The organism is Pseudomonas sp. PSB11 (assembly GCF_014596605.1).
Lineage (GTDB): Bacteria > Pseudomonadota > Gammaproteobacteria > Pseudomonadales > Pseudomonadaceae > Aquipseudomonas > Aquipseudomonas umsongensis.
This window is the reverse complement of the sequence record NZ_NOIO01000001.1, coordinates 227,768-283,862: the sequence shown is the minus strand read 5'-3', so window position 1 is coordinate 283,862 and position 56,095 is coordinate 227,768. Positions and strand designations below refer to the sequence as shown.

The window sequence follows — 56,095 nt, the reverse complement described above, 5'->3', positions numbered from 1 at the left end:
GCGGCTCGGGTGAGCCCGGCCGACCAGTTTCATGGTCACTGCACCATCGGAAATATCGATCAGCTCGTTGGCTTTGTAGACGATCTGAGTCGGTATTTCCTGCAGGATTTCTTCGGAAAAGAACTCGACCATGGACATGGGAATCCCGCCCAACACCTTCCTCAGCGAACTGATCGAGGGGCTGACGCTGTTCTTCTCGATCATCGAAATCGTGCTGTTGGTGACGCCCGCGCGTTTGGCGAGCTCACGCTGGGAAAGACCTTTGAGCTTGCGGATTGATTGCAGTCGTTCACCGACGTCCAAGCTTGCGCCTCCAAGGATTCAGGTTGTTGGAATATTGAGCGTTATCATGGCGACAGCGTTCAGTATTTACAACACCTTGACCTGAATCCTGTTCGGCGAGGCGACTTCCGGTCTGGGCTGCTTTGCCCTAGCTCCCGGAATAGAGCATTGGCACCCGACGCAGGTTGCAGAAGATCTGGTACGGAATCGTGCCGGCGGCGATGGCCACGTCGCTGGCGAGGATGTTTTTGCCCCATAACTCGACGATCGAGCCCAGGCCTGCTCGTGGAATGTCAGTCAGATCGACGCACAGCATGTCCATCGACACCCGGCCGATCAACTGGCTGCGTTGCCCGGCGACCAATACTGGCGTACCGGTCGGCGCCAGCCGCGGATAGCCATCGGCATAACCCATGGCCACCACGCCAACGCGCATCGGCTTCTGGGTAATGAATTTGGCGCCGTAGCCGATCGGCTCTCCAGCGGGCAATTCACGGACGCTGATCACCTTCGACTCAAGGGTCATCACCGGTTGCAGGCGCGAAGCCACGGCGTTGGCTTCCTCGAACGGCGTGGCGCCGTACAGCATGATCCCCGGGCGAACCCAGTCACTGGGAATCTGCGGCCAACCCAGCACCGCCGGGGAATTTCGCAGGCTGACCTCGGCCGACAATCCCTGACGCGCCGCTTCGAAGACCGCGACCTGCTCGACACTGGCCTGGCAGTTCAATTCGTCGGCACGGGCGAAGTGACTCATCAGCACAATCTTCGCCACTTTCCCGCTGGCCAGCAGCCGTTGATAGGCTGCCTGATAGTCCTTCGGATGCAGGCCGACGCGGTGCATGCCCGAGTCGAGCTTGAGCCAGACCGTGATCGGCTTGCTCAATGCAGCTTTCTCGATCGCTTCGAGTTGCCACAGCGAATGCACCACGCACCAGAAATCATGCTCGACGATCAACGGCAGCTCATCGGCCTCGAAAAAACCTTCAAGCAGCAACACCGGCGCGCGAATGCCCGCCGCCCGCAACTCCAGGGCCTCTTCGATGCACGCCACGGCGAACCCGTCCGCCTCGGCTTCCAGCGCCTGGGCACACCGTACCGCGCCATGGCCGTAGGCATCGGCCTTGATCACCGCAAGAGCACGGGCACCCGTGACTTCACGGGCGATCTGGTAATTGTGACGCAGGGCTTGGAGGTCGATCAGGGCACGGGCAGGACGCATGGCGGCAGACTTCTGGTCGGTCGGTTAATAAAAAACCGGCGCTGCGGGCGGCGATAACCGCCAGTAGCACCGGGAGAGGGATCTCGCATTATCGCTTTCGCAGCGCGCCTAGCGTGGACTCACTGGTGAGCCGGCGCTGGATTGACATGTTTTGCAGGCTCCTGACGGTTGCTGCCATACCGGGAGATATCCAGCCCTTCAGCACTGATCTGCGGCTTTTTCTTGGCCATCAGGTCGGCCAGCAAGCGGCCAGAGCCACACGCCATGGTCCAACCGAGGGTACCGTGACCGGTGTTCAGGAACAGGTTCTTGAACGGGGTAGCGCCGACAATCGGCGTGCCGTCCGGCGTGGTCGGACGCAGGCCGGTCCAGAAGCTGGCCTCGGCCAGATTGCCGCCCTGAGGATAAAGGTCGTTGACGATCATCTCCAGGGTTTCGCGCCGACGCGGGTTGAGCGACAGGTCAAAACCGGCGATTTCCGCCATGCCGCCAACGCGGATACGGTTGTCGAAACGGGTGATCGCGACTTTGTAGGTCTCGTCGAGAATGGTCGAAGTCGGGGCCATAGCCGGGTTGGTGATCGGCACGGTCAGGGAGTAACCCTTGAGCGGATACACCGGCGCCTTGATGCCCAGCGGCTTGAGCAATTGCGGCGAGTAGCTGCCGAGTGCCAGCACGTAGCGGTCAGCGGTTTCCAGCTTGCCATCGATCCACACACCGTTGATGCGGTCACCGGCGAAGTCGAGGCTCTGAATGTCCTGGCCAAAGCGGAATTGCACGCCAAGGTTAGTGGCCATCTCTGCCAACTTGGTAGTGAACATCTGGCAGTCGCCAGTCTGGTCATTCGGCAGGCGCAGGGCACCGGCGAGGATGTCCGTCACATTGGCCAGGGCCGGCTCGACGCGGGCAATGCCTTCGCGGTCAAGCAGTTCGAACGGCACGCCGGACTCTTTCAACACGGCGATGTCTTTTGCAGCGCCATCGAGCTGAGCCTGGGTGCGGAACAATTGCGTAGTACCCAGGCTGCGGCCTTCGTAGGCAATACCGGTTTCGGCGCGCAGTTCGTCAAGGCAGTCACGGCTGTACTCGGACAGGCGGACCATGCGCTCCTTGTTCACCGCGTAGCGGCTGGCGGTGCAGTTGCGCAGCATCTGTGCCATCCACAGGTACTGATCGATGTCGGCAGTGGCCTTGATCGCCAGGGGCGCATGGCGCTGCAGCAGCCATTTGATAGCCTTGAGCGGCACACCCGGCGCGGCCCACGGCGAGGCATAGCCCGGCGAGACCTGCCCGGCGTTGGCGAAACTGGTCTCCATGGCAGCAGCCGGCTGCCGGTCCACTACCACCACTTCAAACCCGGCGCGTGCCAGATAATAAGCACTGGTGGTACCGATGACGCCGCTACCCAAGACCATAACGCGCATTTTCATTTCCCTCATCGCGGCTAACCGCTGACGTTTGTTGTTCAAAGCTTCGGATGTGCGCAGTGTAAAAAAGATTTGCCAGTGCTTTTCACTATATAAGCGCCTATATTTGGCGACAATTCTCGGCAAAAACCCTTTTCACGGAGGCGCATCCCCTATGCGTACCAACACTCAAACCAAACGTGAGCTGGACAAGATCGACCGCAATATCCTGCGGATCCTGCAAGCGGATGGGCGCATATCGTTTACCGAGCTTGGGGAAAAGGTCGGGCTCTCGACCACGCCCTGTACCGAGCGGGTGCGGCGCCTGGAGCGCGAAGGGATCATCATGGGCTACAACGCCCGGCTCAATCCGCAGCACCTCAAGGGAAGCCTGCTGGTGTTCGTCGAGATCAGCCTCGACTACAAGTCCGGCGACACCTTCGAAGAATTCCGACGCGCCGTGCTGAAACTGCCCCACGTCCTGGAGTGCCACTTGGTATCAGGCGATTTCGACTACCTGGTAAAGGCGCGGATATCGGAGATGGCCTCGTACCGCAAACTGCTGGGCGACATCCTGCTCAAGCTGCCGCATGTGCGCGAATCAAAGAGCTATATCGTGATGGAAGAGGTGAAGGAGAGTCTGAACCTGCCGATTCCGGATTGACTCGACATGGATCGTTCCCAGGCGGAGCGTGGGAACGATCAAACAAGAACCTGCCGGGTGCTGGCCATGTATTCATGGATCTGCTTCTCGACCCGAGGGTGAATCAGCTCTACCGGCCGCCGCCCATTGGGGCATGGCAGTGTTTTAGTAGTGCCAAACAACCGACAGATCAGCGGCCGTTCGTCATACACCGTGCAGCCGTTCGGCCCCAGATGGACGCAGTTGAGTTCATCCATCGCCGCATCCTGCTCGGCGCGGCTCTTGCGTGGCAGGCGGGACATTTCCTCCGGCGAGGTTGTTACCGGACCACAGCAGTCATGGCAGCCGGGGACGCACTCGAACGAGGGAATCTGCTGGCGCAACGTGCGAATTTTCTGACTGTTGCAGCTCATCCAAACTATTACCGATCTCGAAACAGAGGCAGATTCTGACTTAAAAATCCCCAACCAGACAGCACCGAGCGACCAGTGTTGCCCGCCTTCGAGGTCCGGCTTATGCTCCGTCGAATTTTCCAGACACACCCATCAGGATCACGCACATGAATGGCCGTGCCCAGCAGCCTGCCCCGAATCACCGGCACACCGCCTCCTATTACGCCGCCAGCAGCCTGCCTCAGCCTGACTATCCGGTGCTGTCCGGCGAACAGATGGCTGACGTTTGCGTGGTCGGTGGCGGTTTCTCCGGGTTGAACACAGCACTGGAACTGGCGGAACGCGGCCTGAGCGTGGTGCTGCTGGAAGCCCATAAAATCGGCTGGGGCGCCAGCGGCCGCAATGGCGGGCAGTTGATTCGCGGGGTCGGCCATGGCCTTGATCAGTTTGCCAGCGTGATCGGCGCCGACGGTGTACGTCAGATGAAGCTCATGGGCCTGGAAGCCGTAGAAATCGTCCGACAGCGGGTCGAGCGTTTTCAGATCCCCTGCGACCTGACGTGGGGTTACTGCGACCTGGCCAACAAGCCCCGTGATCTCGAAGGGTTCGCCGAAGACGCCGAAGAATTGCGCAGCCTTGGCTACCGCTACGAAACCCGTCTGCTGCAACCCCATGAAATGCACACCGTGGTGGGCTCCGACCGCTACGTCGGCGGTTTGATCGACATGGGTTCCGGGCATCTGCACCCACTGAACCTGGCGCTGGGCGAAGCCGCCGCCGCCCGGCAACTGGGCGTGAAACTGTTCGAACAGTCGGCCGTCACGCGCATCGACTACGGCCCCGAGGTCAAGGTGCACACCGCCACAGGCTCGGTCCGGGCAAAGACGCTGGTACTGGGTTGCAACGCCTACCTCAATGAGCTCAATCCCGAACTCAGCGGCAAGGTGTTACCCGCCGGCAGCTATATCATCGCCACCGAACCCTTGAGCGAAGAACGGGCCCACGCACTGTTGCCGCAGAACATGGCGGTCTGCGATCAGCGGGTGGCGCTGGATTACTATCGACTCTCCGCGGATCGCCGCCTGCTGTTCGGCGGTGCCTGCCATTACTCAGGGCGGGACCCGAAAGATATCGCCGCCTATATGCGGCCAAAAATGCTGGACGTCTTCCCGCAATTGGCCGACGTGAGGATCGATTATCAGTGGGGCGGGATGATCGGTATCGGCGCCAACCGTCTACCGCAGATCGGGCGACTCAAGGATCAGCCGAATGTGTATTACGCCCAGGCATATTCCGGTCACGGGGTGAACGCCACGCACCTGGCGGGCAAGCTGCTGGCCGAGGCCATTAGCGGGCAGCACAGCGGTGGCTTCGATCTGTTCGCCCAGGTGCCGCACATTACTTTCCCCGGCGGTAAGCATTTGCGCTCGCCGTTGTTGGCGCTGGGGATGTTGTGGCATCGGCTCAAAGAGTTGGTCTGATCGTTTGGTTTCGGCTCACCGGGCCTCTTCGCGGGCAAGCCCGCTCCCACAGGAGCCGCGTCGTACAAAACATCTGTGACCGACGCGGTCCTTGTGGGAGCGGGCTTGCCCGCGAATGGATCGAATGAACACCGCAATGTTCAAACTCTCCAGAAAGGCTTAAGCCCCTCCTCCCGCGCCTGCTCACGCGTCAGCCCGACATCCTTGAGCTGAGCGGGTGTCAATTCCAGTAATGCCTTGCGCGTGTGCAGACGACGCCAGAACCGATCCCAGCGCTTCAGGCCTGATGGCGCGCCGCGCATGTCCGCCTCGCGCGCTCCGTGCTCCTGCCCTGCCGTCAGCTCCTGACTGTGTAACGTCAGCCGCACATCGCTCAAGCCATTCATTTTGATTGCTCCTGTTTACTTGGGTAGCCAGAGCTTTCATGATGCGTGGACGGCGAAAAGCATTACAGATTCAACCAAACTGTATTATCTCCATACAGATTTAACGCTGCAGGTACTGAATCCTGATTTTTTGCTCCATCTGTACCGGTCAATCCCACGACCTCAGACGAGACTGCACCATGACTCTCTACGTCAACCTCGCCGAACTGCTCGGCACGCGAATCGAACAAGGCTTCTATCGCCCCGGTGACCGACTGCCGTCGGTGCGCGCGCTGAGTGTTGAACACGGCGTCAGTCTGAGCACGGTGCAGCAGGCTTATCGCGTGCTGGAAGACAGCGGACTGGCCACACCAAGGCCTAAATCCGGATATTTCGTGCCGGTCAGCCGCGATCTGCCCGAACTTCCAGCGGTCGGTCGCCCGGCTCAGCGGCCGGTAGATATTTCCCAATGGGACCAGGTGCTGGAGCTGATCCGAGCGGTACCGCGCAAGGATGTGGTGCAACTGGGTCGCGGCATGCCGGACATCACAACGCCGACCCTCAAGCCACTGCTGCGCGGCCTGGCGCAGCTCAGCCGCCGACAAGACATGCCCGGCCTGTATTACGACAACATCCACGGCAATCTGGAACTGCGCGAGCAGATCGCCCGGCTGATGCTCGATTCCGGCTGCCAACTGGCCCCCGGCGACCTGGTGGTAACGACTGGCTGCCACGAGGCGCTGTCCACCAGCATTCGTTCGATCTGTGAGCCAGGCGATATCGTGGCCGTGGATTCGCCGAGCTTTCATGGCGCCATGCAAACCCTCAAGGGCCTGGGGATGAAAGCCCTGGAAATCCCCACCGACCCGCTCACCGGGATCAGCCTGGACGCACTGGAACTGGCATTGGAACAGTGGCCGATCAAGGCCATACAGTTGACCCCCAACTGTAACAACCCGCTGGGCTATATCATGCCGGAGTCGCGCAAACGCTCACTGTTGACGCTTGCACAGCGCTTTGACGTGGCGATCATCGAAGACGATGTGTATGGCGAGCTGGCCTACAGCTATCCGCGTCCGCGCACCATCAAATCCTTCGACGAAGACGGTCGTGTCCTGCTGTGCAGTTCGTTTTCCAAGACCCTCGCCCCAGGCCTGCGTATTGGCTGGGTCGCGCCGGGACGCTATCTGGAGCGCGTGCTGCACATGAAATACATCAGCACCGGTTCGACCGCGCCGCAGCCACAGATTGCCATCGCCGAGTTTCTCAAGGCCGGTCATTTCGAACCGCATTTGCGGCGCATGCGCACGCAATACCAGCGCAATCGCGACGCGATGATCGATTGGGTCACGCGGTATTTCCCCGCAGGCACCCGCGCCAGCCGCCCGCAAGGCAGTTTCATGCTGTGGGTCGAATTGCCGGAAGGCTTCGACACCCTGAAACTCAATCGCGCCTTGCACGATCAGGGCGTACAGATTGCCGTCGGCAGCATCTTTTCTGCCTCGGGCAAGTACCGCAATTGCCTGCGCATGAACTACGCTGCCAAACCAACAGCACAGGTTGAAGAAGCTGTGCGCAAGGTCGGCGCCGCTGCCATTCAACTGCTGGCGCAAACCAACGGGCTGACTGACTGACCTTTCTGCGCAAACTAGCGTCCATATACCAACATCTGCCGCCAATCGGAACGGTCCCACGTGAGAATCAGACAGCCCCTGCTAGCTCTGGTGTTACTTGCTTCGTTCCTTGGCGGCTGCGCCAGCCTCGACGTGCAGCGCGAACAAAGCCAGGCGCTGCCAGCGAGCGCTTCGGCATTTGGCCGTTCGGTCCAGGCCCAGGCGGCTCCCTATGAAGGGAAATCCGGGTTTCGCCTGCTATCGGACAGCACCGAAGCCTTCACCGCCCGCGCCGAACTGATCCGCAACGCCCAAGGCAGTCTCGATTTGCAGTACTACATCGTGCATGACGGCGTCAGCACGCGAATGCTGGTGGAGGAATTGCTCAAGGCCGCCGACCGCGGGGTGCGTGTGCGCATCCTGCTCGACGACACCACCAGTGACGGCCAGGACGTCACCATCGCCACGCTTGCAGCGCATCCGCAGATCCAGATTCGAGTGTTCAACCCTTTGCACCTGGGGCGAAGCACCGGCGTAACGCGGACCATGGGCCGCTTGTTCAACTTGTCACAACAACATCGGCGCATGCACAACAAGCTGTGGCTGGCGGACAACAGCATGGCCATCGTCGGCGGGCGTAATCTGGGTGACGAGTATTTCGATGCCGAACCCAATCTGAATTTTACCGACATCGACATCCTCGGCGTCGGCCCGGTCGCGGAGCAGCTCGGGCACAGTTTCGACCAATACTGGAATAGCGCCCTGAGCAAACCGGTCGAACAGTTTCTGTCGAGCAAACCGACCGCACAGGACCTGAAAAATACCCGGACCCGACTGGAAGAATCCCTGGAACAATCACGCAAACAGAACCATGCGCTCTTTCAGCAGTTGAGGAAGTTTGCCACGGACCCGCGCCTGGATACCTGGCGCAAAGAGCTGATCTGGGCCTGGAACCAGGCGTTGTGGGATGCACCGAGCAAAGTGCTTGCGGACGGCGAGCCAGACCCGCACCTGCTGCTGACCACCCAATTGGCGCCCGAACTCGATGGCGTCAGTAAAGAACTGGTGATGATTTCCGCTTATTTCGTGCCCGGTCAGCCGGGCCTGGTGTATCTGACCGGCCGCGCCGATGCCGGCGTGTCGGTGAGGTTGCTGACCAATTCATTGGAGGCCACGGACGTACCGGCGGTGCATGGCGGCTACGCCCCGTATCGCAAAGCGTTGCTGGAGCATGGCGTACAACTCTTCGAACTGCGCCGCCAGCCCGGCGATGAAAGTGGCAGCGGACCGCGCCTGTTTTCCAGCAGGTCCTATGGCGAGTCTGACTCCAGCCTGCACAGCAAGGCGATCATCTTCGACCAACAGAAATCCTTCATCGGTTCATTCAACTTCGATCCGCGCTCGGTACTGTGGAACACCGAAGTCGGCGTGCTCGTGGACAGCCCGGAACTCGCGGCCCGCGTGCGCGCGCTGGCATTGGAAGGCATGGCACCAGCCCTGAGTTATCAGGCACGGCTGGAGAATGGCCACGTGGTATGGGTGACCGAAGACGACGGCAAGATGCACACCCTGACCGAAGAGCCGGCCAGTTGGTGGCGACGATTCAATGCCTGGCTCAGCACTACAGTGGGACTGGAGCGCATGCTTTAAAAGATCCGAGCGTTCGGCAGTCCTGCCACTGAAATGCGATCGCCTGCAGGCGCTGCCGAAAAATTTCGATCTTTTGATCTTATGCTGGCTGTACCGCGCCAAATGCCCCTTGGCGCGAGAGCAGAATCACCAGGCCAAACGCTCCCGCCGCCATCAGCAATGGCAACGCGTGCCCGCTGATCCACTGGCTGCCAGCACCGGCGATCAACGGCCCGAGCAGGCAACCGATGCCCCACAACTGTGCGATGTGGGCATTGGCTCGGACCAGCGCATCGTCGCGATAACGCTCGCCAATCAGGATCAGCGACAAGGTAAACAGCCCGCCAGCACTGGCGCCGAACAGCACCCACAGCGGCCAGATCATCAGAGTGTCGATCAGCAGCGGGATCGCCAGGCTCGACACCAACAGGACTACCGCGCACCAGGTGAACAATGCTCGGCGCGACATCCGGTCCGCCAGCGCGCCGATGGGCAATTGCAGCAAAGCATCCCCCACCACCACCGTGCTGACCATCGCCAGGGCGATTTCCGTGGTGAAGCCCTGGCGCAGGCAATACACCGGCAGTAACGTCAAGATCATCGCTTCGAACGCCGCGAACAGCGACACCGCCCAGGCAATCGCCGGCAGGCCACGGCAGAAAGTCAGCAAATCACCGAAGGTCACGCTGCAGGCCTCGCTACTGGGCGCACCACTGCGGCCCAACAACAGCAACGGTGCCGCCACCAGCAATCCGACGCCAACCCAGAAGCCATAATCGTGCTGGGTGCCCAGGACGCCCAGCAGTATCGGCCCAGCCAATTGGCTCAACGCATAACTACTGCCGTACAGCGCCACCAGCCTCCCGCGCCACTCTTCGACCACCAGTTGGTTGATCCAGCTCTCACCGAGGATGAACACCAGGGTCAGAACCACGCCGATCAACAAGCGCAGCACCAGCCAGATCGGATAGCTGGGCAACAATGCCAGCAGGCCGATGGACACAGCCCCACCCCACAAACACAAGCGCATCAGATTGGCCGTGCCCAGGCGCGCTGCCAGGTGACTGGAAATCTTCGCGCCTAATAAAACACCAATGGCCGGCATCGCGGCCATTACGCCGATGGCAAACGAGCCGTATCCCCAGCTTTCCAGGCGAAACGACACCAGCGGCATGCTGACACCCAGGGCCAGGCCGACACTCAAGACGGACGCCAATACGGCGAAATACGTCGCCCAACGCATGTTCCACGCTCCTGTGGATAATTTTTGTACAGCACAAAACATTGTGGGAGCGAACCTTTGTGGCGAGGGGATTTATCCCCGTTGGGTCGCGAAGCGGCCCCAAAACCTGCAACAGCGGCGTATCGATACACCGCTTGCACTGGCTTTGCGACTGCTTCGCAGCCGAACGGGGATAAATCCCCTCACCACAAAGGCTCGCTCCCACAGGGGATCTGCGTTGAGCCCCGGAATGCACCGGGGCTCGTGTCACATTACAACTTGATCCAGGTCGCCTTCAGCTCGGTGTACTTGTCGAACGCATGCAGCGACTTGTCGCGACCGTTGCCGGACTGCTTGAAGCCACCGAACGGCGCCGTCATGTCGCCACCATCGTACTGGTTGACCCAGACGCTACCGGCACGCAATGCGCGGGCGGTCAGGTGAGCCTTGGAAATGTCGGCAGTCCACACCGCGGCGGCCAGGCCGTAAGGCGTGTCGTTGGCGATGGCGACGGCTTCTTCGGCGCTGTCGAAGGTGATGACCGACAACACTGGCCCGAAGATTTCTTCCTGGGCGATTTTCATCGCGTTGCTTACGCCGTCGAAAATGGTTGGCTCAACGTAGGTGCCCCCCGACTCCTGAAGCGTGCGCTTGCCACCGGCCACCAGTTTGGCGCCGTCGGCATGACCAGACTCGATGTACGACAGCACGGTGTTCATCTGCTGGGTATCGACCAGCGCACCGACATTCGTCGCCGGATCCAGCGGGTTGCCTGGCTTCCAGGTCTTCAGGGCTTCGATCACCAGCGGCAGGAATTTATCCTTGATGGAGCGTTCCACCAGCAGGCGCGAACCAGCGGTGCAGACTTCGCCCTGGTTGAACGCGATGGCGCCCGCAGCAGCTTCGGCGGCTTCTTGCAGGTTCGGTGCATCGGCGAACACGATGTTGGGACTCTTGCCACCGGCTTCGAGCCAGACGCGCTTCATGTTCGACTCGCCGGAGTAGATCAGCAGTTGCTTGGCGATCTTGGTCGAACCGGTGAATACCAGGGTGTCGACATCGTTGTGCAGGGCCAAGGCCTTGCCGACGGTGTGACCGTAACCCGGCAGCACGTTAAGCACACCTTTCGGAATACCGGCTTCGACGGCCAGGGCAGCGATGCGGATGGCAGTCAGCGGGGATTTTTCCGACGGTTTGAGGATCACCGAGTTACCGGTGGACAGCGCCGGGCCGAGTTTCCAGCACGCCATCATCAACGGGAAGTTCCACGGCACGATGGCACCGACAACACCGACTGGCTCGCGAGTGACCAGACCCAGCTGATCGTGCGGGGTTGCCGCCACTTCGTCATAGATCTTGTCGATGGCTTCGCCGCTCCAGCTCAGGGCTTGCGCCGCGCCAGGAACGTCGATGTACAGGGAGTCGCTGATCGGCTTGCCCATGTCCAGGGTTTCAAGCAGGGCCAGCTCTTCGGCGTGCTGTTTCAGCAGGCCGGCGAATCGAATCATGGTGGCTTTGCGCTTGGTTGGCGCCAGGCGCGACCACACACCGGAATTAAAGGTGGCGCGGGCGTTTTCAACAGCGCGCTGGGCATCGGCGGCGTCACAGCTGGCGATCTTGCCCAGCAGGCGGCCATCGACCGGGCTGATGCACTCAAAGGTCTCGGAGGAGACGGCATCGGTGTATTCACCATTGATGTAGGCGCGGCCTTCGATCTTCAGATCGCGAGCGCGTTGCTCCCAGTCGGCACGAGTCAGGGTGGTCATGCGAGTGTCCTCCTCTTGTTGAATACGACACCCGCGTTCTTCGCGGGCGCTGTCAGGAATTCTGCCGGCCAGCCTGCTTACGGCCGAAGGCAACCACCACCCTAAACCAGCGGCAGGTGAAGTTTCAATATATTTGACACAACACCGGCAAACGGCCTTGCGATGTTCATTTTAATAAACATAGACTTTGGCTCTTTCAACCACTCGCGTCGCAATCACGGGGGAATACAACAATGAGCATCCAGAACATCGTCGACTTCAGCCAGGCCACCACTGCCGTCGAACGCTATCGCCCAGACCCGGCGAAAGTCCTCAAGGGCGATCCCGAGCAAGCCGTGTACAACCACTACAACAGCCCTTGCGGTCAGCTGAATGCCGGTGTGTGGGAAGGCGCGGTCGGCCAGTGGTTGGTGAATTTCACGGAGCACGAATACTGCGAAATCGTCCAGGGTGTGTCTGTGCTGCGTGACAACGACGGCAACAGCAAAACCGTACGCGCGGGCGATCGCTTCGTGATCCCGGCCGGCTTCCGCGGCACTTGGGAAGTGCTGGAGCCTTGCCGCAAGATCTATGTGGCGTTTGAACAGAAGGCCTGACTTTTTGCAGGCAACAAAAAAGGCCCGTATCTTGCGATACGGGCCTTTTTCGTAAGTCGGGAAAAATCAATTACTTGATTTTGCCTTCCTTGTAGATCACGTGCTTGCGAACAACCGGATCAAATTTCTTGATCTCGATTTTGTCCGGGGTAGTACGCTTGTTCTTGTCGGTAGTGTAGAAGTGACCAGTACCGGCGCTCGAAATCAAACGAATCAATTCACGCATGATTAGCTCCCTTAGATCTTGCCAGCAGCGCGGATTTCGGCCAGCACGACAGTGATGCCACGCTTGTCGATGATACGCATGCCTTTGGCAGATACGCGCAGACGCACGAAACGTTTCTCTTCTTCAACCCAGAAGCGGTGATGCTGCAGGTTCGGCAGGAAACGACGACGGGTTTTGTTGTTTGCGTGGGAAATGTTATTCCCAGTTACCGGACCCTTACCGGTAACTTGACATACTCTAGACATGCCTCAGCCCTCTAAAACCACATGCCCAACCCGGCATGGGTTGGCCGCTTAATCTCTAGTCATTGTGGCGCCAGGCGCCGCGATTCTTTAGAGGTCTTACCGGCTACACCTACAGTGAAGGAACCGGGCCCCTAGAAAAGAGCGCTGCTTTATACCAGAAAGACTGGAGAGCAACAACATTCGGTGTGCGTTGAATTGATAAAAACCCCATTTTTCAGGCGCCAGACGCCTTGGATCAAGGCTATCGTCGCTTGCGACCGCTCGTCGCAGAGAATCTTCCCGACAGGCCAATCCAGCGCTTTCCAACCAGTGCTCACCCGAATCGATCGCCTATAGTCCCCTGAAAACGAAAAAGGGGATAGTCATTTGCAATCCAGCCCACTAGGGTAAGCCTTTTCCAGACTGCACTTGCAGATGGGCCTTCGATCTGTAAAGGAACCCGACCATGCGCCTCGCTGCCCTACCGCTGTTGCTTGCCCCGCTCCTGCTGGGCCCACAGGCCTACGCCGCCGCCCTGAGCGTCTGCACCGAGGCCAGCCCCGAAGGGTTCGATGTGGTGCAATACAACTCGCTGACCACCACCAACGCCTCGGCCGACGTGCTGATGAACCGCCTGGTAGACTTCGACACGGCCAGCGGCAAAGTGGTCGCCAGCCTCGCAGACAGCTGGGAGGTCACGCCGGATGGCCTGACCTACATCTTCAAGTTGCACCCCCAGGTGAAATTTCATCGCACCGACTACTTCAGCCCCACGCGCGAACTGACTGCCGAGGACGTGAAGTTCAGCTTTGACCGCATGCTCGATCCGGCCAACCCATGGCACAAAGTCGCCCAGAGCGGCTTTCCCCATGCTCAGTCGATGCAATTGCCCGCACTGATCAAGAAGATCGACGCACTTGACCCCCTGACCATTCGTTTCACCCTGGATCACCCGGACTCCACCTTCCTCGCCACCCTGAGCATGGGCTTCGCCTCGATTTACTCGGCCGAGTACGCTGACAAGCTGATGAAAGCCGGCACGCCGGAAAAGCTCAACAGCCAACCGATCGGCACTGGCCCGTTCGTTTTCACGCGTTTCCAGAAGGACGCCACGGTTCGCTACAAAGCCAATGCCGAGTACTTCGGCGGCAAGCCCTCGGTCGACCCGCTGATCTTTGCCATCACCCCTGACGCCAACGTGCGCTTGCAGAAACTACGCCGCAATGAATGCCAGATCGCCCTGTCGCCCAAGCCTCTGGATGTCCAGGCGGCGCTGAAGGAGCCGACGCTGAAAGTCGAAAAGACTGACGCCTTCATGACCGCCTTCGTTGCCATCAACAGTCAACACCCGCCTTTGGACAAACCCGAAGTGCGCCAGGCGATCAACCTCGCCTTCGACAAGGCCAACTACGTCAAGGCCGTGTTCGAAGACACCGCCGAACCTGCCAACGGCCCCTACCCGCCCAACACCTGGAGCTATGCGAAAACATTGCCGGGGTACTCGAATGACATCGAGAAGGCCAAGGCGTTGATGGCCAAGGCCGGGCTCAAGGAGGGTTTCCAGACTACGATCTGGACCCGGCCTTCCGGCAGCCTGCTGAACCCTAACCCGAGTCTCGGCGCCCAAATGCTGCAGTCCGATCTGGCGGAAATCGGCATTCAAGCCGAAATCCGCGTGATCGAATGGGGCGAGCTGATTCGCCGCGCCAAGGCCGGCGAACACGACTTGCTGTTCATGGGCTGGGCGGGTGACAACGGTGACCCCGACAACTTCCTCACGCCGCAGTTTTCCTGCGCAGCCGTCAAGTCCGGCACCAACTTTGCGCGCTATTGCAACCAGGACCTGGACAAGTTGATCAGCGCCGGAAAGACCACCGGTGAGCAAGGCGTGCGCACCAAGCTCTACGAACAGGCACAGACGCAGATCCAGCAACAGGCGTTGTGGCTGCCCCTGGCGCATCCGACCGCCTTCGCCCTGACCAGCAAGAGTGTCGAGGGATACTCGGTCAGCCCGTTTGGGCGACAGGATTACTCGAAGGTCAACATCAAATAGGCCACTTCATCACAAAACACTGTAGGAGCAGGCTTGCTGGCGAATGAGGCCAGCAAGTTCGAAATTTGAGTGTACCGACGCTATCGCCAGCAAGCCGGCTCCTACAGATCGGGGTCACATCCAACCGTATTCGGCCATCGATAGCGGGCTGCCATCGCCAATGATGAAATGGTCGAGCACCCGCACATCGATGAGGTCCAGCGCCTTCTGCAGGCGCTTGGTCAGCATCCGGTCAGCCTGACTGGGGTCAGTATTGCCCGACGGATGGTTGTGACAGAGGATCAGTGCCGCAGCATTGTGAGCCAATGCACGCTTGACCACTTGCCGCGGGTGAACGCTGGTGTTGTCGATCGAGCCGCGAAACAGCACCTCAAACGCCAGGACCTGATGCCTGGAGTCGAGAAACAGGCACCCAAACACCTCGTGGGGCTCATGACGCAGCATCGACTTGAGGTATTCACGCACCGCCTGCGGGTTTTCCAGGGCCGATTTTTCGCGCGCACGCTCGGCCAAGTGGCGCCTGCTCATTTCCTGAGCAGCCTGCAACTGCGCGAATTTCGCCGGACCGAGCCCCAATTGCTTGCTGAACGTTTCCTGGTCGGCCTCCAACAGCAAACGCAGGCTGCCAAATTGATTCAACAGGTGTCGCGCCAGATCGACGGCACTTTTACCCACCACGCCAGTTCGTAAAAATATCGCCAGCAACTCGGCGTCCGAAAGACTTCCCGAGCCCTGTTCAAGCAACCTCTCCCGCGGCCGTTCCGAAGCCGGCCAATCGCGAATACTCATAGCACCTCCCTGTCTGTGGGCGCCGCTGTTCCGTAGCGGTCGCTGTGATATCGTAGCCCATCTTTTTTGCGGGCGATTTCACTCCTGGGGAGGGGGTATCGCAACGCAGTCATCAACGAAAATGAAAGGCAGGCCTATGCAGCGGCTGTATCGGAAACGCATTGTTCTGGGCGTCGGCGGCGGTATCGCTGCCTACAAGAGCGCCGACCTGGTTCGCCGCCTGATCGATCAGGGCGCGGAAGTGCGCGTGGTCATGACCCGTGGCGGCGCTGAATTCATTACTCCGCTGACCATGCAGGCCCTGTCCGGGCATCCAGTGCACCTGGACCTGTTGGACCCGGCGGCCGAAGCGGCGATGGGCCACATTGAGCTGGCCAAATGGGCCGATCTGGTGCTGATCGCACCCGCCACCGCGGATTTGATCGCGCGCCTGGCCCAGGGTATTGCCGATGACCTGCTGACTACGCTGGTGCTGGCCACCGACGCAGTGGTGGCCGTCGCTCCGGCGATGAACCAGGCCATGTGGCGCGACCCGGCCACCCAGGCCAACCTGCAAACTCTCGAAAGCCGTGGCATCAAGGCCTTCGGTCCAGCTTCGGGCAGCCAGGCCTGCGGCGACGTCGGCCTGGGGCGCATGCTCGAAGCGACGGAGCTGGCTCAATGCGCGGCAGACTGCTTCCAGCGCCAGGCACTGACCGGCAAGCACGTGCTGATCACCGCCGGCCCAACCCAGGAAAACATCGACCCGGTGCGCTACATCACCAACCACAGCTCCGGAAAAATGGGCTTTGCCCTGGCCGAAGCGGCGGTTGAAGCCGGCGCCCGCGTAACCCTGATCACGGGCCCGGTGCATCTGCCGACCCCGGACCGTGTTACGCGCATCGACGTAGTCAGCGCCCGCGACATGCTCGCCGCGTGCGAAGCGGCGATTCCTTGCGACCTGTTTATCGCCTCGGCAGCGGTCGCGGACTACCGCCCAGAAGTCGTCGCACCACAGAAACTCAAGAAAGATCCTACGAACGGCGACGGCTTGTTGCTACAAATGGTGCGCAACCCGGACATCCTGGCCAGCATCGCTACACGCCCCGACCGACCATTCAGTGTCGGTTTCGCCGCCGAAACCGAACACCTGCTCGACTACGCTGCCCGCAAGCTGAAAGACAAGAACCTCGATTTGATCGTCGCCAACGACGTCGCCAACCCGAGCATTGGCTTCAACAGCGAAGAAAACGCCTGCAGCGTAATCGACCGTGAACTTCACGCCACACTCTTCGCCCAGACCAGCAAGAGCAAGATTGCTCGCCAGCTGATCACTTTTATCGCCGAACGTCTGAACCAGGTTTAATTTACATGCACGCTTTGCAAGCCAAGATCCTCGACCCCCGCATCGGTACCGAATTCCCGCTGCCACAGTACGCCACGCCAGGTTCCGCCGGCCTCGACCTGCGCGCCATGCTGGAGCAGGACATCGTGATCAAGCCGGGTGAAACGGTACTGATCCCCACTGGCCTGTCGATCTACATCGGCGACCCGAACCTGGCGGCGCTGATCCTGCCGCGCTCCGGCCTGGGCCATAAACACGGCATCGTCCTGGGCAACCTGGTCGGGCTGATTGACTCCGACTACCAGGGACCGCTGATGGTCTCGTGCTGGAACCGTGGCCAGACCGACTTCACCATGGCCGTCGGCGAACGCCTGGCGCAACTGGTGCTGGTGCCGGTGGTGCAGGCGCATTTCGAGATGGTTGAAGAGTTCGTCGAAACCCAGCGTGGTACCGGCGGCTTCGGTCATTCCGGCAGCCACTGATACGTTCTCTATACGCCTGAATCAATGGATTGAACGGCCCAAAAGCCGCTCGCGTTGCTGGCATGGCCTTTTCGCACCACGAACTCTGCGCGAAAAACGCCGTCATACCTTTCAGTTTAAACCTGTCGACGACTTTTTCGCAGGCCGGGTCCAGCCACTTTCAAGATGGAGCATTTCCCCAGATGAGCACCCCTGTACGCGTTGCACCCAAGTTCCCCGACAGTATTTTCCGTGCCTATGACATACGCGGCACCGTCCCGGAATTTCTCAACGCCGAAACGGCTTACTGGCTCGGTCGCGCCATTGGCGCCCAGAGCCTGGCCCAGGATGAACCGAATGTATCCGTTGGCCGTGACGGGCGCCTGTCCGGCCCCGAGCTGGTTGAACAGCTGATTCAAGGTCTGGCCGACAGCGGTTGCCACGTCAGCGACGTCGGCCTGGTGCCAACGCCCGCGCTGTACTACGCCGCCAACGTGCTGGCCGGCAAATCCGGGGTGATGCTCACTGGCAGCCACAACCCAGCGAACTACAACGGCTTCAAGATCGTCATTGCCGGCGATACCCTGGCCAATGAACAGATCCAGGCCCTGCATGACCGCCTCAAGACCAACAACCTGAGCAGCGGCAAGGGCAGCATAACCCGGGTCGAGATCCTTGATCGCTACACCACCGAAATCGTCCAGGACATCAAACTGGCCCGCCGCCTGAAAGTCGTGGTGGACTGCGGCAACGGTGCCGCCGGCGTCATCGCCCCGCAATTGATCGAAGCGTTGAACTGCGAAGTCATCCCGCTGTTCTGCGAGGTCGATGGCAACTTCCCCAACCATCACCCGGACCCGGGCAAGCCTGAAAACCTCGTCGACCTGATCGCCAAGGTCAAGGAAACCAATGCCGATATCGGCCTGGCTTTCGACGGCGACGGCGACCGCGTCGGCGTGGTGACCAACACTGGCAGCATTGTTTTCCCGGATCGCCTGTTGATGCTGTTCGCCCGTGACGTGGTGGCGCGCAATCCGAACGCCGAAATCATCTTCGACGTTAAATGCACTCGCCGCTTGATCCCCCTGATCAAGGAGTACGGTGGTCGTCCACTCATGTGGAAAACCGGTCATTCGTTGATCAAGAAGAAAATGAAACAATCCGGCGCCCTGTTGGCCGGCGAAATGAGCGGGCATATCTTCTTCAAGGAGCGCTGGTTCGGTTTCGACGACGGCATTTACAGCGCCGCGCGGTTGCTGGAGATCCTCAGCAAGGAGAAATCTACGGCCGAAGAGTTGTTCGCGACCTTCCCGAACGATATTTCTACGCCGGAAATCAATATCCATGTGACCGAAGAGAGCAAATTCAGCATCATTGATGCATTGCACGACGCGAAGTGGGGCGAAGGCGCCGACCTGACCACCATTGACGGCGTGCGAGTCGACTATGCCAAAGGCTGGGGCCTGGTTCGCGCTTCCAACACCACACCGGTGCTGGTCCTGCGCTTCGAGGCCGATGACGAGGCAGAACTTTCGCGCATCAAGGACGTTTTCCACGTCCAGTTGAAGCGTGTTGCACCTGATCTCCAACTACCGTTCTGATTCACCCGGAGCCCTGAATGACCCTCGAACGCGAAGCCGCCGCCAACACCGCCAAGGTCCTGTCCGAAGCGCTGCCTTACATTCGCCGCTATGTCGGCAAGACACTGGTGATCAAATACGGCGGCAACGCGATGGAAAGCGAGGAGCTGAAAACCGGCTTCGCCCGCGACATCGTGTTGATGAAGGCCGTGGGCATCAACCCGGTCGTGGTTCACGGCGGCGGCCCGCAAATCGGCGATCTGCTCAAGCGCCTGTCGATCGAGAGCCACTTCGTCGACGGCATGCGCGTTACCGATGCCGCTACCATGGACGTGGTCGAGATGGTCCTCGGTGGCCAGGTCAACAAGGACATCGTCAACCTGATCAACCGTCATGGCGGCAGCGCCATTGGCCTGACCGGCAAAGACGCCGGGCTGATTCGTGCGAAAAAACTGACCGTCACCCGCCAGACTCCGGAGATGACCCAACCGGAAATCATCGACATTGGCCAGGTGGGCGAAGTGGTCGGGATCAACACCGAGTTGCTGAACCTGCTGGTCAAAGGCAACTTCATCCCGGTGATCGCGCCAATCGGCGTCGGCGAGAACGGCGAGTCGTACAACATCAATGCTGACCTGGTGGCCGGCAAGGTCGCCGAAGCGCTGAAAGCCGAGAAGCTGATGCTGCTGACCAACATCGCCGGCCTGATGGACAAGGCGGGAACGGTCCTGACCGGCTTGACCACCCAGCAAGTCGACGACCTGATCGCCGACGGCACCATCTATGGCGGCATGCTGCCAAAGATCCGTTGTGCACTGGAAGCGGTTCAGGGTGGCGTGGGCAGCTCGCTGATCATTGACGGTCGGGTACCGAATGCGATTCTGCTGGAGATCTTCACCGATACCGGCGTGGGCACCCTGATCAGCAATCGCAAGCGTCCGTAAGCGATAGCCACACAAAAAGACCCCTGTAGGAGCGAGCATGCTCGCGATGGACGCCAGAGCAACGCGGGCTACCAGAAAACCCCGCGTTTTCGTTGACGTTCTTCGCGAGCAGGCTCGCTCCCACAGGGTCCGGGTGTTAAACGCCGAATTGGGCGCGGTAGGCTTCCACGGCTGGCAGGTGCTGCTTGAGCTGCGGATCGTCAGCCAGGAACTCGAGCACCTGGTTCAGCGAAACGATGCTGATCACCGGAATACCGAAATCACGCTCCACTTCCTGGATCGCTGACAACTCACCGTTGCCACGCTCCTGACGGTTCAGGGCGATCAGCACGCCGGCCGCCTTGGCGCCCTCCTGGGAGGCGATGATCTGCATCACTTCACGGATCGCGGTGCCAGCGGTGATCACGTCGTCGATGATCAGCACATTGCCGGTCAGCGGCGCGCCGACCAGGCTACCGCCTTCACCATGAGCCTTGGCTTCCTTGCGATTGAAGCACCATGGCAGGTCACGACCGTGATGCTCGGCCAATGCCACTGCAGTGGTCGCCGCCAAAGGGATCCCTTTGTAGGCCGGACCGAACAGAACATCGAAGCCAATGCCGCTTTCGGCAATGGCTGCAGCGTAGAAACGACCCAGCTGCGCCAGGGCCGAACCCGAGTTGAACAGGCCCGCATTGAAGAAGTAAGGACTGGTGCGCCCGGACTTCAGGGTGAACTCACCGAAGCGCAAAACGCCGCGATCGATGGCAAAACGAATGAAATCGCGCTGATACGCTTGCATGAAAAAAACCCCAAATACCACGGATTTAGCTAATTAGGTTGACGCCGTGTATCATACACGCACGCGATTTTTGGGGCCATTTATGCGGATCATCAGTGTGAACGTCAATGGTATTCAGGCTGCAGTCGAGCGAGGTTTGCTCAGTTGGCTGCAGGCACAGAATGCCGACGTCATCTGCCTGCAGGACACCCGTGCCTCCGCCTTTGAACTGGACGATCCAGCCTTCCAACTGGATGGATACTTCCTTTATGCCTGCGACGCCGAAGTTCCCGCCCAAGGCGGCGTGGCTTTGTACTCGCGGTTGCAACCGAAGGCTGTCATCAGCGGTCTCGGTTTCGAGACGGCAGACCGCTACGGGCGCTACCTGCAAGCAGATTTCGACAAAGTTAGTATTGCAACCCTGCTGCTTCCTTCCGGGATGAACGGCGATGAGGACTTGAACCAGAAGTTCAAGCTCATGGACGACTTCGCCAAGTACCTGGACAAGCAGCGGCGCAAACGCCGCGAGTACATTTATTGTGGCTCGCTGTATGTGGCGCAACAGAAGCTGGACATCAAGAACTGGCGTGACAGCCAGCAATCCCCGGGCTTCCTGGCGCCTGAACGCGCCTGGATGGACGAGATTGTCGGCAACATGGGTTACGTCGATGCCCTGCGCGAAGTCAGCCGTGAAGGCGACCAGTACAGCTGGTGGCCGGATAACGAACAGGCCGAAATGCTCAACCTCGGCTGGCGCTTCGATTACCAGATCCTGACCCCGGGCCTGCGCCGCTTCGTACGCAGCGCGCGCCTGCCACGTCAGCCACGGTTCTCGCAACACGCGCCACTGATCGTGGACTACGACTGGACGCTGACCATCTAAGTGTCAGATGCAAAAAAGCCGACAGCGATGTCGGCTTTTTTGTGGGCGATTAGTTTTCTGTGGGAGCGAGCATGCTCGCGAAGGCGAAGTGTCAGTTAATACAAATGTCGCCTGGCACAATGCTTTCGCGAGCAGGCTCGCTCCCACAAAAAGATCTTCGCTGATCGTTATTTGATCAACCGCCACGTGAACGGATACCGATAGGGCACCCCTTCATTGGCTTTCACACCACCGATGATGGTCAGGACCAGCGCCCCGATCGCCACCAGACCAAACAGGAAAAACCCGATAATCACCAGCATCAGCAGCAGGCAAATGGCGGAAGCAATGGCGACCGTGATCTGAAAGTTCAGCGCCTCCTTGCCCTGCGCGTCGATGAACGGGTCCATCTCGCGCTTCATTTGCCACAGTACCAGCGGGCCGATCAGCGTACCGAATGGGATCCAGATCCCCAGCAAGGCGGACAAGTGACAAAACATAGCCCACTGCCGAACCTCTTTGCTCGGGGTGGGAAGTAGCTGCTGCTCGTCACTCATGGCGCCCTCCTTGCCTACAGGTATCCAGATCAGTCGGCCAGTGCAGCCTTTTGCAGATCAAAGATTTCGTTCATGCCTTTTTTCGCCAGTTCCAGCATGGCGTTCAGCTCTTCAGGCTGGAACGGTGCGCCTTCGGCAGTGCCCTGGACTTCGATGAAGCCGCCAGTGCTGGTCATCACCACGTTCAGGTCGGTCTCGGCCGCCGAATCTTCCAGGTAGTCGAGGTCGAGCACAGGTTCGCCTTGATACATGCCCACCGACACCGCGCCGATCATTTGCTTGAGCGGGTCGCCGCCTTTCAGGCCGCCACGCTTCTTGATCACTTTCAAGGCATCGACCAGGGCAACCATGGCGCCGGTGATGGAGGCGGTGCGTGTGCCACCGTCAGCCTGGATCACGTCGCAGTCAACGTACAGGGTGATGTCGCCCAGCTTGGACATGTCCAGCGCAGCGCGCAGGGAACGGCCGATCAGGCGCTGGATTTCCAGGGTACGCCCGCCTTGCTTGCCGCGGCTGGCTTCACGCTGGTTACGCTCGCCGGTGGCGCGCGGCAGCATGCCGTACTCGGCCGTCAACCAGCCCTGGCCCTGGCCCTTGAGGAACCGAGGCACGCCGTTTTCGACGCTGACGGTGCAGATGACCTTGGTATCACCGAACTCGACCAGTACGGATCCCTCGGCGTGTTTGGTGTAGTTGCGGGTAATGCGGATCGAGCGGAGCTGATCGGCAGCGCGACCACTTGGACGTTTCATAAGGGATACCTGTACGGGGACGGAAAACTGCGGAGCATTATAGAGCCGCCAGCCACGACTGGGCACTTCTAAAAAAATCCTCGGACGAGCGAAGGCTCTGCACAGCCCGCTGCCGACGACCTGCAGGCCTTTGTCACACCGTGTGTTTGGGCGCATCCACGCCACTGCGCTACAATCCTGCGCCTTTGCTGCCAGTCGGCTTAAATTCATTGATATCGGATTGCCGGAACGTCAGTTGCGCGCCGATCTGCATTGCGAGGTACCTCCATGGTGCACAGCATGACCGCCTTCGCCCGCGTCGAGAAAGCCGGGGGCCAGGGTACCCTGAGCTGGGAGCTGCGTTCGGTCAACAGCCGCTACCTGGAACCCCACTTGCGCCTGCCTGAGTCCTTCCGCGACCTCGAAGGCGCCGTACGCGAAGCGCTGCGCCAGGCTGTCTCGCGAGGCAAGCTCGAATGCACCCTGCGCTTCACCGAGGAAAGTACCGGTAAACCGCTGCAGGTGGACCAGGCACGCGCAGCACAACTGGTTGCGGCCGCCGAGACCATTGCCAGCCTGATCAAGAATCCGGCTGCGCTCAACCCACTCGAAGTGCTGGCCTGGCCCGGCGTATTGGTGGGCGACGCGACCGACCCGCAAGCGCTGAACGCCGAGGCACTGGCACTGTTCAACCAGGGCCTCAAAGAGCTCAAGGCCGGCCGCGAGCGCGAAGGCGCGGAGCTGGCGCGGCTGATCAACGATCGCCTGACGTCCATTGAAGAAGACGTGGTGACCCTGCGCGAACTGGTTCCGCAGATGCTCGCCACCCAGCGCCAGAAAGTGCTCGACCGCTTTGCCGACATGAAGGCCGAGATGGACCCGCAGCGCCTGGAGCAGGAAATGGTCATGCTCGCGCAAAAAAGCGACGTCGCCGAAGAACTGGATCGCCTGAGCACTCACATCATCGAAGTTCGCCGGGTGCTCAAGTCCGGCGGCGCCGCCGGTCGGCGCCTGGACTTCCTGATGCAGGAACTCAACCGCGAAGCCAACACACTGGGCTCCAAAGCCTTCGACCCGCGCAGCACCCAGGCTGCGGTCAACCTCAAGGTGTTGATCGAGCAGATGCGCGAACAAGTGCAGAATATTGAGTAAGGCAAACCCCATGACCCACAGCACCGGCACCCTCTACATCATTTCCGCGCCTTCGGGCGCCGGCAAGACCAGCCTGGTCAAGGCCTTGATCGACGCCCAGCCGCAGATCCAGGTTTCCGTTTCCCACACCACCCGCGCGATGCGTCCGGGTGAAGTGGACGGCGTGAACTACAACTTTGTCTCGCGCGAAGAGTTCGTGAAGATGATCGAGCACGGCGATTTCCTTGAGCGCGCCGAGGTGTTCGGCAATCTCTACGGCACCTCGCAGAGCCACCTGCAGCAGACGCTGGACGAAGGCCACGACCTGATCCTGGAAATCGACTGGCAAGGCGCCGAGCAGGTGCGCAAGCTGATGCCCCAGGCGCGCTCGATCTTCATCCTGCCGCCGAGCCAGGAAGCCCTGCGCCAGCGCCTGGACAACCGCGGTCAGGACAGCAACGAGATCATCGAAGGCCGCATGCGCGAAGCCGTCAGCGAAATGAGCCACTACGTCGACTACGACTACCTGATCATCAACGACGATTTCGCCCACGCACTGGACGACCTGAAGGCGATTTTCCGCGCCAATCAGCTGCAACAAAAACGCCAGCAGCAACGTTTTGGCAAATTACTGGCTGAATTACTCGGCTAAAGAGCTCTTCCCAAAACAGCTGCAAGGGCTTTACATTGGCACTTGCAGCGCGTTGAAGAGCTTGGTCAAAAAATCAGCGCTTCCCTAATCGCTGGTGATTTTTTAAACTGTTGAGTCCGCTCGCCCATCCGGGCAGCGCGCATATTGCATTTGCTACGAGGAAGACCATGGCCCGCGTAACCGTTGAAGACTGCCTAGAACACGTGGATAACCGCTTTGAGCTGGTCATGCTCTCTACCAAGCGTGCCCGTCAACTGGCCACCGGCGGCAAAGAGCCGAAAGTAGCATGGGAAAACGACAAGCCTACCGTCGTCGCCCTGCGTGAAATCGCTGAAGGCCTGATCGACTACGCAGCTATCGCCGAAGCCGAAATCGTTGAAGATGAACCGCTTTTCGCTGCATTCGAGGACGAGTCCAACGAGGCCGTCTAAGCCTATGCCTGGTCGACGTAGCACGGCGCGGGAACACAGCTTGCGGCAGGAGTCATCATGCCGAGCATAGACGCCCTCGCCGATCGCTTATCGACCTACCTCGGCAAAGACCAGGTCAACCTGGTCCGCCGAGCGTATTTCTACGCCGAACAAGCCCACGACGGCCAACGCCGCCGTAGCGGTGAGGCGTACGTCACGCACCCACTTGCGGTGGCGAATATTCTTGCCGACATGCACATGGACCATCAGAGCCTGATGGCGGCCATGCTGCATGACGTGATCGAAGACACCGGCATTGCCAAGGAAGCGCTGCAAGCGCAATTTGGCGAAACCGTGGCCGAACTGGTCGACGGGGTCAGCAAACTGACCCAGATGAACTTCGAGACCAAGGCCGAAGCCCAGGCTGAAAACTTCCAGAAAATGGCCATGGCCATGGCGCGCGACATTCGCGTGATCCTGGTCAAGCTGGCCGACCGCCTGCACAACATGCGCACGCTGGAAGTGCTGTCCGGCGAAAAGCGCCGGCGCATCGCCAAGGAAACCCTGGAAATCTATGCGCCCATCGCCAACCGGCTGGGCATGCACGCCATCCGCATAGAATTCGAAGACCTCGGCTTCAAGGCCATGCACCCGATGCGTTCCGCGCGAATCTACCAGGCGGTCAAGCGCGCCCGGGGCAACCGCAAGGAAATCGTCAACAAGATCGAAGAATCCCTGAGCCACTGCCTGGCCATCGATGGCATCCAGGGCGAGGTCAGCGGGCGCCAGAAACACCTCTACGGCATTTACAAGAAGATGCGCGGCAAGCGTCGGGCCTTCAACGAGATCATGGATGTATATGCATTCCGGATCATCGTCGACAAGGTCGATACCTGCTACCGCGTGCTGGGTGCTGTTCATAATTTGTACAAACCGTTGCCGGGGCGCTTCAAGGATTACATCGCGATCCCCAAGGCCAACGGCTATCAGTCGCTGCACACCACGCTGTTCGGCATGCACGGTGTTCCGATCGAGATCCAGATCCGCACCCGTGAAATGGAAGAGATGGCCAACAACGGCATCGCCGCCCATTGGCTGTACAAATCCAGCGGCGACGAGCAGCCAAAAGGCACGCACGCACGCGCCCGCCAGTGGGTCAAGGGCGTGCTGGAAATGCAGCAACGGGCCGGCAACTCGCTGGAATTCATCGAAAGCGTGAAGATCGACCTGTTCCCGGACGAGGTCTACGTGTTCACGCCAAAAGGCCGGATCATGGAGCTGCCCAAGGGCTCTACGGCGGTCGACTTCGCCTACGCGGTGCACACCGATGTCGGCAACAGCTGCATTGCCTGCCGGATCAACCGTCGCCTCGCGCCGCTGTCCGAACCGTTGCAAAGCGGTTCCACGGTCGAGATCGTCAGCGCTCCCGGCGCACGGCCGAACCCGGCGTGGCTCAACTTCGTAGTCACCGGCAAGGCGCGCACCCATATTCGCCATGCGCTGAAACTGCAGCGCCGCTCCGAGTCCATCAGCTTGGGCGAACGCCTGCTGAACAAGGTGCTCAACGGCTTCGACAGCTCGCTGGAAAAAATCCCGGCCGAGCGCGTGAAAGCCATGCTTGCCGAGTACCGCCTCGAACTGATCGAAGACTTGCTTGAAGACATCGGCCTGGGCAATCGCATGGCCTACGTTGTCGCCCGACGCCTGCTTGGCGAAGGCGAGCAGTTACCCAGCCCTGAAGGTCCGCTGGCGATCCGCGGCACCGAAGGTCTGGTCCTCAGCTACGCCAAGTGCTGCACACCGATTCCGGGCGACCCGATTGTCGGTCACCTGTCCGCGGGCAAGGGCATGGTCGTGCACCTGGACAACTGCCGCAACATCAGCGAAATCCGCCACAACCCGGAAAAATGCATCCAGCTCTCGTGGGCCAAGGATGTCACCGGCGAATTCAACGTCGAACTGCGCGTTGAGCTGGAACACCAGCGCGGCCTGATCGCCCTGCTGGCCAGCAGCGTCAACGCGGCCGACGGCAACATCGAAAAAATCAGCATGGATGAACGCGATGGTCGCATCAGCGTGGTCCAACTGGTGGTCAGCGTGCACGACCGCGTGCACCTGGCCCGTGTGATCAAGAAACTGCGCGCCCTGACCGGGGTGATCCGCATCACCCGCATGCGCGCGTAGCCACCCATCCATTACAAGGAGTCATTCATGACCAAGACTGTTATCACCAGCGACAAGGCCCCGGCTGCCATCGGTACTTACTCCCAGGCGATCAAGGCTGGCAACACCGTCTACATGTCGGGCCAGATCCCTCTGGACCCAAAAACCATGGAACTGGTCGAAGGCTTCGAAGCCCAGACCGTCCAGGTGTTCGAGAACCTCAAGGCCGTGGCCGAAGCCGCCGGTGGTTCGTTCAAGGACATCGTCAAACTGAACATCTTCCTCACCGACCTGAGCCATTTCGCCAAGGTCAACGAGATCATGGGCAAATACTTCGACCAGCCTTACCCAGCACGCGCCGCCATTGGCGTTGCGGCCCTGCCAAAGGGTTCGCAGGTTGAAATGGATGCCATCCTGGTCATCGAGTAATGCGTCTGGCGCAGCCCATGGCTGCGCCGACCGCTCTGCAGTAAAGAAAGTCTGAAAGGATTCCACCATGCGCAAAGCGCTTGTTCTCTCGCTGCTCGCCCTGTTTTTGGGCGGTTGTGCCAGCAACCCTGCCGACCGTGATATCAGCGGCACCTGGATCAACCAGACGGCGATCGATGCTGCAGCCAAAGGCGGCCCCCTGCGTGAAGCCCTCCAGGCCTATGGTCCGAACCTGGAGTGGGACGTCAACACCAAGGCCAGCCAGGCCCGCTACACCAATGGTTTTGAAAATGTCGAAGGCAAGTTGCTGGGCGAACAGTCCGGCGCCTGGAAAGTCGACTTTTATGGCAGCTCTGCCAGCGAGCTCAAGCGTGACGGCAAGCAACTGAGCCAGGCCGCCAGCGACAACGAACCCGAGCAGGTCTTCGACCGCGCACTGATCCCGGTTCCGGATGGCGCACCGATGGGTGCCAGTTTCGAACGCGCGCTGTACTCGGCGTACATGGGCGGCAGCTGGAAGGTCGTTAGCGGCCCCGGCGAAGGCAATAGCGTGCAGTTCCAGGCCGACGGCCAGGTCATCGGCCTGCCGGAAGCCGATCGTTATGCCCTGTGCCTGGCGGGTGATTGTGCATCGATGAGCGGTGGCAATGACAACATGTGGTTGCAGCTCAACGGACAAGGAAGCCCCTGGATCTTTGCACGCAAAGGCAAGGAACTGGAAATTTTCCAGGCGGTGAATACCGCCCAGGCAGACGAAATGCCCCAGTACACACCGGGCAATCGCAAGTGGCTGCTCGAGAAGCAGTGACCTACGCATGACCAATGTGGGAGCGGGCTTGCTCGCGAAAGCGATGTATCAGTCGACATCAACGTTGAATGATAAATAGCCTTCGCGAGCAAGCCCGCTCCCACATTTGGTTTGTGGTGTCTTGAAGTCAGCAACGCCCTTCAATGATCGCCGCATAACCCTGGCGAAAACTCGGATACTTCGGCGTCCAACCCAACGCCTTCGCCCGCGCATTGCTGCAACGCTTGCTCCCGGTGCGGCGCACAGTGGCGTCCTCCGCCCATTCGGTCACACCCATGTACTCGCGCAACCAGCCCACCACATCCGCAAGCGCGGCGGGTTCGTCATCAACACCTATATATACATCGTCCAGTGCCACGCCACGCCGGTCCGCTTCGAGTAGACAGGCCATCAAGCCGGCGGCGTCATCGGCATGAATTCGATTGGCGTACAGCGGCGGATCGATCGCCACGCGATACCCGCGGCGAACCTGAGTCAGCAACCATTCACGACCCGGGCCGTAGATACCGGTCAAACGCACGATACTGGCCGGGATGCCGCTATTGAGAGCAATCTGCTCCGCTTCAAGCATCACACGCCCTGAATAACCCGCCGCCACGGCTGGCGAAGTCTCATCAATCCACTCGCCCTGCTGCTGGCCGTAGACACTACTACTGGAAACGAACAACAAGCGATTGGGCACCTGACCATAGTCGTCCAGCCACTCCAGCACATGCTGCAAGCCCTGGACATAAGCGGCCCGATAACCCGCTTCATCGTGATCGGTGGCGGCCGCGCAGTACACCACGTAATCCACCGCACCGACCGGCCAGGTTGCCGGGCAGTCCTTGTTGAACAGGTCGCCGGCCACTCCGACAACCCCTTCGGGCAGGCGTGAAACGTCACGGCGCAGGCCATGGACTTCCCACCCGCCAGCCAACAACTGCGTGGCCAGGCGACTGCCGACATCACCGCAACCGGCGATCAAAACAGAGGGTGCGGACATCAGAAAACTCTCCTTGAAAATGGACAAACCAGCGCTGGCAATGGACGAGCGGCTAGCAATGCAGGAAAAAAAGAGACGCTATTACTTCTGTTAACAAGAATTACTTGCAATAATGCGGACCACTTTTGTTCTCGGCCTTACGAGGCCTGGAAGAACATTAACCGTCTTTTTCCTTCAGGTCCGGCCCAGCATGACACGTATTCAACTCTCCGCTTCGCCAACCAAACGACCTCGCGCCTGGAGCGCGGTGGCCGCCCTGCTACTCAGCCTGATGCTGGCGCCAACCGCCGCCTTTGCTGACGCACAAGCCCCCGCCACCCCGACTGCCGCCGTCGCACCTGCCCAGGCCGACCACACCACCCCGGCAGCCACGCCGACCGCGAACAATCCTGCCCAGGCAGTACCGGCAGACGCGATGGGTGAAGACGCTCCCGAAGTCCTCGAGGCCGACAACACCCTGGGCATGGCCCATGACCTGTCGCCGTGGGGCATGTACCAAAACGCCGACATCATCGTGAAAATCGTGATGATCGGCCTGGCCATCGCCTCGATCATCACCTGGACCATCTGGATCGCCAAGGGTCTTGAGTTGATGGGCGCCAAGCGTCGTCTGCGCGGTGAAATCGCCCAGCTGAAAAAGTCCGCCTCCCTCAAGGAAGCCAGCGCCACTGCGGCGAAGGCAGGCACCCTGGCCAACCTGCTGGTCCATGATGCCCTCGAAGAGATGCGCCTGTCGGTCAACAGCCGTGAAAAAGAAGGCATCAAGGAGCGCGTCAGCTTCCGTCTTGAGCGCCTGGTAGCGGCTTGCGGTCGCAACATGAGCAGCGGCACCGGCGTGCTTGCCACCATCGGTTCCACTGCGCCGTTCGTCGGCCTGTTCGGTACCGTATGGGGCATCATGAACAGCTTCATCGGCATCGCCAAGACCCAGACCACCAACCTCGCCGTCGTCGCCCCCGGCATCGCCGAAGCCCTCTTGGCCACGGCTCTGGGCCTGGTGGCAGCGATCCCTGCGGTGGTGATCTACAACGTGTTCGCCCGCTCCATCGCCGGTTACAAAGCGCAGGTCTCCGACGCGTCGGCAGAGGTCCTGCTGCTGGTCAGCCGCGACCTCGACCACCAGCCTGAGCGCAGCTCACATCCGCACATGGTGAAAGTGGGGTAATCGGCCATGGGCCTGCATTTGAAAGAAGGGGCAGACGACGATCTGTCCGAAAACCACGAAATCAACGTCACGCCGTTCATCGACGTGATGTTGGTGCTGCTGATCATCTTCATGGTGGCGGCCCCGCTGGCTACCGTAGACATCAAGGTCGACCTGCCCGCGTCCACCGCCAAGCCCGCGCCACGGCCGGAGAAACCGGTGTTCCTCAGCGTCAAGGCTGACCAGCGCCTGTTCCTCGGCGAAGACGAAGTGAAGGCCGAAGCACTTGGCGCCACGCTCGACGCCAGGACCCAGGGCAAGAAAGACACAACGATCTTCTTCCAGGCCGATAAAGGTGTGGATTACGGCGACCTGATGAGCGTGATGGACAATCTGCGCGCCGCCGGTTACCTGAAGGTGGGCCTGGTCGGACTCGAGACGGCAGCCAAGAAATGATCAATACGCGCCATAAGCTGACGCGTTACAGCGGTAGCCTGGCCATCGTGCTGGGCGTTCACGCGCTGGCCATCGCGCTGGCCGTGAACTGGACTGCCCACCCACCCATCGAATTGCCACCTCAGGCAATGATGGTCGAACTGGCACCGCTTCCCGCCCCGCCACCGCCTGCACCGCCGAAGGTCGTCACGCCACCGCAGCCGCCCACTCCGGTTGAAGAACTGCCGATACCCAAGCTTGCCGAAGCGCCGAAGGCCGAGATTGCCGTGCCCAAGCCGGTAAAACCCAAGCCGAAGCCTCAGCCGCCCAAACCGGTAGAGAAGAAGCCTGATCCGCCAAAGGAAAAGCCGTCGGAAGAGAAACCCGCCGACACGCAGCCGACCCAGGCGCCGACGGAGAAGTCCGCCCAGCCCGCACCAGGCCCTTCAGCGGCTCAAGTCGCGGCCAAGGCGAGTTGGCAAGGCGCATTGCTGGCGCACCTGCAAAAGTACAAGAAGTACCCCGCCAGTGCACAGGCACGGGGCAAGGAAGGCATGAACCGTCTGCGTTTCGTGGTCGACGGCGAAGGCAACGTCCTGTCTTTCGAGCTGGTAGGCGCTTCGGGCACAGCCGATCTGGACCGGGCGACCCTCGACATGATCCGCCGTGCCCAACCGCTGCCCAAGCCGCCGGCCGACATGCTGACCAATGGCTCCATCGAAATCGTTGCACCCTTTGTGTACTCGATCGACAAGCGCCGACGCTGATCACATCGGCCATCCAGGCCCCTGGCTCTGCAAAAGGCACCGATAAGGTGCCTTTTGCATATCTGGATACGGCAAACCGGTATTGCCCTGTGTTACACGCCACATACCTTCTGATAACGTGCGTCTATCGATTGCAGCCGGTATGCTTGGCTCGCAACTTCATGGACGCTTGCTATGACCCTCACAGAATTACGCTACATCGTTACCCTCGCCCAAGAACAACACTTCGGCCATGCCGCCGAGCGTTGTCACGTCAGCCAACCAACCCTGTCGGTGGGCGTGAAAAAGCTTGAAGACGAACTCGGTGTGCTGATTTTTGAGCGCAGCAAAAGCGCCGTGCGCTTGACCCCGGTTGGCGAAGGCATCGTCGCCCAGGCGCAAAAAGTACTCGAACAGGCCCAAGGCATTCGCGAACTGGCCCAGGCTGGCAAGAACCAGCTGACCGCGCCACTCAAGGTCGGCGCGATCTATACCGTCGGCCCGTACCTGTTTCCGCACCTGATTCCACAACTGCACCGGGTTGCCCCGCAGATGCCGTTGTACATCGAGGAAAACTTCACCCACGTGCTGCGCGACAAACTGCGCAATGGCGAACTCGACGCGATCATCATCGCCCTGCCGTTCAACGAAGCCGACGTGCTGACCTTGCAGCTCTATGACGAGCCGTTCTATGTCCTGATGCCGGCTCAGCACCCATGGACGCAGAAAGAATCCATCGACGCCAACCTGCTCAACGACAAGAGCCTGCTGCTGCTCGGCGAAGGGCATTGCTTCCGCGACCAGGTACTCGAAGCCTGCCCGACACTGGCCAAGGGCAACGACGGCGCCAAGCACACCACGGTGGAGTCCAGTTCTCTGGAAACCATCCGCCACATGGTGGCCTCCGGCCTCGGCATTTCGATCCTGCCGCTGTCGGCAGTTGATAGCCATCACTACGCCCCTGGCGTGATCGAGGTTCGACCGCTGTCGGCACCCGTGCCATTCCGCACCGTCGCCATCGCCTGGCGTGCAAGCTTCCCGCGTCCGAAGGCCATTGAAATCCTCGCTGACTCCATTCGCCTGTGCTCGGTGGCCAAGCCCGCCGCACCGGTAACGGCCGGTTAAGCCACGCCATGACCGAGTTGTCGCAAGTGTCGGTGACGGCACTCAAGGGTGTCGGCGAAGCCATGGCCGAAAAACTGGCCAAGGTCGGCCTGGAGAATCTCCAGGACGTTCTGTTTCATTTGCCATTGCGTTACCAGGATCGCACTCGCGTGGTGCCGATCGGCGCACTGCGTCCCGGACAGGACGCCGTCGTCGAAGGCACCGTCAGCGGCGCAGACGTGGTCATGGGCCGGCGCCGCAGCCTTGTCGTGCGCATGCAGGACGGCACCGGCGGCCTGAGCCTGCGCTTCTATCATTTCAGCAATGCACAGAAAGAAGGTCTCAAGCGCGGCACGCGGATTCGCTGCTACGGCGAAGTGCGGCCCGGCGCGTCGGGGCTGGAAATCTACCACCCGGAGTACCGCGCCATCACCGGCGACGAACCACCGCCCGTGGACGAAACCCTGACCCCGGTGTACCCGCTCACCGAAGGCCTGACCCAACAGCGTCTTCGGCAGCTGTGCATGCAAACCCTGACGTTGCTCGGCCCCAGCAGCCTGCCCGACTGGCTGCCGAAGGAACTGGCCCGCGACTACCAATTGGCGCCGCTGGCCGATGCGATCCGCTACCTGCATAACCCGCCTGCCGATGCCGATGTCGACGAACTCGCCTTGGGTCATCACTGGGCCCAGCACCGCCTGGCCTTCGAAGAGCTGCTGACCCATCAACTGTCCCAGCAGCGCCTGCGCGAGAGCATGCGTGCCCTGCGCGCGCCAGCGATGCCGAAAGCCACTAAGCTGCCCGGTCAATATTTAGCCAACCTCGGGTTCACCCCGACGGGGGCGCAGCAACGGGTCGGCAACGAAATCGCCTACGACCTCAGCCAGCACGAACCCATGCTGCGACTGATTCAGGGCGACGTCGGCGCAGGCAAGACCGTGGTCGCCGCGTTGGCTGCACTCCAGGCGCTGGAAGCCGGTTATCAAGTCGCCCTGATGGCGCCCACCGAAATCCTTGCCGAGCAGCACTTCATCACCTTCAAGCGCTGGCTCGAACCGTTGGGTATCGAAGTCGCGTGGCTCGCCGGCAAGCTCAAGGGCAAGAACCGTGTCGCCGCGCTTGAGCAGATCGCGGGCGGAGCGCCGATGGTGGTCGGCACCCACGCGCTGTTCCAGGACGAGGTACAGTTCAAGAATCTCGCGCTGGCGATCATCGACGAACAGCACCGCTTTGGCGTACAGCAGCGCCTGGCGCTGCGGCAGAAAGGCGTCGGCGGGCGGATGTGTCCGCACCAACTCATCATGACCGCCACGCCGATCCCCCGGACGTTGGCCATGAGCGCCTACGCCGACCTCGACACCTCGATCCTCGACGAACTGCCCCCGGGCCGTACCCCGGTGAACACGGTGCTGGTCACTGACACCCGGCGCGTCGAGGTGATCGAACGAGTGCGGGGTGCTTGTGCCGAGGGGCGTCAGGCCTATTGGGTGTGCACGCTGATCGAAGAATCGGAAGAGCTGACCTGCCAGGCCGCCGAAACTACGCACGAAGACCTCACCGCCGCCCTCGGCGAATTGAAAGTCGGCTTGATCCATGGGCGCATGAAGCCTGCCGAAAAAGCGGCGGTGATGGCCGAGTTCAAGGCCGGCAACCTGCAACTGCTGGTCGCCACCACAGTCATCGAAGTCGGCGTGGACGTACCCAACGCCAGCCTGATGATCATCGAAAACCCCGAGCGCCTGGGCCTGGCGCAACTGCACCAGTTGCGCGGCCGCGTGGGGCGGGGCAGCGCGGTCAGCCATTGCGTGCTGCTTTATCATCCACCGTTGTCCCAGATCGGACGTCAGCGACTGGGTATCATGCGCGAAACCAACGACGGTTTCGTGATTGCCGAAAAAGACCTCGAACTGCGCGGCCCGGGCGAAATGCTCGGCACGCGGCAAACCGGCCTGCTCCAATTCAAGGTCGCCGACCTGATGCGCGATGCCGACCTGCTGCCTGCCGTACGCGACGCCGCCCAGGCCCTGCTGGAACGCTGGCCTGACCATGTCAGCCCGTTACTCGACCGCTGGTTGCGCCATGGGCAGCAATACGGGCAAGTGTGAGCAGTGTCTCAGTTTCCAGGCGATGGCTTTGAACAAGCTGGTTATACTCCTGAAATTGTTTTGGAACGGATACAGACCATGACCGAAGTTGCCCTCGCACCTGCTGCCCCGCACGCTCCGTCGGTCATTCGGCTGCTGCTGGACAAAATGGGCATTTCCTTCGAAGAGGTGCTCGACCATCACGGCCTGAAGGCTGCGCGCAAAGTCCAGGCCGTGCTGCTCGATGACAGTGTCGGGGCGCTGATGGTGCTGTATCCGCAGAGTCAATTGCTGGACCTCAATCGCCTGACCGAACTCACAGGCCGGCGCCTCACAGCCGTGTCGACCGAGCGCCTGCAGAAAATGCTCGGCAAACACAGCCTGAGCCTGCTGCCGGGCCTGCCATCGCTGACCAGTTCGCCCTGCCTGTATGAAGAAAGCCTGTTGCGTGAACCCATGGTGCTGGTCAATTCGGGGGAGCCGGGCGTGCTGCTAGAGATCACCAGCGAAGCCTTCAGGTCCATGCTGACCAAGGCCAGCGCCGCCAACTTCGGCGAGAACCTGAGCAGCATCCGCCCCAACCTCGATCGCCCTGACGATGACCGCGATGAGATCTCCCAAGCCGTCCAAGCGTTCACCGCGCGACGCATCCAGCAACGACTGGAAGCGACCATCGAGATCCCACCGCTGGCCGAAACGGCGCAGAAGATCATCAAGCTGCGCGTCGACCCTAACGCCACTATCGACGACATTACCGGCGTGGTCGAAACCGACCCGGCCCTTGCCGCACAAGTGGTCAGCTGGGCCGCATCGCCGTACTACGCCTCACCGGGCAAGATTCGTTCGGTAGAAGACGCGATCGTCCGGGTACTGGGTTTCGACCTGGTGATCAACCTGGCGCTGGGCCTGGCCCTGGGCAAAACCTTGAGCCTGCCCAAGGACCGCCCGCAACACAGCACTCCGTACTGGCAGCAATCGATCTACACGGCCGCGGTTATCGAAGGCCTGACCCGGGCCATGCCCCGCACCCAGCGCCCGGAAGCGGGCTTGACCTACCTGGCGGGCCTGCTGCACAACTTCGGCTACCTGCTGCTGGCCCACGTGTTCCCGCCGCACTTCTCGCTGATCTGCCGTCACATGGAGGTCAACCCACACCTGTGCCACAGCTACATCGAGCAACACCTGCTCGGCATCAGCCGCGAACAGATCGGCTCATGGCTAATGCGCTACTGGGACATGCCGGAAGAACTCACCACCGCGCTACGCTTCCAGCACGACCCAGGCTACGACGGCACCTACGCCGAATACCCGAACCTGGTTTGCCTGGCCGTACGCCTGCTGCGCAGCCGGGGCATTGGTTCGGGACCGGACGAAGATATCCCGGACGCCCTGCTCGATCGCCTCGGTCTGAGCCGTGCCAAAGCAGAAGACGTCGTCAGCAAAGTGCTTGAGGCTGAAGTGTTACTGCGCGAACTGGCTTCGCAGTTCAGCCAAGCTTAAAAGCTTCGCGAGCAGGCTCGCTCCCTCAGGGATTTAGGTGATCCCCCTGTGGGAGCGAGCCTGCTCGCGAAGAACCCAACTCGGTCCAACTGAAAAATCTCAAGCCTTAGGCTTAGCCTTCTTCGGCTTCAAATACTTGGTCAGCCCCTGGAACCAGATCACCAGCGCCGGGTTGCCCTTGATCTGAATCGACTTGTCCTGAATACCCGTCATGAACGCCAACTGCTTGTTCTTGGCCTGCATCGTGGCAAAGCCGTAAGCGGCGTCCTTGAAGGCGATTGCAAATGCCGGCTCGGCATACACACCCGCCTTGCTGGTAATGCGCTGGCCCTTCACCCGAAAGTGTCGCGCTACTTTCCCGTCCAGGGTCTGCAGTTGAAACACCAGTTCTTTATCACCCAGCTGCTGCTGAAACGCTGGATTGGTCCGACTGGCCTTACCCATCAACAATCCCAGCATCCACAGCAGAAAACGAAATTTCATGCGCAAGCCTCAGAAGAAAAATGAACGGCCGACGCAGTGTAGCGATTAAATTCCAGAACGCCACCTTCCAGTTACGTTTGGAGGAGATGCCAGGTTTTTTGACGGTGATGACTACCAAGTCACTGACAAAAGCCTGCCTTTTCTGGACTCAGACAGGGTGTGGCGGGGCGACGTTATCCAGCACTCGATTTACCGCCAGCTCACCGAGCATGATCACCTGCTGAAGCGCCAGCATCGTACTGCGGTGCGCCCCCTCGAGCATTGTGGCGATTTCACTCGCCATCACGCTGGCTGACGCCAACGACTCACAGGCGTGGGCTAATAGCGTCTCGTTGTCGATGTCAGGCGCCACGACAAAGATCGTGCCGGGTGGATGAGCCCCGGCCATGGTCAAGGCATTGGGTTTCAGGTAATGGTCCAGGGCGCGGGTGGCGGCATGGTGCAACTTTCTTGAAGTCGCGGACATGTACGGGGTAGTGCTGACGCTTTCTAATCCGGCGGGTAATTCTTTGACCTTGGGCATGGTGCAACTCCGAGGAATATTGGGAGTGACCAAACTAACCGCCGCGCTTCCGACGGCCAACCTTAAAAAAGCGTCGGATGCTTCCTCAATTTTGCAAGGGAATTAACCATTTTCCAGCCGCGTTTAACAATTTAAAACCCGCTGTTTGGTGATATGGCGCCTTGGCCATCAACACAACGGTAACCGATGAAATCCCCCCTGCGCCGATCCTGCACCTGAGGAAACACACTCCTGTAGGAATTGCTGAAGGCTGCGATCTTTTGATAGTTCCCCTGCAAACCCGTCGGAAATTTCCTTCAAAACACTGGGACGCACCGCTATCGCCAGCAAGCGGGCTCCTACAACGCAATGCGCGACCCTCGCGCTCCATAAAAAAATGGGCACCCAATCTCGTTGGCGTGCCCATTCTTCAGTCCGCTCCCCCGCACTGCAGGTTCGCGAAACAGATTACGGATTAACACTGTCCTTCAACGATTTACCCGGCTTGAATGCAACAGTGTTGCTGGCCTTGATCTTGACCGGCTCACCGGTTTGCGGGTTTTTACCGGTGCGGGCACCGCGGTGGCGTTGCAGGAAGGTGCCGAAACCTACCAGCGTCACGCTGTCTTTGCGGTGCAAGGCGCCGGTGATTTCTTCGAGAACGGCGTTGAGGACGCGGTTGGCCTGCTCTTTGGTGAGATCTGCTTTTTCAGCGATGGCTGCGGCGAGTTCTGGTTTACGCATATTAGTGAAGCCCCTTTGACGGTTTTTTGTTGTTATGTCCGTGCCGCCCTCTGTGGAGCAGCGCCCAAAGCGCCGCAGGTGCTCTACTCTGCGGCAGACGGGAGTGAGGATGGCACGCAGTGAGGAGCCGCGCCAGTGTCGGCGCGGCCAATGTACGGGCAAAATGGGGGTGATTCCGACAGAACGACCGGTATTTACGCCAGCAGTGCCGGAAGCTCTTTGTTGAGGGCCAGCTTTTCCATCACGGCTGCGCCTGTGAGGGCATAACCGAGCAGTTTGCCGTGGGTATCGCGGCATAAAACCTTGATGTCGGCGCCCTGCCCTTCGACGGTCCAGACGCCCTCCGTACCCCGTGGCGGCGGGGATACCACCAATGGGCACACCGGGGTTTTGACAGTGATCGGCATCGGGCCGTAGTTAACCACCGTCGGGTTGCCGGCAAGGGTCTGTGCCAGCGCTCTCGCACAACTCATCAGGGGCATCACGTACAACAGATTCAGCCCATCGACCTCGGCACAGTCACCCAGGGCGTAGATGTTGGCATGGGACGTTTGCAGGTGTCGGTCGACCACTACGCCGCGATTGACCTGCAGGCCTGCAGCGGCGGCCAGGTCGATGCGCGGACGCAGGCCAATGGCTGACACCACCACGTCGCACGGTATGGCCTGACCATCGGAAAGATGGGCTTCCAGGCCGTCAGCAACCCGCTGCAGGCGATTGAGCACCGGCCCGAGATGAAAGCGTGCACCCAGGCTTTCCAGCCCGGCCTGAACCGCTGCGGCCGCTGCCGGGTGCAACAGGGTCGGCATGACCTGCTCGCACGGTGCAACCAGCTGCACCTCGTAGCCGCCCAGGGTCAGGTCGTTGGCGAACTCGCAACCGATCAGGCCGGCGCCCAGCAACAACACCCGCCGCTTGCCGGCCGCAGCCGCACGAAAGCGCGCGTAGTCTTCCAGGTCGTTGATCGGGAACACGCAATCACCTGCATCACCTTCGATGGGTACGCGCACGGTTTCGGCCCCCCACGCCAACACCAGGTCACGGTAGATCACCGCTTCCTCGCCGATCCACAGGCGCTTGTGGCCCGGGTCGATGCCACTGATGCGGGTATGGGTGCGCACTTCGGCTTTCAACTGCTCGGCCATCGCGCCCGGTTCGGCCATGCTCAGGCCGTCGGCATCCTTGTTTTTGCCAAAACCGGTGGAGAGCATCGGTTTGGAGTAGGAGCGCCCATCGTCGGCGGTAATCAGCAGGAGCGGGGTGTCGCTGTCGAGCTTGCGAAACTCGCGAGCGACGTTGTAGCCAGCCAGCCCGGTACCAACGATTACGACAGGTGCGTTCATTCCTTACTCCTCAGTTATTCAGGCGGCGATTTCGATCATTTCGAAATCCATTTTGCCCACACCGCAGTCCGGGCACAGCCAATCTGCCGGCACGTCTTCCCAACGGGTGCCCGGCGCGATGCCGTCATCGGGCCAACCGTCGGCTTCGTTATAAATCAGGCCGCAGACGATACATTGCCACTTTTTCATTCAGGTATTTCCTCGGGATTCAGGCTATTGCCGGCGTGGACGGTCGATGGTTACTGCGTTGCCATCCAGCTCAAAGGGTTTTTTACTGATCGGGCCCGACAGATGCAAGCCTGTTCGGCGCAATGGGTGGCCGGATCAATCAACATTCGTGGCTGGCATGGTAAGCTCGCAGCCTCCTTTGCTGCCAATAATGACTCATTGTGCAACACACAGAATCCCCCTGCCCTCCCCCAACCTGGCTCTTTCAAAGCCAACTGACGCCTCTCCCCGACACGTCTATCCTCGATTGGTTGTTCGATAATGGCTCGCTGACCAGGCGTCTCATTCATCTGACGAATGATGCGTTTAGCGTCACGCCATTGTTCGAAGGCTGGCAGCCCCTGCGCACGGATGAATGCGCCGCGCTCGGCCTGGCCGAGGGCAGTGAAGGCTGGGTGCGCGAGGTGTACTTGCGTGGTCACGGGCAAGCCCTGGTGTTTGCCCGCAGCGTCGCGGCGCGCAGCGCGTTGCAGGGCGACGGCTTGCACATGGACGAATTGGGCAGCCGCTCCCTGGGCGAGCTGCTGTTTTGCGATCATGCCTTCCAGCGCCGTGCCATCGAGGTTTGCCACTACCCGCAAGCGTGGTTGCCAAGCGAAGTGCGGGCGCCCGGGCTGTGGGCTCGCCGCTCGCGTTTCGACCGTGGCGCCTTGAGTGTGCTGGTGGCCGAGATCTTCCTGCCGACCCTGTGGAGCGCCGCCCGCGTCCATCCGGAGAATTGCTGATGTACCAGAGCCTGCTCAAGTCCTTGAACCGCTTGAATCCCCGGGCCTGGGATTTCATTCAGCTGACGCGCATGGACAAGCCGATCGGCATCTACCTGCTGTTGTGGCCGACGCTATGGGCGCTGTGGATTGCCGGCAAGGGCTCGCCGTCGCTGGCCAATATCGTGATTTTCGTCCTTGGCGTGGTGCTGACCCGCGCGGGGGGCTGTGTGATCAATGATTGGGCGGACCGCAAGGTTGATGGCCATGTGAAGCGCACTGAACAGCGCCCGCTGCCGAGCGGCAAGATCAGCTCCAAAGAAGCGTTGGTGTTCTTTGCATTATTGATGGGCCTGAGCTTCCTGCTGGTGCTATGCACCAACGCGGCAACGGTCTGGCTGTCGTTCGGTGGCTTGGCGCTGGCCTTCACCTATCCGTTCATGAAGCGCTACACCTATTACCCGCAAGTGGTGCTGGGCGCGGCGTTTTCCTGGGGGATGCCGATGGCGTTCACTGCCGAGACCGGAGAACTGCCGGCGGCGGCGTGGCTGCTGTGGATCGCCAACCTGTTGTGGACGGTGGGTTACGACACTTACTACGCGATGACCGACCGCGACGATGACTTGAAGATCGGCGTGAAGTCCACGGCGATCCTCTTTGGCGAGGCAGATCGGGTGATCATCCTGACCCTGCAGGGGCTGGCGTTGGGATGCCTGCTGCTGGCCGGGTCTAAATTCGAGCTCGGCGGCTGGTTCCATCTGGGGCTAGCGGTGGCGGCGGGCTGTTTTGCCTGGGAGTTCTGGTACACCCGTGACAAGGACCGTATGCGCTGTTTCAAGGCGTTCTTGCACAACCATTGGGCCGGGTTGGCGATTTTTGTCGGGATCGTGCTGGATTACGGGTTGCGTTGACCCGTTTTCCTGTAGAAGCGAGCATGCTCGCGAAGATCTCACAGACGCCGCGGGGTGTCAGGCTTGCCGCGTTATCGTTGACGACCATCGCGAGCATGCTCGCTCCTGCAGGGAAAACCTGGGCGTCGTTTACTTCTGCGACTCGTGCATGACGTGCCAGACGTCCTTCATTTTGTCGCCTTTCATGTCTCCAGGTTTTTCGTCCTTCACAAAGGTATAAAGTGGTTTGCCGTCATAAGCCCACTGCATCGTGCCGTCATCGCGCTTGATTGGCGTAAATTTGCCCTCGGCCTTGGCGCCCGCCGGTGCCATCATCGGCGGCCAATTCTTCGCACAATCACCATTACACATCGACTTGCCACCCGAGTCCTTGTCGAATGTGTACACCGTCATACCTTTATGGTCGACCATCATGCCGTCTTTCATCATCGCCGGGTCGGCGGCGAAGGCCATGGTCGGCAGCGTTAACGCAGCAGTCACCAGCAAAGCCTTCCAGGATTGAGCAATGTGTTTCATGGAAACCTTCCGTTTGTGGTTGTCAGGATTCGGACTTAGAGCTTAGCCCAGGTTCATGACAATCGCCGGGGGACTAAAATACTGTCACACGACTGCAATAATTCCGTTATCTAATGCGGCGCAAGACAGTTAAATGACAAGAGGATTAAGGCATGGTTGGCAGGAGCATTCTGATCGTCGACGACGAAGCGCCCATTCGCGAAATGATCGCCGTTGCGTTGGAAATGGCCGGCTACGACTGCATGGAGGCGGAGAACTCCCAGCAGGCCCACGCCATTATCGTCGACCGCAAACCAGACCTGATCCTGCTTGACTGGATGCTGCCCGGCACGTCCGGCATCGAGCTCGCCCGCCGCCTCAAGCGCGACGAGCTGACCGGGGATATCCCGATCATCATGCTCACCGCCAAGGGCGAAGAGGACAACAAGATCCAGGGCCTGGAAGTCGGCGCCGATGACTACATCACCAAGCCCTTTTCCCCACGTGAGCTGGTCGCACGCCTCAAGGCCGTGCTACGCCGTGCCGGCCCCTCCGACGGCGAAGCACCGATCGAAGTCGGCGGCCTGCTGCTGGACCCGATAGGCCACCGCGTGACCATCGACGGTAAACCGGCGGAAATGGGACCGACTGAGTACCGTCTGCTGCAGTTCTTCATGACCCACCAGGAACGCGCCTACACCCGTGGCCAGTTGCTGGATCAGGTCTGGGGCGGCAATGTGTATGTCGAGGAGCGCACCGTGGATGTGCACATCCGGCGCCTGCGCAAAGCCCTCGGCGATGCCTACGAAAACCTGGTACAAACCGTGCGCGGCACCGGTTACCGCTTTTCCACGAAAGCGTGACCCGGATTTCCCCGTTTTAGAAGTAGACAAGGACGCGCTTTCAAGTGAACCAAAACTGGCATGGCACCCTGATTCGCCACATGCTGCTGCTGGTCACCGCCTGCCTGGTGATCGGCCTGATCACCGGCTACTACGGCTGGAGCCTCGCCGCGGGACTTGGCGTTTACCTGGCCTGGACCCTCAAGCAACTGCTACGCCTGCACGAATGGCTACGCCTGCACAAACCCGATGAAGCACCTCCCGATGGCTATGGCCTGTGGGGCGAGGTGTTCGACAGCATCTACCATCTGCAACGTCGCGACCAACGCGTTCGCGGGCGCCTGCAAGCGGTCATCGACCGGGTCCAGGAATCCACCGCAGCCTTGAAAGACGCGGTGGTCATGCTCGACAGCGACGGCAACCTGGAATGGTGGAACCGTGCCGCTGAAACCCTGCTGGGCCTCAAGACCCCGCAGGACAGCGGCCAGCCGGTGACCAACCTGGTACGCCATCCGCGCTTCAAGGAATACTTCGAGCAGGACAGCTACGCCGAACCGCTGGAAATCCCTTCGCCGACCAACGACCGGATGCGCATTCAGTTGTATATCACCCGTTACGGCAACAATGAGCACCTGATGCTGGTGCGCGACGTGACCCGTATCCATCAGCTGGAACAGATGCGCAAAGACTTCATCGCCAACGTTTCCCACGAGCTGCGCACGCCGCTGACGGTGATCTGTGGCTACCTGGAAACCCTGCTCGATAACGTCGAGGAAGTGAACCCGCGCTGGACCCGTGCCCTGCAACAGATGCAGCAGCAAGGCGGGCGCATGCAAACCTTGCTCAATGACCTGCTGTTGCTGGCCAAGCTGGAAGCCACCGATTACCCGTCGGACAACCAGCCAGTGGCCATTGATGGCTTGCTGCAGTCGATCAAGGGCGATGCTCAACAGTTGTCAGGCCAGAAGAATCAACAGATCACCCTGGAAGCCGACCCGACGATTCTGCTCAAGGGCAGTGAAGCGGAACTGCGCAGCGCGTTTTCCAACCTGGTGTTCAACGCGGTGAAATACACCCCTGCCGAAGGCAGCATCCGCATCCGCTGGTGGGGCGATGAGCAAGGCGCGCACCTGAGCGTGCAGGACTCCGGGATCGGCATCGACAGCAAGCACCTGCCGCGCCTGACCGAACGCTTCTACCGCGTCGACTCCAGCCGCAATTCCAACACTGGCGGTACCGGGCTGGGCCTGGCGATCGTCAAGCATGTCCTGCTGCGTCATCGCGCGCGCATGGAAATCAGCAGCGTGCCGGGCCACGGGAGTACATTTACCTGCCACTTTGCACCCGCTCAGGTCAGCAAATCCCGGGTGATCAGCACCGCCGACTGATACCGGCCAGCACACGCCACTAGGCAATTGCCCGGTCAGCCGCTACATTGGCTGACTTGTGCCTGCCTTTCAGGTGCACTTTTTTCTTTCCATTCGAATACACGGAACCCGCAAAACTCCATCATGGACCCTTCCCCTGGCTTGACCCTCGCAACAATATTCGCCGACTTCGGCATGATTCTTTTTGCTCTGATCCTGGTTTTGCTCAACGGCTTTTTCGTTGCGGCGGAATTCGCCATGGTCAAATTGCGCTCGACCCGGGTCGAAGCCATCGCTGAGCAGCACGGCTGGCGTGGACACATCCTGCGCACCGTGCACAGTCAGCTCGATGCTTACCTGTCGGCGTGCCAATTGGGTATCACCCTCGCCTCGCTGGGCCTGGGCTGGGTCGGTGAGCCGGCGTTCGCGCATATCCTCGAGCCGGTGCTCGAAACGGTCGGCGTACAGTCAGCGGAAGTGGTCAAGGCCGTGTCGTTCTTCACCGCGTTCTTCATCATTTCGTACCTGCACATTGTGGTCGGCGAGCTTGCCCCGAAATCCTGGGCCATCCGCAAACCCGAATTGCTGTCGCTGTGGACCGCCGTGCCGCTGTACCTGTTCTACTGGGCCATGTACCCGGCCATCTACCTGCTCAACGCCAGCGCCAACCAGATCCTGCGCATCGCCGGGCAAGGCGAACCCGGCCCGCACCACGAGCACCATTACAGCCGTGAGGAACTGAAACTGATCCTGCACTCCAGCCGTGGCCAGGACCCGAGCGACCAGGGCATGCGCGTACTGGCCTCGGCCGTGGAAATGGGCGAACTGGAAGTGGTCGACTGGGCCAACTCCCGCGAAGACCTGGTGACCCTGGAATTCAACGCGCCACTCAAGGAAATCCTGGCGATGTTCCGTCGCCACAAGTTCAGCCGTTACCCGGTGTACGACAGCGAACGCCAGGAGTTCGTCGGCCTGCTGCACATCAAGGACCTGCTGCTGGAGCTGGCGGCCCTGGACCACATTCCCGAGTCGTTCAACCTGGCCGAACTCACCCGCCCGCTGGAACGCGTGTCGCGGCACATGCCGTTGTCGCAGTTGCTGGAGCAGTTCCGCAAGGGCGGCTCGCACTTCGCCCTGGTCGAAGAGGCCGACGGCAACATCATCGGCTACCTGACCATGGAAGACGTGCTGGAAGTGCTGGTGGGCGATATCCAGGATGAACACCGCAAGGCCGAACGCGGCATCCTCGCCTATCAGCCAGGCAAGCTGCTGGTACGCGGCGATACGCCATTATTCAAGGTCGAGCGCCTGCTGGGTATCGACCTGGACCACGTTGAAGCCGAAACCCTCGCAGGTTTGGTCTATGAAAGCCTCAAGCGCGTCCCTGAAGAGGAAGAAGTGCTGGAAGTCGAAGGCCTGCGCATCATCATCAAGAAGATGAAGGGACCGAAGATTGTGCTGGCCAAGGTGTTGATGCTCGATTGATGGGCTGATCCAAAGCCGAGCCGCCCCCTTCGCGAGCAGGCTCGCTCCCACATTGGAATGCATTTCAATTGTGGGAGCGAGCCTGCTCGCGAAGGCATCAGATCAGTCAACGCATTATTGTTTGCCCAGCGCGAAGTTGGGTAACGCCCCCATCGGTTGCTTGAACTGGTACGGGATCGACACCAGCCCCATCCCGGTATTGCGCTGCACCACGAAGTGCAGATGCGGCCCGCTGCTGTTGCCGGTATTGCCCGACAGCGCCAGCGGGCTGCCCACGACCACCCGCTGCCCTTCGCGAACGCTGACCGAACCTTTTTGCAGGTGCAGGTACACGCCCATCGTCCCGTCATCATGCAGCACCCGCACGAAGTTACCCGACGGATCGGTACCGCGCCCGGTCTGCCCGTTTTCGGTCTTCACCACGATCCCGCCCCGCGCGGCAATGATCGGCGTGCCTTCCGGCATGGCGATGTCGATGGCGTAGCGATTCCTCGGGCCGAAGTGGCTGTATTGGCCTTCCGCGCCCTGGCTTACGCGAAACGGTCCGCCACGCCAGGGGTACGGGTATCGGTAGGCTACGGCAGCGCCTGCGGGGTCGCCCAGGGAATATTCGAACTTGGGAAGGTAGGCGAGCGGCTGCCCGGCCCTGGTCGGCGTGAGCTGCGCCAGGCGAATGCTGCTGCGCAATGGCATTACCCGACGAATGGGACGACTCGGTGCACCGCTGACGTTGTTCAACCCGGTAAAACTCAATTCGATTTCAACCGGCGCATACAGGTCATTGCGCACGTAGACGCTGTCCACGCCGTCCTTTTTCATGATCACGAGGTACACCTGACGCTCGAAGTTCTCGACCATGCGATCGCGGAACGTGAACACGCTGGAGCCTTTCGTGGGGCGGTCGCTGTAGGAGACCACGCCACTGGCGTCGGTGGACTTGTAGATGGTCACTGCCATGGCCGAAGTCGAGGCGATGAAAAGACCACAGAAAAACAGCAGGCGCGCGAACATGGGCGGGATTCTGTCGATTCAGGTTTGGGATTGAGCCTAGCAGGCGCAATGGACCTGTGAAGTCGGCAGATGTTCAGATGGATGTACGGTGATGTCGAGGGCCTCTTCGCGAGCAAGCTCGCGCCTACAGGTCGGCGCAATCCCTGAAGGAGCGGGCTTGCTCACGAAGGCGCTCTTAAGCGCCAGGAATGAAATGCTTCTGCGCCGTACCCCGAGCGATCAATCGCGAAATGTAGTCGAGTTTCTGCGCATCCTGATCGACAAAGCGGAAGGTCAGCTGCAACCAGTCGCTGTCGGGCTTGGGCTCGTGGGCCACCACAGCGTGCAGGTAGCCATTGAGGCGGGCCACTTCGGCACTCTCGCCCTGCTCCAAGTCCAGTACGGCGCTGTCGAGGACCTGCGGCAGGCTGTCGGTGCGCTTGACCACCAGCAGCGCTTCCTTGAGGCTCAGCGCCTTGATCACGCACGGCTGGATGCCGTTGGGCAGCCGCAGCTGACCCTGGCCGCGTCCACCGCCGCCAGTAGCAGCCACTGGAGCCTTGACCGGTGGGCTGTTGAGCACTCCTGGGGATGCTGCCGCGGGCGCCGGAGCAATCACGGCAGGCTTGCCGCTGGTCAATGCATTGAGGGTGTCGTTACCGAACGCCGAGATCGTTTTGGTCGCCGCCACGCTGATCAAGCTGTCGAGTTTGCCAACCTTGTGCAGCGCCTGCTTGACCTTGGTGATCAGTTGCTCGTTGGTGAAGGGTTTGCTGACGTAGCCGGAAACGCCGGCCTGGATCGCCTGGACAACGTTCTCCTTGTCGCCGCGACTGGTCACCATCACGAATGGCATGCCTTTGAGGCTGTCTTGTTCGCGGCACCAGGTCAGCAGCTCCAGGCCGGACATCTCTGGCATTTCCCAGTCGCACAGCACCAGGTCGAATGCCTCCCTGGCCAGCAGCGACTGCGCCTTGCGGCCGTTGACCGCGTCTTCGATGCGCATGCCCGGGAAATAGTTGCGCAGGCATTTCTTCACCAGGTCACGAATGAACGCAGCATCGTCCACGACCAACACACTGACCTTACTCATCCACAACCCCTTTAAAAAATCCCGGCGACCCCCAAACGAAAACGCCCGGCCAATAGGCCGGGCGCTTTAATTGGGCAATCTTACTTATCGTCAGATTTGCCCGGAACATTAGCGGTTTCGCCGCTGGTTCCTTCAACTTCTTCCTTCATGCGCTTGAGACCCAGATGACGTACGTCTGTGCCGCGCACCAGGTAAATCACCAGCTCCGAGATATTGCGCGCGTGGTCGCCGATGCGCTCCAGCGAACGCAGTACCCAGATGATGCTCAAGACCCGCGAAATAGAGCGTGGGTCTTCCATCATGTAGGTCGCCAGCTCACGCAGGGCCGTCTTGTACTCGCGGTCGATGATCTTGTCGTACTGCGCCACCGACAACGCCAGGTCGGCGTCAAAACGGGCAAAGGCATCCAGCGCATCACGGACCATGTTGCGCACCTGGTCGCCAATGTGGCGAACCTCGACGTAACCGCGCGGCGCTTCGCCTTCTTCGCACAGCTGGATGGCGCGACGGGCGATCTTGGTCGCTTCGTCACCGATGCGCTCCAGGTCGATCACCGATTTGGAAATGCTGATGATCAAACGCAAGTCCGACGCCGCCGGCTGACGACGGGCCAGGATGCGCAGGCACTCTTCGTCGATATTGCGTTCCATCTGGTTGATCTGGTCGTCGATCTCACGTACCTGCTGGGCGAGGCCGGAATCGGCCTCGATCAACGCGGTGACCGCGTCGTTGACCTGCTTCTCGACCAGCCCGCCCATGGCCAGGAGGTGGCTGCGCACTTCCTCGAGCTCGGCGTTGAACTGCGCGGAAATATGGTGGGTAAGGCCTTCTTTACTAATCATGTTGGCGTCCTTGGAGCGTCCGGTAAGGTGCGGTGGACCGCAGCGTCAGTTTAGTGAGCAACAACCGCTTACTAGCCATAACGACCGGTGATGTAGTCTTCGGTCTGCTTCTTCGCCGGATTGGTGAACAGGGTATCGGTATCGCCGAATTCCACCAGTTTGCCCATGTACATGAACGCCGTGTAGTCGGAAACCCGCGCGGCCTGTTGCATGTTGTGGGTCACGATGACGATGGTGAACTTGGATTTCAGCTCGTAGATCAGCTCTTCGACTTTCAGCGTCGAGATCGGGTCGAGTGCCGAGCACGGTTCGTCGAGCAGCAGCACTTCCGGCTCCACGGCAATGGTACGGGCAATCACCAGGCGTTGTTGCTGACCACCGGACAAGCCCAGCGCCGATTCATGCAGACGGTCTTTGACTTCGTCCCACAGGGCCGCGCCTTTCAACGCCCACTCAACCGCTTCGTCGAGCACGCGTTTCTTGTTGATGCCCTGGATACGCAGGCCGTAGACCACGTTCTCGTAGATGGTTTTCGGGAACGGGTTGGGCTTCTGGAACACCATGCCGACGCGACGACGCAGCTCGGCCACATCTTCGCCCTTGCGGTAGATGTTGTTGCCGTACAGGTTGATCTCGCCTTCCACGCGGCAACCGTCCACCAGGTCGTTCATGCGGTTGAAGGTACGCAGCAGCGTGGACTTGCCGCAGCCGGACGGGCCGATGAAGGCGGTCACGCGCTGTTTCGGGATGTTCATGCTGACGTCGAACAGTGCTTGTTTGTCGCCGTAGAACAGGCTCAGGCCCGGCACTTCAATGGCCACGGTTTCCTGCTCGAGGTTCAGGCTCTGTTTGTCGCGACCCAGGGCCGACATGTTGATGCCGTGGGTATGTGCTTCGTGCTGCATGGGAGGCTCCCTGTGCTAACAAATTCGGTTCGGGGCCGCAGGCCAGGCCTGCGGTTACGCAATTCTTTCTTTGTAGGAGCCGGCTTGCTGGCGATGACATCACCGCGGTGAACCAGGCGGACCGAGTCGCCAGCATCGCCAGCAAGCCGGCTCCTACAGTTGATCAGCTATCCAGCGCCTTGTACTTCTCGCGCAGGTGGTTACGGATATAAACGGCCGACAGGTTCAACGTCGCGATCACCAGCACCAGCAGCAGCGCCGTGGCATACACCAGCGGCCGCGCGGCTTCGACGTTCGGGCTCTGGAAGCCGACGTCATAGATGTGGAAGCCCAGGTGCATGATCTTCTGATCCAGGTGCAGGTAAGGGTAATTACCGTCCACCGGCAACGACGGCGCCAGCTTCACCACACCTACCAGCATCAGCGGCGCCACTTCACCCGCGGCGCGTGCCACGGCGAGGATCATGCCGGTCATCATGGCCGGGCTGGCCATTGGCAGTACGATCTTCCACAAGGTTTCCGCCTTGGTCGCGCCCAGGGCCAACGAACCTTCACGCACGGTACGAGGAATCCGAGCCAGGCCTTCTTCGGTGGCCACGATCACCACCGGCACCGCCAGCAGCGCCAGGGTCAACGATGCCCAGAGCAGGCCCGGCGTGCCGAAGGTCGGCGCTGGCAAGGCTTCAGGGAAGAACAGGCGGTCGAGCGAGCCGCCCAGCACATAGACAAAGAAGCCCAGGCCGAACACGCCGTAGACGATGGCCGGAACACCCGCCAGGTTGTTCACCGCGATGCGGATCACCCGGGTCAGGGTGTTCTGCTTGGCGTATTCACGCAGGTACACCGCGGCCAGTACGCCGAAAGGGGTCACGATCATCGCCATGATCAAGGTCATCATCACGGTGCCGAAGATCGCCGGGAAAATCCCGCCTTCGGTGTTCGCTTCACGCGGGTCGTCGCTCAGGAACTCCCAGACCTTGCTGAAGTAGAAACCGATCTTGGTAAAGGTGCCCATGGCGTTCGGCTGGTAGGCGTGAACCACTTTACCGAGGCTGATTTCGATTTCCTTGCCGTTGGCATCGCGGGCAGTAAGGCTGTCGCGGTTGAACTGCGCGTGCAGATCGCCCAGACGGGCCTCGATGTCCTGATAACGGGCATTGAGCTCGGCGCGCTCGGATTCCATGTCCGCTTGCGCAGCGGCGTCGAGCTTGCCGTCCAGCTCCAGTTTGCGGCCGTGCAGGCGGATGCGTTCCAGCCCGGCGTTGATCGCGCCGATGTCGGACTTTTCCAGGGTCTTGAGCTGGGTAGCCAGCTGATTCACGCGGTTGATCCGCGCCTGCAGCTCGGGCCATGCAGCCTCGCCTTCGGCAATCACCTTGCCGTCCTGTTTGACGTTGACCAGGTAACCGTAGAAATTGCCCCACTCGCGGCGCTCAAGCGCCATCAATTCGACCGGCGTTTTCTGGTTGGTCAGCCACTCGCCGACAATCCAGGTGAAATCGGTGCCGTTCAGGTCTCGGTTGCCGACCTTGATCAGCTCGCGGGTCATGAACTCCGGGCCTTCGTCAGGCACCGGCAGGCCGGCACTCTTCAAACGCGCACGCGGCACTTCTTCCTTTTGAACCACTTCGCCGATGACCAGGTGATTGGCCTGGCCCGGCACGTCGTAGCTGGCGTGGATAAGATCCGCCGGCCAGAAGTGACCCAGGCCGCGCACGGCAATCACTGCCAGCAGGCCAATGGTCATGATGACCGCAATGGACACCGCGCCACCGCTGATCCAGACGCCCGGGGCGCCGCTCTTGAACCATCCTTTCAGGGAGTTCTGTTTCACAGACTTCTACCTTTCTTAAAGCGACGAGTATTTCTTGCGCAGACGCTGACGAATCAGTTCCGCGAGGGTGTTCATGATGAAGGTGAACAGCAGCAGCACCAGTGCCGAGAGGAACAGCACGCGGTAGTGGCTGCCGCCGACTTCCGACTCCGGCATTTCCACCGCGACGTTGGCGGCCAGGGTGCGCAGGCCTTCGAACAGGTTCATTTCCATGACCGGGGTGTTACCGGTGGCCATCAACACGATCATGGTTTCGCCGACCGCACGGCCCATGCCGATCATCAATGCCGAGAAGATGCCCGGGCTGGCGGTGAGGATCACCACGCGAGTCATGGTCTGCCACGGCGTGGCACCGAGGGCCAGTGAACCCAGGGTCAGGCCGCGCGGCACGCTGAACACGGCGTCTTCGGCGATGGAGTAAATGTTCGGGATGACTGCGAAGCCCATGGCCAGGCCGACCACCAGTGCGTTGCGCTGGTCGTAGGTGATACCCAGATCGTGGGAGATCCACATGCGCATGTCGCCGCCGAAGAACCAGTTCTCCATGAACGGGCTCATGTACAGCGACAGCCAGCCGACGAACAGGATCACTGGAATCAGCAGGGCACTTTCCCAGCCATCAGGGACTTTCAGGCGAATCGATTCCGGCAGGCGGCTGAAGGTGAAACCGGCGACCAGGATGCCGATCGGCAGCAGCATCAGCAGGCTGAAAATGCCCGGCAAATGCCCTTCGACATAGGGTGCGAGGAACAGGCCGGCGAAGAAGCCGAGGATCACCGTCGGCATCGCTTCCATCAGCTCGATCACCGGCTTGACCTTGCGGCGCATGCCCGGGGCCATGAAGTACGCGGTGTAGATCGCGGCGGCGACGGCCAGTGGAGCAGCCAGCAGCATGGCGTAGAACGCGGCTTTCAGAGTACCGAAGGTCAGCGGCGACAGGCTCAGCTTGGGTTCGAAGTCGGTGTTGGCGGCGGTCGATTGCCAGACGTATTTAGGCTCGTCGTAGTTCTCGTACCAGACCTTGCTCCACAACGCGCTCCACGACACTTCCGGGTGCGGGTTGTCCAGCAGCAACGGTTGCAGCTTGCCGCCGGCCTCCACGATCACGCGGTTGGCCCGTGGCGACAGACCGAACAAGCCCTGGCCTTCGACCACCTGGTCGACCAGCAGGGTACGGTGTGCGGTGCTGTGGAACACCCCGAGCTTGCCCGAGGCGTCGAGGGCAACAAAGCCCTTACGGCGCTCTTCGGCGGTGATTTCAACGATGGGCGTGGTGCCCATCTGGAAGGTACGGATCTGCTTCAGACGCTGCTCGCCATCCGGGTCGCGGGCCATGAACCACTGGGCCAGGCCGCCTTTGGAGTCGCCGAGAATCAGGGAGATGCCACCCACCAGCTGCGTACTGGCGGTGATTTGCGCTTCGCCATCTTCCAGCAGTTTGTAGCGACCGTTGAGGCTCTTGTCGCGCAGGCTGAAGACGTCGGCCTGGGCACGACCGTTAATCACGTACAGCCACTGTTGGCGCGGGTCGACGAAGATGTTCTTCACCGATTCGGTCATCTGCGGCAGATCGATGCGCTTTTGCTCGTTGGTGATTTCGCCGGTCATCATGTTTTCTTCGCTGGTCAGCGACAGAACATTGAGTTGCGAACCGGTTGAACCCACCAGCATCAGGGTTGAATCGTTGGCATTGAGGCTGACGTGTTCCAGCGCACCACCCGCCTCGTTCAGCGTGATCGGCGCTTCGCCATACGGATACTCAATGGCCGGCGAGATGCTCTTCTTGCCGTCCGGATAGCTGACTTTATAAGTGTGACGGAACACCAGTGCCTGGCCGTTGGACAAGCCCACCGCCACCAGCGGGTGACCCGGTTGGTCTTCAGCGATGGAAGCCACGGTGGCACCCGCCGGAAGCGGCAGATCGACGCGCTTGAGTTCAGCGCCACTGTCGATATCGAAGAACAGCGCCTGGCCCTTGTCGGAAACCCGCATCGCGACCTGGTTCTGCTCTTCCAGGGAGATCATCAACGGCTTGCCGGCGTCTTGCATCCAGGCCGGCGTGATGGCGTCCCTGGATGTCAGGCTGGCACCCTGAAACAGGGGCGCAACGACGTAGGCGAGGAAGAAAAAGATCAGGGTGATCGCGCCGAGAACGGCGAGGCCGCCCACCAGGACGTACCAACGGGTCAGGCGATCCTTGAGCGCGCGGATGCGGCGCTTGCGTTGTAGCTCAGGCGTATTGAAATCAATTCGCTTGGGGGGATTTGTAGTCATTGTGGAATTGGCCAGATCATTCATTCGCACACCCTAGCGATCCTGTATGACAGAAAGATGACAGTGCAGTGACGCAACAAATCCGCCGCCCGGTGAAACCGGCAGCGGAGTGAGAATTGGGGGTTGTAGGAGCCGGCTTGCTGGCGATCCTGTCGACTCGGCTCGACGGGCTCACCGCGGTGATGCCATCACCAGCAAGGCGGCTCCTACAGATCCGGGGTTAGCCCCGGATCAGGGTTTTACTTTTTTGCGACTTCGGTACCGCCTTCCTGCAGACCCAGGTCAGCCAGTGCTTTTGCAGCGACCTTGGCTGGCAACGGGATGTAGCCGTCTTTCACCACGACTTCCTGGCCCTGCTTGGACAGAACCAGCTTCACGAACTCGGCTTCCAGCGGGGCCAGAGGCTTGTTCGGGGCTTTGTTGACGTAGACGTACAGGAAGCGCGACAGCGGATATTTGCCGTTCAGGGCGTTTTCTTCGGTGTCTTCGATGAACTCGGTGCCGCCTTTCTTGGCCAAGGCCACGGTCTTGACGCTAGCGGTTTTGTAGCCGATGCCCGAGTAACCAATGCCGTTCAGCGACGAGCTGATCGACTGCACGACCGAAGCCGAGCCTGGTTGTTCGTTCACGTTTGGCTTGTAGTCGCCTTTGCACAGGGCTTCTTCCTTGAAGTAGCCATAGGTGCCCGATACCGAGTTACGACCGAACAGTTGCACCGGCTTGTTGGCCAGGTCGCCGGTCACACCCAGGTCACCCCAGGTTTTCACGTCGGTTTTAGCGCCGCACAGACGAGTGGACGAGAAGATCGCGTCGACTTGTTCCATGGTCAGGTGCTGGATCGGGTTGTCCTTGTGTACGAAGACGGCCAGGGCGTCCACGGCAACCGGGATAGCAGTTGGCTTGTAGCCGTACTTCTGCTCGAAGGCAGCCAGTTCGGTGTCCTTCATCTTGCGGCTCATGGGACCCAGGTTGGAGGTGCCTTCAGTCAACGCAGGTGGCGCAGTGGCGGAGCCAGCGGCCTGAATCTGGATGTTTACGTTCGGGTATTCTTTCTTGTAGTTCTCAGCCCAGAGGGTCATGAGGTTGGCCAGGGTATCGGAACCGACGCTGGACAGGTTGCCCGACACACCAGTGGTCTTGGTGTAGCTCGGGATAGCAGGGTCAACAGCGGCAACCGCGTTGGCAGTCGCAACGCCAGCAGCGACAAAAGTCATTGCCGCCATCAAACGCTTCAGTTTCATGCCTTACTCCTAGCAGATAGGGTGTGTTATTCGGGGCCAAGTATCAGCAGGCCGTGTGAACACTCTATGGCTGAAATATGACAATTGGATGAAAGGCCAGTATTCGTTGTTCCAAGGCAATGCCGCGTCATCGTTCTTCGCGAGCAAGCCCGCTCCCACCTTCGACCGCATCCCTCTATCGGTACTCGGTCAAATGTGGGAGCGGGCTTGCTCGCGAAGGCGTCATTGCAGTCGACACAAAGGGTCGGTCAGCGCCCTTTCTTCCAGAGATACGCCCCCACCAAAATCCCGACCCCGCACAGCACCGCCACGTAATACGCCGGTCCCATCGGGCTTTCCTTGAGCAGCAGGCTGACGACCATCGGCGTCAAACCACCGAAAATCGCGTAGGCCACGTTGTACGAGAACGACAGGCCGCTGAAACGCACCACTGGCGGGAACGCCTTGACCATCACGTACGGTACCGCGCCGATGGTGCCCACCAGCAGACCGGTCAGGGCATACAGCGGGAACAACCAGTCGGGGTGGTCGGCCAGGCTGTGATAGAACGTCCAGGAACTGGCCAGCAACGCCGTGCATCCGACAACGAACACGCGCCCCGCACCAAAGCGATCCGCTAACGCACCGGCAATGATGCAGCCAATGCTCAGGAACACGATTGCCACACTGTTGGACTGCAACGCGGTGGTTGGCGCGAAGTGGTAGACCGTCTGCAACAAGGTCGGGGTCATCAGGATCAACACCACGATCGCGGCGGACAACAGCCAGGTCAGCAGCATCGAAATGGCAATTGCACCGCGATGGTCACGTAGCACCGCGCGCAACGGCACCTCCTCGGCCAGAGCCTTGCGCTGCTGCAGCTCGGCGAACACCGGAGTTTCGTGCAGCCAACGGCGCAGGTACACCGAGAACAGACCGAACACGCCACCGAGCAGGAACGGGATCCGCCAGGCGTAATCCGCCACTTCAACTGGCGTGTAAATGCTGTTGATCGCCGTGGCGACCAGGGAACCCAGCAGGATACCCGCCGTCAGGCCGCTGGTCAGGGTGCCGCAGGCATAGCCGACATGCCGCTGCGGTACGTGTTCAGAAA

The 56,095-nt window shown here is 60.4% G+C and carries 55 protein-coding genes and 1 pseudogene (2 of these 56 cut by a window edge); 28 read left to right on the top strand and 28 right to left on the bottom strand.

What is annotated here, in order from left to right; all coding sequences use genetic code 11:
- The 3 genes from CGA21_RS01340 to dadA form a co-directional block, all read right to left on the bottom strand.
- Positions 1-303, bottom strand: partial view of a cupin domain-containing protein gene (locus CGA21_RS01340; protein WP_020797889.1) — the 5' portion only. Its footprint begins 246 nt before the window's first position; only the first 303 of its 549 coding nucleotides appear in the window; its start codon is at positions 301-303; the stop codon falls past the left edge of the window.
- A 127-nt stretch (positions 304-430) separates the two neighbouring features.
- Positions 431-1,504 carry an alanine racemase gene (gene alr, locus CGA21_RS01335; protein ID WP_110748169.1) on the bottom strand — a complete coding sequence of 358 codons (1,074 nt, stop codon included), beginning with the start codon at positions 1,502-1,504 and terminating at the stop codon, positions 431-433.
- Between the two features lie 119 nt (positions 1,505-1,623).
- Positions 1,624-2,928, bottom strand: a complete 1,305-nt coding sequence (dadA, locus tag CGA21_RS01330) for a D-amino acid dehydrogenase (protein WP_033044263.1) — start codon at positions 2,926-2,928, stop codon at positions 1,624-1,626.
- A gap of 157 nt (positions 2,929-3,085) precedes the next feature.
- Here dadA and CGA21_RS01325 point away from each other — a divergent pair, with 157 nt between their 5' ends.
- Positions 3,086-3,574: an Lrp/AsnC ligand binding domain-containing protein gene (locus tag CGA21_RS01325; protein ID WP_003206849.1), complete on the top strand. Its 489-nt coding sequence runs from the start codon at positions 3,086-3,088 to the stop codon at positions 3,572-3,574.
- A 38-nt stretch (positions 3,575-3,612) separates the two neighbouring features.
- Here the strand turns inward: CGA21_RS01325 and CGA21_RS01320 are convergent, their stop codons facing one another.
- The gene (locus CGA21_RS01320) at positions 3,613-3,966 is read right to left on the bottom strand and encodes a YkgJ family cysteine cluster protein (protein ID WP_110748172.1); all 354 of its coding nucleotides are present in this window, start codon (positions 3,964-3,966) and stop codon (positions 3,613-3,615) included.
- Between the two features lie 146 nt (positions 3,967-4,112).
- Here CGA21_RS01320 and CGA21_RS01315 point away from each other — a divergent pair, with 146 nt between their 5' ends.
- A complete protein-coding gene (locus CGA21_RS01315; RefSeq protein ID WP_188263376.1) occupies positions 4,113-5,426 on the top strand; it encodes an NAD(P)/FAD-dependent oxidoreductase in 1,314 nt (437 codons plus the stop codon).
- A gap of 140 nt (positions 5,427-5,566) precedes the next feature.
- Here the strand turns inward: CGA21_RS01315 and CGA21_RS01310 are convergent, their stop codons facing one another.
- Positions 5,567-5,812 (bottom strand): DUF1127 domain-containing protein, encoded by a 246-nt coding sequence (locus CGA21_RS01310; RefSeq protein ID WP_110748177.1) that lies wholly within the window; start codon positions 5,810-5,812, stop codon positions 5,567-5,569.
- A gap of 179 nt (positions 5,813-5,991) precedes the next feature.
- Between CGA21_RS01310 and CGA21_RS01305 the strand changes: the two genes are divergently transcribed.
- Positions 5,992-7,425 carry a PLP-dependent aminotransferase family protein gene (locus tag CGA21_RS01305; protein ID WP_020797895.1) on the top strand — a complete coding sequence of 478 codons (1,434 nt, stop codon included), beginning with the start codon at positions 5,992-5,994 and terminating at the stop codon, positions 7,423-7,425.
- Between the two features lie 60 nt (positions 7,426-7,485).
- Positions 7,486-9,054: a phospholipase D-like domain-containing protein gene (locus CGA21_RS01300; protein ID WP_110748180.1), complete on the top strand. Its 1,569-nt coding sequence runs from the start codon at positions 7,486-7,488 to the stop codon at positions 9,052-9,054.
- A gap of 79 nt (positions 9,055-9,133) precedes the next feature.
- Here CGA21_RS01300 and CGA21_RS01295 read toward each other — a convergent pair whose 3' ends face one another.
- On the bottom strand, positions 9,134-10,276 hold the full coding sequence (locus tag CGA21_RS01295; RefSeq protein ID WP_033044259.1) for an MFS transporter: 1,143 nt from the start codon (positions 10,274-10,276) through the stop codon (positions 9,134-9,136).
- A 251-nt stretch (positions 10,277-10,527) separates the two neighbouring features.
- On the bottom strand, positions 10,528-12,021 hold the full coding sequence (locus CGA21_RS01290; protein ID WP_188263375.1) for an aldehyde dehydrogenase: 1,494 nt from the start codon (positions 12,019-12,021) through the stop codon (positions 10,528-10,530).
- A gap of 233 nt (positions 12,022-12,254) precedes the next feature.
- Between CGA21_RS01290 and CGA21_RS01285 the strand changes: the two genes are divergently transcribed.
- Positions 12,255-12,617 (top strand): cupin domain-containing protein, encoded by a 363-nt coding sequence (locus CGA21_RS01285; protein WP_008054608.1) that lies wholly within the window; start codon positions 12,255-12,257, stop codon positions 12,615-12,617.
- 70 nt (positions 12,618-12,687) lie between these two features.
- On the opposite strand, the gene rpmG is transcribed toward CGA21_RS01285, so the two are convergent.
- Together rpmG and rpmB are read right to left on the bottom strand one after the other, a co-directional pair.
- Entirely contained in the window at positions 12,688-12,843 is a 156-nt protein-coding gene (gene rpmG, locus CGA21_RS01280; protein ID WP_007894709.1) for a 50S ribosomal protein L33, read from the bottom strand.
- Positions 12,844-12,854: 11 nt separating this feature from the next.
- The gene (gene rpmB, locus CGA21_RS01275; RefSeq protein ID WP_003176907.1) at positions 12,855-13,088 is read right to left on the bottom strand and encodes a 50S ribosomal protein L28; all 234 of its coding nucleotides are present in this window, start codon (positions 13,086-13,088) and stop codon (positions 12,855-12,857) included.
- 445 nt (positions 13,089-13,533) lie between these two features.
- Here rpmB and CGA21_RS01270 point away from each other — a divergent pair, with 445 nt between their 5' ends.
- Positions 13,534-15,120: an ABC transporter substrate-binding protein gene (locus CGA21_RS01270; RefSeq protein WP_188263374.1), complete on the top strand. Its 1,587-nt coding sequence runs from the start codon at positions 13,534-13,536 to the stop codon at positions 15,118-15,120.
- A 114-nt stretch (positions 15,121-15,234) separates the two neighbouring features.
- Here the strand turns inward: CGA21_RS01270 and radC are convergent, their stop codons facing one another.
- Complete coding sequence (gene radC / locus CGA21_RS01265) at positions 15,235-15,909, bottom strand: RadC family protein (protein ID WP_110748189.1); 675 nt, start codon at positions 15,907-15,909, stop codon at positions 15,235-15,237.
- 136 nt (positions 15,910-16,045) lie between these two features.
- Here radC and coaBC point away from each other — a divergent pair, with 136 nt between their 5' ends.
- The 4 genes and pseudogenes from coaBC (at position 16,046) to argB (ending at position 20,218) form a co-directional block, all read left to right on the top strand.
- Positions 16,046-17,254 carry a bifunctional phosphopantothenoylcysteine decarboxylase/phosphopantothenate--cysteine ligase CoaBC gene (gene coaBC / locus CGA21_RS01260; protein ID WP_110748192.1) on the top strand — a complete coding sequence of 403 codons (1,209 nt, stop codon included), beginning with the start codon at positions 16,046-16,048 and terminating at the stop codon, positions 17,252-17,254.
- Positions 17,255-17,259: 5 nt separating this feature from the next.
- On the top strand, positions 17,260-17,715 hold the full coding sequence (gene dut / locus CGA21_RS01255; protein WP_008054604.1) for a dUTP diphosphatase: 456 nt from the start codon (positions 17,260-17,262) through the stop codon (positions 17,713-17,715).
- Positions 17,716-17,891: 176 nt separating this feature from the next.
- Positions 17,892-19,295, top strand: a pseudogene (locus CGA21_RS01250) (phosphomannomutase/phosphoglucomutase); the annotation flags it as partial.
- 17 nt (positions 19,296-19,312) lie between these two features.
- The gene (gene argB / locus CGA21_RS01245; protein ID WP_020797904.1) at positions 19,313-20,218 is read left to right on the top strand and encodes an acetylglutamate kinase; all 906 of its coding nucleotides are present in this window, start codon (positions 19,313-19,315) and stop codon (positions 20,216-20,218) included.
- A 136-nt stretch (positions 20,219-20,354) separates the two neighbouring features.
- Here argB and pyrE read toward each other — a convergent pair whose 3' ends face one another.
- Complete coding sequence (pyrE, locus tag CGA21_RS01240) at positions 20,355-20,999, bottom strand: orotate phosphoribosyltransferase (protein WP_110748197.1); 645 nt, start codon at positions 20,997-20,999, stop codon at positions 20,355-20,357.
- Between the two features lie 82 nt (positions 21,000-21,081).
- Between pyrE and CGA21_RS01235 the strand changes: the two genes are divergently transcribed.
- Positions 21,082-21,861, top strand: a complete 780-nt coding sequence (locus tag CGA21_RS01235) for an exodeoxyribonuclease III (protein WP_008062840.1) — start codon at positions 21,082-21,084, stop codon at positions 21,859-21,861.
- A gap of 167 nt (positions 21,862-22,028) precedes the next feature.
- Here CGA21_RS01235 and CGA21_RS01230 read toward each other — a convergent pair whose 3' ends face one another.
- Together CGA21_RS01230 and rph are read right to left on the bottom strand one after the other, a co-directional pair.
- A complete protein-coding gene (locus CGA21_RS01230; protein WP_188263373.1) occupies positions 22,029-22,397 on the bottom strand; it encodes a DUF4870 domain-containing protein in 369 nt (122 codons plus the stop codon).
- Between the two features lie 29 nt (positions 22,398-22,426).
- Positions 22,427-23,149 (bottom strand): ribonuclease PH, encoded by a 723-nt coding sequence (rph, locus tag CGA21_RS01225; RefSeq protein WP_020797907.1) that lies wholly within the window; start codon positions 23,147-23,149, stop codon positions 22,427-22,429.
- Between the two features lie 267 nt (positions 23,150-23,416).
- Between rph and CGA21_RS01220 the strand changes: the two genes are divergently transcribed.
- The 6 genes from CGA21_RS01220 to CGA21_RS01195 all read left to right on the top strand — a co-directional run bounded on the left by CGA21_RS01220 (position 23,417) and on the right by CGA21_RS01195 (position 28,721).
- Positions 23,417-24,280, top strand: coding sequence for a YicC/YloC family endoribonuclease (locus CGA21_RS01220; RefSeq protein ID WP_110748202.1), 864 nt, complete (start codon positions 23,417-23,419; stop codon positions 24,278-24,280).
- Between the two features lie 10 nt (positions 24,281-24,290).
- Complete coding sequence (gmk, locus tag CGA21_RS01215) at positions 24,291-24,911, top strand: guanylate kinase (protein ID WP_008062825.1); 621 nt, start codon at positions 24,291-24,293, stop codon at positions 24,909-24,911.
- A gap of 167 nt (positions 24,912-25,078) precedes the next feature.
- A complete protein-coding gene (gene rpoZ, locus CGA21_RS01210; protein ID WP_007921129.1) occupies positions 25,079-25,342 on the top strand; it encodes a DNA-directed RNA polymerase subunit omega in 264 nt (87 codons plus the stop codon).
- A gap of 57 nt (positions 25,343-25,399) precedes the next feature.
- Positions 25,400-27,505, top strand: coding sequence for a bifunctional GTP diphosphokinase/guanosine-3',5'-bis pyrophosphate 3'-pyrophosphohydrolase (gene spoT / locus CGA21_RS01205; RefSeq protein ID WP_008062824.1), 2,106 nt, complete (start codon positions 25,400-25,402; stop codon positions 27,503-27,505).
- A gap of 27 nt (positions 27,506-27,532) precedes the next feature.
- Positions 27,533-27,913 carry a RidA family protein gene (locus CGA21_RS01200; protein WP_003229509.1) on the top strand — a complete coding sequence of 127 codons (381 nt, stop codon included), beginning with the start codon at positions 27,533-27,535 and terminating at the stop codon, positions 27,911-27,913.
- Between the two features lie 67 nt (positions 27,914-27,980).
- Positions 27,981-28,721 (top strand): hypothetical protein, encoded by a 741-nt coding sequence (locus CGA21_RS01195; RefSeq protein WP_188263372.1) that lies wholly within the window; start codon positions 27,981-27,983, stop codon positions 28,719-28,721.
- A gap of 127 nt (positions 28,722-28,848) precedes the next feature.
- Here the strand turns inward: CGA21_RS01195 and CGA21_RS01190 are convergent, their stop codons facing one another.
- The gene (locus CGA21_RS01190; protein ID WP_188263371.1) at positions 28,849-29,706 is read right to left on the bottom strand and encodes an SDR family oxidoreductase; all 858 of its coding nucleotides are present in this window, start codon (positions 29,704-29,706) and stop codon (positions 28,849-28,851) included.
- 190 nt (positions 29,707-29,896) lie between these two features.
- On the opposite strand from CGA21_RS01190, the gene exbB reads away from it, so the two are divergent.
- From exbB to CGA21_RS01160, 6 genes are all read left to right on the top strand, one after another.
- Positions 29,897-30,871, top strand: coding sequence for a tonB-system energizer ExbB (gene exbB / locus CGA21_RS01185; RefSeq protein ID WP_110748211.1), 975 nt, complete (start codon positions 29,897-29,899; stop codon positions 30,869-30,871).
- Positions 30,872-30,877: 6 nt separating this feature from the next.
- Positions 30,878-31,306: a TonB system transport protein ExbD gene (gene exbD, locus CGA21_RS01180; protein WP_008064483.1), complete on the top strand. Its 429-nt coding sequence runs from the start codon at positions 30,878-30,880 to the stop codon at positions 31,304-31,306.
- The gene (locus CGA21_RS01175) at positions 31,303-32,052 is read left to right on the top strand and encodes an energy transducer TonB (protein WP_110748214.1); all 750 of its coding nucleotides are present in this window, start codon (positions 31,303-31,305) and stop codon (positions 32,050-32,052) included. The genes exbD and CGA21_RS01175 overlap by 4 nt, the downstream gene beginning before the upstream one ends.
- 174 nt (positions 32,053-32,226) lie before the next feature.
- Positions 32,227-33,156 carry a hydrogen peroxide-inducible genes activator gene (locus CGA21_RS01170; protein ID WP_008064487.1) on the top strand — a complete coding sequence of 310 codons (930 nt, stop codon included), beginning with the start codon at positions 32,227-32,229 and terminating at the stop codon, positions 33,154-33,156.
- An 8-nt stretch (positions 33,157-33,164) separates the two neighbouring features.
- Positions 33,165-35,240, top strand: coding sequence for an ATP-dependent DNA helicase RecG (gene recG, locus CGA21_RS01165; protein ID WP_020797915.1), 2,076 nt, complete (start codon positions 33,165-33,167; stop codon positions 35,238-35,240).
- 78 nt (positions 35,241-35,318) lie between these two features.
- Entirely contained in the window at positions 35,319-36,719 is a 1,401-nt protein-coding gene (locus CGA21_RS01160; RefSeq protein ID WP_188263370.1) for an aminoacyl-tRNA deacylase and HDOD domain-containing protein, read from the top strand.
- A gap of 99 nt (positions 36,720-36,818) precedes the next feature.
- On the opposite strand, the gene CGA21_RS01155 is transcribed toward CGA21_RS01160, so the two are convergent.
- From CGA21_RS01155 to CGA21_RS01135, 5 genes are all read right to left on the bottom strand, one after another.
- Positions 36,819-37,202: a helicase gene (locus CGA21_RS01155; RefSeq protein WP_110748220.1), complete on the bottom strand. Its 384-nt coding sequence runs from the start codon at positions 37,200-37,202 to the stop codon at positions 36,819-36,821.
- A gap of 148 nt (positions 37,203-37,350) precedes the next feature.
- Complete coding sequence (locus CGA21_RS01150) at positions 37,351-37,725, bottom strand: DUF6124 family protein (protein WP_188263369.1); 375 nt, start codon at positions 37,723-37,725, stop codon at positions 37,351-37,353.
- 447 nt (positions 37,726-38,172) lie between these two features.
- Positions 38,173-38,448: an HU family DNA-binding protein gene (locus CGA21_RS01145; protein ID WP_003213368.1), complete on the bottom strand. Its 276-nt coding sequence runs from the start codon at positions 38,446-38,448 to the stop codon at positions 38,173-38,175.
- Positions 38,449-38,642: 194 nt separating this feature from the next.
- Entirely contained in the window at positions 38,643-39,791 is a 1,149-nt protein-coding gene (locus CGA21_RS01140; RefSeq protein ID WP_188263368.1) for an NAD(P)/FAD-dependent oxidoreductase, read from the bottom strand.
- An 18-nt stretch (positions 39,792-39,809) separates the two neighbouring features.
- Positions 39,810-39,980: a rubredoxin gene (locus tag CGA21_RS01135; RefSeq protein ID WP_007995385.1), complete on the bottom strand. Its 171-nt coding sequence runs from the start codon at positions 39,978-39,980 to the stop codon at positions 39,810-39,812.
- 200 nt (positions 39,981-40,180) lie between these two features.
- On the opposite strand from CGA21_RS01135, the gene CGA21_RS01130 reads away from it, so the two are divergent.
- Positions 40,181-40,744, top strand: a complete 564-nt coding sequence (locus tag CGA21_RS01130) for a chorismate--pyruvate lyase family protein (protein ID WP_110748228.1) — start codon at positions 40,181-40,183, stop codon at positions 40,742-40,744.
- The gene (gene ubiA, locus CGA21_RS01125; protein WP_110748230.1) at positions 40,744-41,634 is read left to right on the top strand and encodes a 4-hydroxybenzoate octaprenyltransferase; all 891 of its coding nucleotides are present in this window, start codon (positions 40,744-40,746) and stop codon (positions 41,632-41,634) included. The genes CGA21_RS01130 and ubiA overlap by 1 nt, the downstream gene beginning before the upstream one ends.
- Before the next feature lie 129 nt (positions 41,635-41,763).
- Here the strand turns inward: ubiA and CGA21_RS01120 are convergent, their stop codons facing one another.
- Positions 41,764-42,150 carry a hypothetical protein gene (locus CGA21_RS01120; RefSeq protein WP_110748233.1) on the bottom strand — a complete coding sequence of 129 codons (387 nt, stop codon included), beginning with the start codon at positions 42,148-42,150 and terminating at the stop codon, positions 41,764-41,766.
- Positions 42,151-42,302: 152 nt separating this feature from the next.
- On the opposite strand from CGA21_RS01120, the gene phoB reads away from it, so the two are divergent.
- The 3 genes from phoB (at position 42,303) to CGA21_RS01105 (ending at position 45,823) form a co-directional block, all read left to right on the top strand.
- A complete protein-coding gene (gene phoB, locus CGA21_RS01115) occupies positions 42,303-42,992 on the top strand; it encodes a phosphate regulon transcriptional regulator PhoB (RefSeq protein WP_020797927.1) in 690 nt (229 codons plus the stop codon).
- Positions 42,993-43,072: 80 nt separating this feature from the next.
- Positions 43,073-44,359: a phosphate regulon sensor histidine kinase PhoR gene (phoR, locus tag CGA21_RS01110; protein ID WP_218646489.1), complete on the top strand. Its 1,287-nt coding sequence runs from the start codon at positions 43,073-43,075 to the stop codon at positions 44,357-44,359.
- A 123-nt stretch (positions 44,360-44,482) separates the two neighbouring features.
- Positions 44,483-45,823 carry a hemolysin family protein gene (locus CGA21_RS01105; RefSeq protein ID WP_110748236.1) on the top strand — a complete coding sequence of 447 codons (1,341 nt, stop codon included), beginning with the start codon at positions 44,483-44,485 and terminating at the stop codon, positions 45,821-45,823.
- 114 nt (positions 45,824-45,937) lie between these two features.
- On the opposite strand, the gene CGA21_RS01100 is transcribed toward CGA21_RS01105, so the two are convergent.
- The 8 genes from CGA21_RS01100 to CGA21_RS01065 all read right to left on the bottom strand — a co-directional run.
- Positions 45,938-46,834: a peptidoglycan DD-metalloendopeptidase family protein gene (locus CGA21_RS01100; RefSeq protein WP_033042678.1), complete on the bottom strand. Its 897-nt coding sequence runs from the start codon at positions 46,832-46,834 to the stop codon at positions 45,938-45,940.
- Between the two features lie 175 nt (positions 46,835-47,009).
- The gene (locus CGA21_RS01095; RefSeq protein ID WP_110748239.1) at positions 47,010-47,906 is read right to left on the bottom strand and encodes a response regulator; all 897 of its coding nucleotides are present in this window, start codon (positions 47,904-47,906) and stop codon (positions 47,010-47,012) included.
- Between the two features lie 80 nt (positions 47,907-47,986).
- Positions 47,987-48,748, bottom strand: coding sequence for a phosphate signaling complex protein PhoU (gene phoU / locus CGA21_RS01090; RefSeq protein WP_008064514.1), 762 nt, complete (start codon positions 48,746-48,748; stop codon positions 47,987-47,989).
- A gap of 71 nt (positions 48,749-48,819) precedes the next feature.
- Entirely contained in the window at positions 48,820-49,653 is an 834-nt protein-coding gene (gene pstB, locus CGA21_RS01085) for a phosphate ABC transporter ATP-binding protein PstB (protein ID WP_095943421.1), read from the bottom strand.
- Positions 49,654-49,816: 163 nt separating this feature from the next.
- Positions 49,817-51,487, bottom strand: coding sequence for a phosphate ABC transporter permease PstA (gene pstA / locus CGA21_RS01080; protein WP_110748243.1), 1,671 nt, complete (start codon positions 51,485-51,487; stop codon positions 49,817-49,819).
- Positions 51,488-51,502: 15 nt separating this feature from the next.
- The gene (locus tag CGA21_RS01075; RefSeq protein WP_110748246.1) at positions 51,503-53,785 is read right to left on the bottom strand and encodes an ABC transporter permease subunit; all 2,283 of its coding nucleotides are present in this window, start codon (positions 53,783-53,785) and stop codon (positions 51,503-51,505) included.
- 215 nt (positions 53,786-54,000) lie between these two features.
- Entirely contained in the window at positions 54,001-55,002 is a 1,002-nt protein-coding gene (locus CGA21_RS01070; protein ID WP_110748249.1) for a phosphate ABC transporter substrate-binding protein PstS, read from the bottom strand.
- Positions 55,003-55,250: 248 nt separating this feature from the next.
- Positions 55,251-56,095, bottom strand: the 3' portion of a protein-coding gene (locus tag CGA21_RS01065; protein WP_188263367.1) for an MFS transporter. Its footprint extends 454 nt past the window's final position; only the last 845 of its 1,299 coding nucleotides appear in the window; the start codon falls outside the window, past its right edge; the stop codon is at positions 55,251-55,253.

Excerpts from the sequence above, each read along its gene's own strand:
- alr (WP_110748169.1), bottom strand. The coding sequence starts at position 1,504 with ATGCGTCCTGCCCGTGCCCTGATCGACCTCCAAGCCCTGCGTCACAAT.
- dadA (WP_033044263.1), bottom strand. The coding sequence starts at position 2,928 with ATGCGCGTTATGGTCTTGGGTAGCGGCGTCATCGGTACCACCAGTGCT.
- CGA21_RS01325 (WP_003206849.1), top strand. The coding sequence starts at position 3,086 with ATGCGTACCAACACTCAAACCAAACGTGAGCTGGACAAGATCGACCGC.
- CGA21_RS01320 (WP_110748172.1), bottom strand. The coding sequence starts at position 3,966 with ATGAGCTGCAACAGTCAGAAAATTCGCACGTTGCGCCAGCAGATTCCC.
- CGA21_RS01315 (WP_188263376.1), top strand. The coding sequence starts at position 4,113 with ATGAATGGCCGTGCCCAGCAGCCTGCCCCGAATCACCGGCACACCGCC.
- CGA21_RS01310 (WP_110748177.1), bottom strand. The coding sequence starts at position 5,812 with ATGAATGGCTTGAGCGATGTGCGGCTGACGTTACACAGTCAGGAGCTG.
- CGA21_RS01305 (WP_020797895.1), top strand. The coding sequence starts at position 5,992 with ATGACTCTCTACGTCAACCTCGCCGAACTGCTCGGCACGCGAATCGAA.
- CGA21_RS01295 (WP_033044259.1), bottom strand. The coding sequence starts at position 10,276 with ATGCGTTGGGCGACGTATTTCGCCGTATTGGCGTCCGTCTTGAGTGTC.
- CGA21_RS01290 (WP_188263375.1), bottom strand. The coding sequence starts at position 12,021 with ATGACCACCCTGACTCGTGCCGACTGGGAGCAACGCGCTCGCGATCTG.
- CGA21_RS01285 (WP_008054608.1), top strand. The coding sequence starts at position 12,255 with ATGAGCATCCAGAACATCGTCGACTTCAGCCAGGCCACCACTGCCGTC.
- rpmG (WP_007894709.1), bottom strand. The coding sequence starts at position 12,843 with ATGCGTGAATTGATTCGTTTGATTTCGAGCGCCGGTACTGGTCACTTC.
- rpmB (WP_003176907.1), bottom strand. The coding sequence starts at position 13,088 with ATGTCTAGAGTATGTCAAGTTACCGGTAAGGGTCCGGTAACTGGGAAT.
- CGA21_RS01270 (WP_188263374.1), top strand. The coding sequence starts at position 13,534 with ATGCGCCTCGCTGCCCTACCGCTGTTGCTTGCCCCGCTCCTGCTGGGC.
- radC (WP_110748189.1), bottom strand. The coding sequence starts at position 15,909 with ATGAGTATTCGCGATTGGCCGGCTTCGGAACGGCCGCGGGAGAGGTTG.
- coaBC (WP_110748192.1), top strand. The coding sequence starts at position 16,046 with ATGCAGCGGCTGTATCGGAAACGCATTGTTCTGGGCGTCGGCGGCGGT.
- dut (WP_008054604.1), top strand. The coding sequence starts at position 17,260 with ATGCACGCTTTGCAAGCCAAGATCCTCGACCCCCGCATCGGTACCGAA.
- argB (WP_020797904.1), top strand. The coding sequence starts at position 19,313 with ATGACCCTCGAACGCGAAGCCGCCGCCAACACCGCCAAGGTCCTGTCC.
- pyrE (WP_110748197.1), bottom strand. The coding sequence starts at position 20,999 with ATGCAAGCGTATCAGCGCGATTTCATTCGTTTTGCCATCGATCGCGGC.
- CGA21_RS01235 (WP_008062840.1), top strand. The coding sequence starts at position 21,082 with ATGCGGATCATCAGTGTGAACGTCAATGGTATTCAGGCTGCAGTCGAG.
- CGA21_RS01230 (WP_188263373.1), bottom strand. The coding sequence starts at position 22,397 with ATGAGTGACGAGCAGCAGCTACTTCCCACCCCGAGCAAAGAGGTTCGG.
- rph (WP_020797907.1), bottom strand. The coding sequence starts at position 23,149 with ATGAAACGTCCAAGTGGTCGCGCTGCCGATCAGCTCCGCTCGATCCGC.
- CGA21_RS01220 (WP_110748202.1), top strand. The coding sequence starts at position 23,417 with ATGGTGCACAGCATGACCGCCTTCGCCCGCGTCGAGAAAGCCGGGGGC.
- gmk (WP_008062825.1), top strand. The coding sequence starts at position 24,291 with ATGACCCACAGCACCGGCACCCTCTACATCATTTCCGCGCCTTCGGGC.
- rpoZ (WP_007921129.1), top strand. The coding sequence starts at position 25,079 with ATGGCCCGCGTAACCGTTGAAGACTGCCTAGAACACGTGGATAACCGC.
- spoT (WP_008062824.1), top strand. The coding sequence starts at position 25,400 with ATGCCGAGCATAGACGCCCTCGCCGATCGCTTATCGACCTACCTCGGC.
- CGA21_RS01200 (WP_003229509.1), top strand. The coding sequence starts at position 27,533 with ATGACCAAGACTGTTATCACCAGCGACAAGGCCCCGGCTGCCATCGGT.
- CGA21_RS01195 (WP_188263372.1), top strand. The coding sequence starts at position 27,981 with ATGCGCAAAGCGCTTGTTCTCTCGCTGCTCGCCCTGTTTTTGGGCGGT.
- CGA21_RS01190 (WP_188263371.1), bottom strand. The coding sequence starts at position 29,706 with ATGTCCGCACCCTCTGTTTTGATCGCCGGTTGCGGTGATGTCGGCAGT.
- exbB (WP_110748211.1), top strand. The coding sequence starts at position 29,897 with ATGACACGTATTCAACTCTCCGCTTCGCCAACCAAACGACCTCGCGCC.
- exbD (WP_008064483.1), top strand. The coding sequence starts at position 30,878 with ATGGGCCTGCATTTGAAAGAAGGGGCAGACGACGATCTGTCCGAAAAC.
- CGA21_RS01175 (WP_110748214.1), top strand. The coding sequence starts at position 31,303 with ATGATCAATACGCGCCATAAGCTGACGCGTTACAGCGGTAGCCTGGCC.
- CGA21_RS01170 (WP_008064487.1), top strand. The coding sequence starts at position 32,227 with ATGACCCTCACAGAATTACGCTACATCGTTACCCTCGCCCAAGAACAA.
- recG (WP_020797915.1), top strand. The coding sequence starts at position 33,165 with ATGACCGAGTTGTCGCAAGTGTCGGTGACGGCACTCAAGGGTGTCGGC.
- CGA21_RS01160 (WP_188263370.1), top strand. The coding sequence starts at position 35,319 with ATGACCGAAGTTGCCCTCGCACCTGCTGCCCCGCACGCTCCGTCGGTC.
- CGA21_RS01155 (WP_110748220.1), bottom strand. The coding sequence starts at position 37,202 with ATGAAATTTCGTTTTCTGCTGTGGATGCTGGGATTGTTGATGGGTAAG.
- CGA21_RS01150 (WP_188263369.1), bottom strand. The coding sequence starts at position 37,725 with ATGCCCAAGGTCAAAGAATTACCCGCCGGATTAGAAAGCGTCAGCACT.
- CGA21_RS01145 (WP_003213368.1), bottom strand. The coding sequence starts at position 38,448 with ATGCGTAAACCAGAACTCGCCGCAGCCATCGCTGAAAAAGCAGATCTC.
- CGA21_RS01140 (WP_188263368.1), bottom strand. The coding sequence starts at position 39,791 with ATGAACGCACCTGTCGTAATCGTTGGTACCGGGCTGGCTGGCTACAAC.
- CGA21_RS01135 (WP_007995385.1), bottom strand. The coding sequence starts at position 39,980 with ATGAAAAAGTGGCAATGTATCGTCTGCGGCCTGATTTATAACGAAGCC.
- ubiA (WP_110748230.1), top strand. The coding sequence starts at position 40,744 with ATGTACCAGAGCCTGCTCAAGTCCTTGAACCGCTTGAATCCCCGGGCC.
- CGA21_RS01120 (WP_110748233.1), bottom strand. The coding sequence starts at position 42,150 with ATGAAACACATTGCTCAATCCTGGAAGGCTTTGCTGGTGACTGCTGCG.
- phoB (WP_020797927.1), top strand. The coding sequence starts at position 42,303 with ATGGTTGGCAGGAGCATTCTGATCGTCGACGACGAAGCGCCCATTCGC.
- phoR (WP_218646489.1), top strand. The coding sequence starts at position 43,073 with ATGCTGCTGCTGGTCACCGCCTGCCTGGTGATCGGCCTGATCACCGGC.
- CGA21_RS01105 (WP_110748236.1), top strand. The coding sequence starts at position 44,483 with ATGGACCCTTCCCCTGGCTTGACCCTCGCAACAATATTCGCCGACTTC.
- CGA21_RS01100 (WP_033042678.1), bottom strand. The coding sequence starts at position 46,834 with ATGTTCGCGCGCCTGCTGTTTTTCTGTGGTCTTTTCATCGCCTCGACT.
- CGA21_RS01095 (WP_110748239.1), bottom strand. The coding sequence starts at position 47,906 with ATGAGTAAGGTCAGTGTGTTGGTCGTGGACGATGCTGCGTTCATTCGT.
- phoU (WP_008064514.1), bottom strand. The coding sequence starts at position 48,748 with ATGATTAGTAAAGAAGGCCTTACCCACCATATTTCCGCGCAGTTCAAC.
- pstB (WP_095943421.1), bottom strand. The coding sequence starts at position 49,653 with ATGCAGCACGAAGCACATACCCACGGCATCAACATGTCGGCCCTGGGT.
- CGA21_RS01075 (WP_110748246.1), bottom strand. The coding sequence starts at position 53,785 with ATGAATGATCTGGCCAATTCCACAATGACTACAAATCCCCCCAAGCGA.
- CGA21_RS01070 (WP_110748249.1), bottom strand. The coding sequence starts at position 55,002 with ATGAAACTGAAGCGTTTGATGGCGGCAATGACTTTTGTCGCTGCTGGC.